Annotated in this window: 56 protein-coding genes, 1 tRNA gene and 4 pseudogenes (2 of these 61 running past the window's edge); 33 read left to right on the top strand and 28 right to left on the bottom strand. The window is 66.6% G+C overall.

Going from position 1 to position 57,165, the window contains the following annotated elements; all coding sequences use genetic code 11:
* From AWC03_RS28115 to AWC03_RS13270, 8 genes and pseudogenes are all read right to left on the bottom strand, one after another.
* Positions 1 to 423 (bottom strand): annotated as a pseudogene (locus AWC03_RS28115) (ISAs1 family transposase) (its annotated part extends 30 nt beyond the left edge of the window); the annotation flags it as partial.
* A 53-nt stretch (positions 424 to 476) separates the two neighbouring features.
* Positions 477 to 692, bottom strand: a complete 216-nt coding sequence (locus AWC03_RS28320) for a transposase family protein (protein WP_082278415.1) — start codon at positions 690 to 692, stop codon at positions 477 to 479.
* A 385-nt stretch (positions 693 to 1,077) separates the two neighbouring features.
* Positions 1,078 to 1,374, bottom strand: a pseudogene (locus AWC03_RS27870) (phenylacetic acid degradation protein); the annotation flags it as partial.
* Positions 1,375 to 1,392: 18 nt separating this feature from the next.
* A complete protein-coding gene (locus AWC03_RS13290) occupies positions 1,393 to 1,893 on the bottom strand; it encodes a PaaI family thioesterase (protein WP_042791998.1) in 501 nt (166 codons plus the stop codon).
* Positions 1,890 to 2,582 carry an MFS transporter gene (locus AWC03_RS13285; protein WP_134770488.1) on the bottom strand — a complete coding sequence of 231 codons (693 nt, stop codon included), beginning with the start codon at positions 2,580 to 2,582 and terminating at the stop codon, positions 1,890 to 1,892. The genes AWC03_RS13290 and AWC03_RS13285 overlap by 4 nt, the downstream gene beginning before the upstream one ends.
* A gap of 216 nt (positions 2,583 to 2,798) precedes the next feature.
* Positions 2,799 to 4,001, bottom strand: a complete 1,203-nt coding sequence (locus AWC03_RS13280) for an NAD(P)/FAD-dependent oxidoreductase (protein ID WP_042792000.1) — start codon at positions 3,999 to 4,001, stop codon at positions 2,799 to 2,801.
* Entirely contained in the window at positions 3,998 to 5,338 is a 1,341-nt protein-coding gene (locus AWC03_RS13275) for a cytochrome P450 (RefSeq protein WP_051472937.1), read from the bottom strand. Before AWC03_RS13275 ends, AWC03_RS13280 begins: the two co-directional genes overlap by 4 nt.
* Positions 5,339 to 5,409: 71 nt before the next feature.
* Positions 5,410 to 5,730 carry a 2Fe-2S iron-sulfur cluster-binding protein gene (locus AWC03_RS13270; RefSeq protein ID WP_042792002.1) on the bottom strand — a complete coding sequence of 107 codons (321 nt, stop codon included), beginning with the start codon at positions 5,728 to 5,730 and terminating at the stop codon, positions 5,410 to 5,412.
* A gap of 126 nt (positions 5,731 to 5,856) precedes the next feature.
* Here AWC03_RS13270 and AWC03_RS13265 point away from each other — a divergent pair, with 126 nt between their 5' ends.
* Positions 5,857 to 6,870, top strand: a complete 1,014-nt coding sequence (locus AWC03_RS13265) for a helix-turn-helix domain-containing protein (protein ID WP_042792003.1) — start codon at positions 5,857 to 5,859, stop codon at positions 6,868 to 6,870.
* A 1,156-nt stretch (positions 6,871 to 8,026) separates the two neighbouring features.
* Positions 8,027 to 9,856, top strand: a complete 1,830-nt coding sequence (locus AWC03_RS13260; protein ID WP_051472938.1) for an IS481 family transposase — start codon at positions 8,027 to 8,029, stop codon at positions 9,854 to 9,856.
* A 217-nt stretch (positions 9,857 to 10,073) separates the two neighbouring features.
* On the opposite strand, the gene AWC03_RS13255 is transcribed toward AWC03_RS13260, so the two are convergent.
* Positions 10,074 to 10,889 carry a hypothetical protein gene (locus AWC03_RS13255; protein WP_051472939.1) on the bottom strand — a complete coding sequence of 272 codons (816 nt, stop codon included), beginning with the start codon at positions 10,887 to 10,889 and terminating at the stop codon, positions 10,074 to 10,076.
* A 377-nt stretch (positions 10,890 to 11,266) separates the two neighbouring features.
* On the opposite strand from AWC03_RS13255, the pseudogene AWC03_RS13250 reads away from it, so the two are divergent.
* Together AWC03_RS13250 and AWC03_RS13245 are read left to right on the top strand one after the other, a co-directional pair.
* Positions 11,267 to 12,467 (top strand): annotated as a pseudogene (locus AWC03_RS13250) (IS110 family RNA-guided transposase).
* Between the two features lie 99 nt (positions 12,468 to 12,566).
* Positions 12,567 to 13,163 (top strand): TetR/AcrR family transcriptional regulator, encoded by a 597-nt coding sequence (locus AWC03_RS13245; protein WP_096288364.1) that lies wholly within the window; start codon positions 12,567 to 12,569, stop codon positions 13,161 to 13,163.
* 481 nt (positions 13,164 to 13,644) lie between these two features.
* On the opposite strand, the gene AWC03_RS27280 is transcribed toward AWC03_RS13245, so the two are convergent.
* Positions 13,645 to 13,821 (bottom strand): hypothetical protein, encoded by a 177-nt coding sequence (locus AWC03_RS27280; protein WP_158089970.1) that lies wholly within the window; start codon positions 13,819 to 13,821, stop codon positions 13,645 to 13,647.
* A 148-nt stretch (positions 13,822 to 13,969) separates the two neighbouring features.
* Here AWC03_RS27280 and AWC03_RS13240 point away from each other — a divergent pair, with 148 nt between their 5' ends.
* A complete protein-coding gene (locus AWC03_RS13240) occupies positions 13,970 to 14,269 on the top strand; it encodes a hypothetical protein (RefSeq protein WP_085240913.1) in 300 nt (99 codons plus the stop codon).
* Between the two features lie 47 nt (positions 14,270 to 14,316).
* On the opposite strand, the gene AWC03_RS13235 is transcribed toward AWC03_RS13240, so the two are convergent.
* The gene (locus tag AWC03_RS13235; RefSeq protein ID WP_085240911.1) at positions 14,317 to 14,958 is read right to left on the bottom strand and encodes a TetR/AcrR family transcriptional regulator; all 642 of its coding nucleotides are present in this window, start codon (positions 14,956 to 14,958) and stop codon (positions 14,317 to 14,319) included.
* Positions 14,959 to 15,601: 643 nt separating this feature from the next.
* Between AWC03_RS13235 and AWC03_RS13230 the strand changes: the two genes are divergently transcribed.
* The 3 genes from AWC03_RS13230 (at position 15,602) to AWC03_RS13220 (ending at position 17,949) form a co-directional block, all read left to right on the top strand.
* Positions 15,602 to 16,906 carry an MCE family protein gene (locus AWC03_RS13230; RefSeq protein ID WP_042792071.1) on the top strand — a complete coding sequence of 435 codons (1,305 nt, stop codon included), beginning with the start codon at positions 15,602 to 15,604 and terminating at the stop codon, positions 16,904 to 16,906.
* Positions 16,907 to 16,961: 55 nt separating this feature from the next.
* Positions 16,962 to 17,114, top strand: coding sequence for a hypothetical protein (locus AWC03_RS27275; protein ID WP_158089969.1), 153 nt, complete (start codon positions 16,962 to 16,964; stop codon positions 17,112 to 17,114).
* Positions 17,115 to 17,286: 172 nt separating this feature from the next.
* Positions 17,287 to 17,949, top strand: a complete 663-nt coding sequence (locus AWC03_RS13220; RefSeq protein ID WP_085240910.1) for a TetR/AcrR family transcriptional regulator — start codon at positions 17,287 to 17,289, stop codon at positions 17,947 to 17,949.
* A gap of 566 nt (positions 17,950 to 18,515) precedes the next feature.
* Here the strand turns inward: AWC03_RS13220 and AWC03_RS13215 are convergent.
* Positions 18,516 to 19,280 (bottom strand): annotated as a pseudogene (locus AWC03_RS13215) (ISL3 family transposase); the annotation flags it as partial.
* Positions 19,281 to 19,451: 171 nt separating this feature from the next.
* On the opposite strand from AWC03_RS13215, the gene AWC03_RS13210 reads away from it, so the two are divergent.
* Positions 19,452 to 19,658 (top strand): hypothetical protein, encoded by a 207-nt coding sequence (locus tag AWC03_RS13210; RefSeq protein ID WP_042792009.1) that lies wholly within the window; start codon positions 19,452 to 19,454, stop codon positions 19,656 to 19,658.
* 2 nt (positions 19,659 to 19,660) lie between these two features.
* Here the strand turns inward: AWC03_RS13210 and AWC03_RS13205 are convergent, their stop codons facing one another.
* Entirely contained in the window at positions 19,661 to 20,476 is an 816-nt protein-coding gene (locus AWC03_RS13205) for a helix-turn-helix transcriptional regulator (protein ID WP_051472940.1), read from the bottom strand.
* A gap of 328 nt (positions 20,477 to 20,804) precedes the next feature.
* Here AWC03_RS13205 and AWC03_RS13200 point away from each other — a divergent pair, with 328 nt between their 5' ends.
* From AWC03_RS13200 to AWC03_RS13180, 5 genes are all read left to right on the top strand, one after another.
* A complete protein-coding gene (locus tag AWC03_RS13200) occupies positions 20,805 to 21,230 on the top strand; it encodes an MmpS family transport accessory protein (RefSeq protein ID WP_042909771.1) in 426 nt (141 codons plus the stop codon).
* Positions 21,227 to 24,094 carry an MMPL/RND family transporter gene (locus tag AWC03_RS13195; protein WP_085240908.1) on the top strand — a complete coding sequence of 956 codons (2,868 nt, stop codon included), beginning with the start codon at positions 21,227 to 21,229 and terminating at the stop codon, positions 24,092 to 24,094. Before AWC03_RS13200 ends, AWC03_RS13195 begins: the two co-directional genes overlap by 4 nt.
* A complete protein-coding gene (locus tag AWC03_RS13190; RefSeq protein WP_276328775.1) occupies positions 24,001 to 24,735 on the top strand; it encodes a metal ABC transporter ATP-binding protein in 735 nt (244 codons plus the stop codon). Before AWC03_RS13195 ends, AWC03_RS13190 begins: the two co-directional genes overlap by 94 nt.
* A 6-nt stretch (positions 24,736 to 24,741) precedes the next feature.
* Positions 24,742 to 25,509, top strand: coding sequence for a metal ABC transporter permease (locus AWC03_RS13185; RefSeq protein WP_085240906.1), 768 nt, complete (start codon positions 24,742 to 24,744; stop codon positions 25,507 to 25,509).
* A gap of 242 nt (positions 25,510 to 25,751) precedes the next feature.
* Positions 25,752 to 26,477, top strand: a complete 726-nt coding sequence (locus AWC03_RS13180) for a peroxiredoxin (protein ID WP_249025874.1) — start codon at positions 25,752 to 25,754, stop codon at positions 26,475 to 26,477.
* A gap of 100 nt (positions 26,478 to 26,577) precedes the next feature.
* On the opposite strand, the gene AWC03_RS13175 is transcribed toward AWC03_RS13180, so the two are convergent.
* From AWC03_RS13175 to AWC03_RS13165, 3 genes are all read right to left on the bottom strand, one after another.
* Positions 26,578 to 26,811 (bottom strand): DUF2202 domain-containing protein, encoded by a 234-nt coding sequence (locus AWC03_RS13175; RefSeq protein WP_249025873.1) that lies wholly within the window; start codon positions 26,809 to 26,811, stop codon positions 26,578 to 26,580.
* Entirely contained in the window at positions 26,811 to 27,083 is a 273-nt protein-coding gene (locus AWC03_RS13170) for a hypothetical protein (protein WP_085240905.1), read from the bottom strand. The genes AWC03_RS13175 and AWC03_RS13170 overlap by 1 nt, the downstream gene beginning before the upstream one ends.
* A 32-nt stretch (positions 27,084 to 27,115) precedes the next feature.
* Positions 27,116 to 27,199 (bottom strand) — tRNA-Tyr (locus AWC03_RS13165).
* A gap of 69 nt (positions 27,200 to 27,268) precedes the next feature.
* Between AWC03_RS13165 and AWC03_RS13160 the strand changes: the two genes are divergently transcribed.
* The 4 genes from AWC03_RS13160 (at position 27,269) to AWC03_RS13145 (ending at position 32,263) form a co-directional block, all read left to right on the top strand.
* Positions 27,269 to 27,760 carry a YajQ family cyclic di-GMP-binding protein gene (locus AWC03_RS13160; RefSeq protein WP_068062458.1) on the top strand — a complete coding sequence of 164 codons (492 nt, stop codon included), beginning with the start codon at positions 27,269 to 27,271 and terminating at the stop codon, positions 27,758 to 27,760.
* Positions 27,761 to 27,856: 96 nt separating this feature from the next.
* On the top strand, positions 27,857 to 29,368 hold the full coding sequence (locus tag AWC03_RS13155) for a flavin-containing monooxygenase (protein ID WP_085240903.1): 1,512 nt from the start codon (positions 27,857 to 27,859) through the stop codon (positions 29,366 to 29,368).
* Between the two features lie 71 nt (positions 29,369 to 29,439).
* Positions 29,440 to 30,465, top strand: coding sequence for an NAD(P)H-dependent glycerol-3-phosphate dehydrogenase (locus AWC03_RS13150; protein ID WP_085240901.1), 1,026 nt, complete (start codon positions 29,440 to 29,442; stop codon positions 30,463 to 30,465).
* Between the two features lie 244 nt (positions 30,466 to 30,709).
* Positions 30,710 to 32,263 carry a SulP family inorganic anion transporter gene (locus AWC03_RS13145; protein ID WP_085240900.1) on the top strand — a complete coding sequence of 518 codons (1,554 nt, stop codon included), beginning with the start codon at positions 30,710 to 30,712 and terminating at the stop codon, positions 32,261 to 32,263.
* Positions 32,264 to 32,275: 12 nt separating this feature from the next.
* On the opposite strand, the gene AWC03_RS13140 is transcribed toward AWC03_RS13145, so the two are convergent.
* The 3 genes from AWC03_RS13140 to grcC1 form a co-directional block, all read right to left on the bottom strand.
* Positions 32,276 to 32,632: a type II toxin-antitoxin system HicB family antitoxin gene (locus AWC03_RS13140; protein ID WP_085240899.1), complete on the bottom strand. Its 357-nt coding sequence runs from the start codon at positions 32,630 to 32,632 to the stop codon at positions 32,276 to 32,278.
* Positions 32,633 to 32,832: 200 nt separating this feature from the next.
* On the bottom strand, positions 32,833 to 33,693 hold the full coding sequence (gene htpX, locus AWC03_RS13135) for a zinc metalloprotease HtpX (RefSeq protein WP_085240898.1): 861 nt from the start codon (positions 33,691 to 33,693) through the stop codon (positions 32,833 to 32,835).
* Positions 33,694 to 33,772: 79 nt separating this feature from the next.
* A complete protein-coding gene (grcC1, locus tag AWC03_RS13130; protein ID WP_085240897.1) occupies positions 33,773 to 34,789 on the bottom strand; it encodes a nonaprenyl/(2E,6E)-farnesyl/geranylgeranyl diphosphat synthase in 1,017 nt (338 codons plus the stop codon).
* A 21-nt stretch (positions 34,790 to 34,810) separates the two neighbouring features.
* Here grcC1 and menJ point away from each other — a divergent pair, with 21 nt between their 5' ends.
* Complete coding sequence (menJ, locus tag AWC03_RS13125; RefSeq protein WP_085240951.1) at positions 34,811 to 36,052, top strand: menaquinone reductase; 1,242 nt, start codon at positions 34,811 to 34,813, stop codon at positions 36,050 to 36,052.
* A 92-nt stretch (positions 36,053 to 36,144) separates the two neighbouring features.
* Entirely contained in the window at positions 36,145 to 36,498 is a 354-nt protein-coding gene (locus tag AWC03_RS13120) for a DUF732 domain-containing protein (RefSeq protein ID WP_085240896.1), read from the top strand.
* Between the two features lie 7 nt (positions 36,499 to 36,505).
* Here the strand turns inward: AWC03_RS13120 and AWC03_RS13115 are convergent, their stop codons facing one another.
* Entirely contained in the window at positions 36,506 to 37,198 is a 693-nt protein-coding gene (locus AWC03_RS13115) for a demethylmenaquinone methyltransferase (protein ID WP_085240895.1), read from the bottom strand.
* A 55-nt stretch (positions 37,199 to 37,253) separates the two neighbouring features.
* Between AWC03_RS13115 and AWC03_RS13110 the strand changes: the two genes are divergently transcribed.
* Positions 37,254 to 38,078, top strand: coding sequence for an SDR family oxidoreductase (locus AWC03_RS13110; RefSeq protein WP_085240894.1), 825 nt, complete (start codon positions 37,254 to 37,256; stop codon positions 38,076 to 38,078).
* An 8-nt stretch (positions 38,079 to 38,086) separates the two neighbouring features.
* Here the strand turns inward: AWC03_RS13110 and AWC03_RS13105 are convergent, their stop codons facing one another.
* Genes AWC03_RS13105 through AWC03_RS13080 form a run of 6 tightly spaced genes read right to left on the bottom strand, consistent with a single transcriptional unit; the run spans position 38,087 to position 44,835 of the window.
* Entirely contained in the window at positions 38,087 to 39,241 is a 1,155-nt protein-coding gene (locus tag AWC03_RS13105) for a glycosyltransferase family 4 protein (RefSeq protein WP_085240893.1), read from the bottom strand.
* Between the two features lie 38 nt (positions 39,242 to 39,279).
* A complete protein-coding gene (locus AWC03_RS13100; protein ID WP_142278380.1) occupies positions 39,280 to 39,813 on the bottom strand; it encodes a DUF3592 domain-containing protein in 534 nt (177 codons plus the stop codon).
* 7 nt (positions 39,814 to 39,820) lie between these two features.
* Positions 39,821 to 41,446, bottom strand: a complete 1,626-nt coding sequence (gene menD, locus AWC03_RS13095; RefSeq protein WP_085240892.1) for a 2-succinyl-5-enolpyruvyl-6-hydroxy-3-cyclohexene-1-carboxylic-acid synthase — start codon at positions 41,444 to 41,446, stop codon at positions 39,821 to 39,823.
* Between the two features lie 28 nt (positions 41,447 to 41,474).
* Positions 41,475 to 42,257, bottom strand: a complete 783-nt coding sequence (locus AWC03_RS13090) for an alpha/beta fold hydrolase (RefSeq protein WP_085240891.1) — start codon at positions 42,255 to 42,257, stop codon at positions 41,475 to 41,477.
* On the bottom strand, positions 42,254 to 43,234 hold the full coding sequence (locus tag AWC03_RS13085; protein ID WP_085240890.1) for an o-succinylbenzoate synthase: 981 nt from the start codon (positions 43,232 to 43,234) through the stop codon (positions 42,254 to 42,256). Before AWC03_RS13085 ends, AWC03_RS13090 begins: the two co-directional genes overlap by 4 nt.
* Positions 43,231 to 44,835 carry an amidohydrolase gene (locus tag AWC03_RS13080; RefSeq protein WP_085240889.1) on the bottom strand — a complete coding sequence of 535 codons (1,605 nt, stop codon included), beginning with the start codon at positions 44,833 to 44,835 and terminating at the stop codon, positions 43,231 to 43,233. Before AWC03_RS13080 ends, AWC03_RS13085 begins: the two co-directional genes overlap by 4 nt.
* A gap of 66 nt (positions 44,836 to 44,901) precedes the next feature.
* Here AWC03_RS13080 and fadD8 point away from each other — a divergent pair, with 66 nt between their 5' ends.
* Positions 44,902 to 46,503 (top strand): fatty-acid--CoA ligase FadD8, encoded by a 1,602-nt coding sequence (gene fadD8, locus AWC03_RS13075; protein ID WP_085240888.1) that lies wholly within the window; start codon positions 44,902 to 44,904, stop codon positions 46,501 to 46,503.
* 112 nt (positions 46,504 to 46,615) lie between these two features.
* On the opposite strand, the gene AWC03_RS13070 is transcribed toward fadD8, so the two are convergent.
* A complete protein-coding gene (locus AWC03_RS13070; RefSeq protein ID WP_244275175.1) occupies positions 46,616 to 47,155 on the bottom strand; it encodes a TetR/AcrR family transcriptional regulator in 540 nt (179 codons plus the stop codon).
* A gap of 82 nt (positions 47,156 to 47,237) precedes the next feature.
* Here AWC03_RS13070 and AWC03_RS13065 point away from each other — a divergent pair, with 82 nt between their 5' ends.
* The 11 genes from AWC03_RS13065 to AWC03_RS13015 all read left to right on the top strand — a co-directional run bounded on the left by AWC03_RS13065 (position 47,238) and on the right by AWC03_RS13015 (position 56,980).
* Positions 47,238 to 48,161 (top strand): aldo/keto reductase, encoded by a 924-nt coding sequence (locus AWC03_RS13065; protein WP_085240886.1) that lies wholly within the window; start codon positions 47,238 to 47,240, stop codon positions 48,159 to 48,161.
* 11 nt (positions 48,162 to 48,172) lie between these two features.
* Positions 48,173 to 48,628 carry a nitroreductase family deazaflavin-dependent oxidoreductase gene (locus AWC03_RS13060; protein ID WP_085240885.1) on the top strand — a complete coding sequence of 152 codons (456 nt, stop codon included), beginning with the start codon at positions 48,173 to 48,175 and terminating at the stop codon, positions 48,626 to 48,628.
* Positions 48,629 to 48,641: 13 nt separating this feature from the next.
* Positions 48,642 to 49,544 carry a 1,4-dihydroxy-2-naphthoyl-CoA synthase gene (locus AWC03_RS13055; RefSeq protein ID WP_085240884.1) on the top strand — a complete coding sequence of 301 codons (903 nt, stop codon included), beginning with the start codon at positions 48,642 to 48,644 and terminating at the stop codon, positions 49,542 to 49,544.
* Positions 49,545 to 49,586: 42 nt separating this feature from the next.
* Positions 49,587 to 50,483: an SDR family oxidoreductase gene (locus AWC03_RS13050; protein WP_085240883.1), complete on the top strand. Its 897-nt coding sequence runs from the start codon at positions 49,587 to 49,589 to the stop codon at positions 50,481 to 50,483.
* Positions 50,484 to 50,510: 27 nt separating this feature from the next.
* Complete coding sequence (locus AWC03_RS13045) at positions 50,511 to 50,918, top strand: VOC family protein (RefSeq protein WP_085240882.1); 408 nt, start codon at positions 50,511 to 50,513, stop codon at positions 50,916 to 50,918.
* A 96-nt stretch (positions 50,919 to 51,014) separates the two neighbouring features.
* Positions 51,015 to 52,253 (top strand): inorganic phosphate transporter, encoded by a 1,239-nt coding sequence (locus tag AWC03_RS13040; protein WP_085240881.1) that lies wholly within the window; start codon positions 51,015 to 51,017, stop codon positions 52,251 to 52,253.
* Positions 52,250 to 52,549, top strand: coding sequence for a hypothetical protein (locus AWC03_RS13035; protein WP_085240880.1), 300 nt, complete (start codon positions 52,250 to 52,252; stop codon positions 52,547 to 52,549). The genes AWC03_RS13040 and AWC03_RS13035 overlap by 4 nt, the downstream gene beginning before the upstream one ends.
* A gap of 56 nt (positions 52,550 to 52,605) precedes the next feature.
* Positions 52,606 to 52,908, top strand: coding sequence for a DUF3349 domain-containing protein (locus AWC03_RS13030; RefSeq protein ID WP_085240879.1), 303 nt, complete (start codon positions 52,606 to 52,608; stop codon positions 52,906 to 52,908).
* A 59-nt stretch (positions 52,909 to 52,967) separates the two neighbouring features.
* Positions 52,968 to 54,062, top strand: a complete 1,095-nt coding sequence (menE, locus tag AWC03_RS13025; protein WP_211279231.1) for an o-succinylbenzoate--CoA ligase — start codon at positions 52,968 to 52,970, stop codon at positions 54,060 to 54,062.
* Between the two features lie 11 nt (positions 54,063 to 54,073).
* Positions 54,074 to 55,426, top strand: coding sequence for a hypothetical protein (locus tag AWC03_RS13020; RefSeq protein WP_085240877.1), 1,353 nt, complete (start codon positions 54,074 to 54,076; stop codon positions 55,424 to 55,426).
* 105 nt (positions 55,427 to 55,531) lie between these two features.
* Positions 55,532 to 56,980 (top strand): MFS transporter, encoded by a 1,449-nt coding sequence (locus AWC03_RS13015; RefSeq protein ID WP_085240876.1) that lies wholly within the window; start codon positions 55,532 to 55,534, stop codon positions 56,978 to 56,980.
* Positions 56,981 to 56,992: 12 nt separating this feature from the next.
* On the opposite strand, the gene AWC03_RS13010 is transcribed toward AWC03_RS13015, so the two are convergent.
* Positions 56,993 to 57,165, bottom strand: partial view of a TIGR04282 family arsenosugar biosynthesis glycosyltransferase gene (locus AWC03_RS13010; protein ID WP_085240875.1) — the 3' end only. 490 nt of this gene lie beyond the right edge of the window; 173 of the gene's 663 nt are visible here — the last part of the coding sequence; its start codon lies beyond the right edge, outside the window — the gene reads right to left on this strand; it ends in the stop codon at positions 56,993 to 56,995.

Here is a 57,165-nt window from a genome sequence, read left to right as displayed (position 1 = left end):
CAGGGCAGCTTCTTGAGCTTGTAAGTGCAGGGTGGGCATGTTCGCCTTGACCGTGAACACGTAGTCCCCACCGGCGCCGTTGATGGTGGTGGCGGTCTGGGTGTGTATCGCATCGAGGGTCGCCACCGCATTGTCGAGATCGAGGTGTCCCAACAGTGTTCGGGCGGCGCGTATTTCGTTGCTCTTGGCGTTGACGGCGACCTGTCCCAGCACGGCTCCGACACCGTGGTCGAATGCGGCGATCAGGTGCGGCGCCTTACCGCCGGGGTGAGTGCGCGCACCGCGGATCGTCTTGCCGTCGATGGCGATCACGCGGCGCTGCTCGCCGGGGCAGATTCCGGTGAAAGTTGGCGTCCATATCCACTCGCCCAGCGCCCGGTCGAGGGCGTCGGCATCAATGCGCGCGAACAGCTTGCGCAACGTCGATTCGTCCGGGGCCCGAACAAGGCCAGGTTGTCAATTGCGGTCTCGGCGGCCTACTGACCCGTCGCCGCGAACGACCGGCACCCAGCCAAGGTAGCTGTGACCGCCAGCGCGAGCACTCCGACCAGCGGGTAGCGCACCCCGCGCCGGTCGCGTGGGTCGGGCACCCTCTGAAGGGCTTCCCGCAGTCGTTCGTGGCGCGTCCGGTTTGCATCGGCATGCGGGTGTGACCTCGAGTTCGGATGGTTGGCTTCGTAACCTGCATCCAAACCCTTTGGTCACACCCGTCACAGTAGTCACGCCGGTCACGCGGCGACAACGGCCAAGGTCGCAACACTACGCATCAACTTTTCCGGCACCCACCCTGGGTGATGTCCGGCATCGACAGCTGGAAGGGTCAAGGATAATTCTGCTGATGACGCGGGTGTGCCCGATATTCCATGGAGTCTTTGCGGCAAACCACGGCGGCCCTATTTCGGTCGGTGTGTGAAGCGTGGATCTAATAGCCGCTGGTCCCACGCTGCCAGGCGGGACATCTGTTCCCGCAACGCTTGTTGTCACCGACGGGAACGATTTCACTGAACCGCCCATGGGACAGCCCTTTGGCCCGTAGCCCTTGTGCGAGGCGATCGTTAGGGATCGCTGCGGTGCCCGGTTGGACACGGGTTGCAGGTTCAGCTTGAACTCGGTGGTCGTCGCGACCCACGATCGCGCCGGAATGACTGGGTAGAACACGATCCCGAGACAATGGTCGACCCTCGCGGACAGACATCCGTAGCGCAGGTTGCCGAACGGTGTTAGCGGTTCGGCACGCGTTTCCATCTCTGCCACCAGCCGACCGGAAGTGAGTTTCGTGTGCCGAAAGTCCAGAAACGTCGACAGTCCCCCCGCTGAGTTCGCCGATCTGCTCATCAAAGGTGCGCGAACTTCACAGGTACCACCACATGTCATTCTCCTGCGCGTCATGCGTTAATCCCCGCCCTCCTCAGCGAACCGTTTGAGCATGTCGCCGAACGCGCCGAGGTCACCGTGCGCGGCGAAGTGCTCAACGTCCACTGCGATGAACCTCGCTGTAGCGGTGAAGCGCACGACGCCGGCCTCGCCGGTTCCCGTCGCACTGACGTGTAGGGAGCGACCTTCGCGGGCGTGAACGTGTGCGGTTATGCGGTGCGGTTGACGTAGCGGCACTGGTTGGAGGTAATCGACCGCCAGATTGCGGGTGACCGCCGGTGCGCCGGCGATCCAGAGGGTGAAGCCGAACAGGTCGTCGCAGGCCGCGGCGATCGCGCCGCCGTGCGCGAGGCCCGGTGCGCCTGCGTGCCTTTCGTCGAAGACCACGTCGGTGTACACCTGCTGTCCGGATCGAAACACCTTCATCTGCAGGCCGTTGGGGTTGTCGGGGCCGCACCCCATGCACGTGGGGGTGTGCGGTGGTAACTGCTCCGGCTCAACGCGCACTATCTCGCTCATGACGTCGTCGATTCTGCAAAGGTGTCGATGTGCGATCTGGTGTTCGTCTCAACCCCCAGGCGTTGCCGAGCGGTTGTGGACGGACGGCCGCGTGCCCAGGTGTCGAGGATGACTGCGCTGACGGCAGTGATTGGTGAGAGCGCCAGAGCGGCTTGGCTTTTGCCGTGCGCGATCGCCTCGCGTGCGATGTCGGCGAGGTGCTGAGCGCATGGACCTGGCTGCTCGGCGACCTGTAGCGCGGCGGCCAACGAGTCCGACAAGGGCTGGTGCGCCGGTGATGGAACTGTGGGCAGCACGGGTTGGATGCGATAGACATACCCGGCGGTCAGAACGCTGCCGGCGACGGCTACTCCGATGGCGGCTCCGATTTCGCAGATGGCGTCATTGACTGCGGCGGCTACGCCGTGTTTCTCCACCGGCGTCGCTGCGACGATGGCTGTGGTCGCTGGGGCGGTGATCAGACCCAGCCCAGCGCCCATGGCCAACAACGGCGACAGAAAGTCGGGGTAGGTGGCGTTGACGCCTGACCGGCGCACGTCCACCCATCCCCGCGAAGACGTCTTCACAGGCGCGGTGATCGGCTTCGTCGTGGCGCCGGGGGCTCGCCGCTCGGCTGAACTCGTCATCAGGGGTGCATTGGTGCACATCTCAACTCCAAAGAACGCAGAAGTCTTCGCCGTGACGTTCACCTAGCAGCTTCTGCAGAGGATCGTTTCTTTCTTTGTGATTTTGATCAGTACGGTTGAGTCGACCCGCTGTGGCAGTGGCGCCAGAGACGACCGACGGCAGCCGCTCGCGCCCCTTTTGCCAGCGGGAGCTGGATGACGGTTGTCCACTGACGTTGCTCTGCGAACTGCGGTCCGCAATCGCTGTTGTCGTACCCATCGCCCCGAGGGCCCGTCACCTCAGGCCGATCCGGCGAGCGCCAGTTCGGCCCGGTCGACGGGGACTTCGTGGGTAATGGCCCGCTTGCTGAACATGAAGTCGCGGGGGCGGTTGATGCAGTCGGCGGCAATGAACCCGCCGGCACGGAGGTAGAAGCAGGTGAAGTGGCGGTCCCGGGTCGGGTCGCCGTTGAGGACGACTTCGTCGTATCCGGTGTTGAGGCCGGCGATCTGGAGCTTGAGGTTGTACTGATCTGACCAAAACCATGGGAGCGCCACGATTTTCTTTGACTTAGCGCACATGGTCGCCGCAGCTACTTTGGCCTGTTCGCCTGCGCTCGGCACGGATTCCAGGCGGATGCGACGCCCGTAACGGGCCATGTGGTGGCTGGCGCAGTCCCCGGCAGCCACGATGTCGGGGTCGCTGGTCCGGGCCTGGTCGTCAATCACGACGCCGTTGTCGACGGCCAGGCCCGCGGCGGTAGCAAGCTCGATGTTCGGCTCAACGCCGATGCCGACAATGACGAGGTCGGCGGGAATTGATTCGCCACTGGCCAGGAATACTTCGCGGACCATGCCGTCGCCGGACAGGGCATCGACCAGCGTGCCCGTCCGGATGTTGACGCCCTCCTCCCGGTGGACCCGGTCGAAGAACGCCGATACCTCGGGGGCGGTGACCCGTTCGAGAACGCGCTCGGTCGCCTCGAGCACGGTGACCTCCATACCCAGTCCACGCAACGAGGCGGCGGTCTCCAGTCCGATGTAACCGCCGCCGACGATCACGGCCCGACCGCCGGCAGTGGTGCCCTTGCGGATCATCTCGACGTCTGCGGCGGTGCGTAGGTAGAAAACTCCGGCCAGGTCGGCTCCCGGTGTGCAAAGACGCCGAGGGCGGGCGCCAGTGCACAGTGCGAGCTTGTCGTAAGGCAGTACTTCGCCGGTATTCAGCACGACGTGACCAGCCGGGCGGTCGATCGCCTCCACCGTCGCATCCAGGAGTTGTATTCGCTGCTTGGCGTAGAAACCCGAGCTACGAATCGCGAGATCGTCGAGTGTGCTCTTCCCGGCCAGGTATGCCTTCGACAGCGGGGGCCGCTGGTAGGGCAACGCCGACTCCTCGCCGACGAGGACGATCTCACCGTCCCACCCTTCTTGGCGAAGACTGGCCGCGAGCTGGGCGCCCGCGTGGCTGGCCCCCACGATGACCGCTCGCTGCAAGGTCATGCGCCAACTTTCGGGGTGAGGCGGACCATCAGCTTGCTGATACCCCTCACGAAGTTGGACTGCACGTACTCGGGCTCACCGAGGACTTCGATGTTCTCGAACCGCGGAAGCAACTCCTCCCACAGGATCCGCAACTGCATCTCGGCCAGCCGGTTGCCCATGCAGCGGTGGACGCCGAAGCCGAAGGAGATGTGGTTGCGGGCGTTGGCCCGATCGATGATCAGCTCATCGGGCCGCTCGAACACGCGCTCGTCGCGGTTGCCCGAGGCGTACCACATCACGACCTTGTCGCCCTTGCGGATGAACTGCCCGTTGAGCACGGTGTCGGCCTTGGCGATCCGACGCATATAGGCCAACGGTGTTTGCCACCGGATGATCTCCGAGACCATGTTGGGGATCAGGTCGGCGTTCGCCTTCAGTTTCTCGAACTGGTCAGGGAACTCATTCAGCGCTAGAACACCACCGCTCATCGAGTTTCTGGTCGTATCGTTGCCGCCCACGATCAGCAACACGAGGTTGCCCAAGAACTCCATCGGGCGGTCGATCAGATCCTTGGTGCTCTCGTCGCTCTGCAACATGGTGATCAGATCGAAGCCGGGCTGCTCCCCGGCAGCTGTCCGGGCTGCCTTGTCCCGCCAGTGAGCGCTGAGACCTCGAGCCATTTCGACCATGCCACGAAACACCTCGTCGTTGTCCGAGGGTCCACCGTTGGCTTGCTCCATCGAGGTGGCAAGATCGGACCATTCGACGAGCTTGCGCCGTTGCTCGAACGGGAAGTCCAGCAGCGTCGCCAGCATGCGCGCGGTCAACTCGATCGAGACGTGTTGCACCCAGTTGAACGGTTCGCCAAGCGGGAGATCGTCGAGCACGTCTCGGACGCGCTCCCGGATGACGCTTTCCATCTCACGCAGGTTCTTCGGTGCCACCACGCCCTGGACAGCCTGCCGTTGCACGTCGTGGCGTGGTGGATCCATCGCGATGAACATCGCCAAGTCGAGGAAACGCGGCGGGGTTCCGATGATGATGAACGGCTCGGCGGAGAAGACCTCGTGGTTCTTGTCGACGGCCACGATGTCGGCATGGCGCGTCACCGACCAGAACGGGCCGAATGCGCTGTGGGCCTGATAGTGCACAGGAGCCTCGTTGCGCAGGCGCTCGTAGTAGGACTTCCAACGCCCCTGCCGGTAGAGGAACGGATTGCTGAGGTCGATGTCGGTCAGTTTGACCTCGTCAGCGGGCGGGATCGGTCGCTCGGTAAAAATCTGCTGACCATTGGTGCCGGTGACCCAGCGCCGAGTCTTGTCGTAGAGGTGCGCGCCCTTGATCAGTGGGACCATAGGGATGGCTCCCTGGGCCTTGGCGGTGACTGCGTCAAGAATATTCGTCACGTCTTCGTGTCCTCTCGTCGTTACATCTGAAACTCTGGCAGGTGGACGGTCAAGCCGTCCCACGCCTCAGAAACCGGCATCTGGCAGGACAGCCGGGAGGTCGGCTGACGCTCGGGGTTCATCGCGAGCATCTCTTCTTCATCGGCCCCGGAGGGGCCGACCTGATCGGTCCATTGCGGATCGACGATCACATGGCAGGTGCCGCACGCGGCTTCGCCTCCGCAGTCGCCGTCGATGCCGGGCACCGCGTTGTTGGTCGCGACCCGCATCAATGACTGACCTGCCTCAAGAGGCGCCTCGTACTTCTCGCCGTCGTGGGAGATGAAGGTGACAACGGCCATAACCAACTCCTAATACGTTGTCCTCAACGTGAATGCTGTTGTTAACAGCGTTGTCGAGGACGAGCGCTTAGGCTATGTTTACCCGGACCAGGAACTTGTGAATTTAGCTCAAAGGGGTCTTGGCCAGTGGACCTCAATAACGCAGGCGTGCCCCCACTCGCGTTCGCGCAACTGCTCGAGAGCCAGGCACTCGCCCCAGACGCAGTCGTGCTACTTCGCAACATCATGTCTCGCGAAGGAGTCGACGAGGCGACGCTGATCCGGCGCGATGTCCAAGCCCCGCTACGATGGCTTCGCGAGGTCTACCCCGAACTCGCCGTCGAACAGGCAACCCTCCTCGGCTTCGCGTTCGCTGGACAGGCACAGTTGACGTCCTTCGGCCCGTTGAGCGTTCCGCTGGTCAGCGCAGGCTCGGTAGCCGAGGTCGTGGAGTTGCTCACCTATCTGCCGTTGATCACAACGGCTGTCAATCCACAGTTCCATCTAAATGACCACGGCCTCACCGTCGTGCTCTGCGGACACACAAGCGATCCGGCACTGGACTGCCTGGCCATCACATACGCCGGGTCGGCGTTGTTGCGACTGCTGGACATGCTCGTCGGTGACGCGCCGAGCGCCACACTCCACCTGAGTTGGCCAGCGCCCGTCACCCTGAACGATCTCGACGAAGACGTGGTGCTAGCCGGGCGCCTGTTCTTTGACGCATCGATGTCCTACCTTCGCGTTCCCGCCGACACGCTCGATGAGGTGTGCCGGTTCTCCGATCCCCTCGCATATCGACTCGCCGTCGCCCAGCTGAACTCGGCTCTCAACCAGCGGAGCGGAGCCACGTCCTTTTCGGAGAAGGTGAGACAGCTGTTGGAGAAGGATCCCGGACATCGAAGTAGCCAGTGGGTCGCAGACGAACTTTCGTTATCCACAAGCACACTTAAACGGCGGCTCTCCCAAGAGGGGACCACCTTTCGCGCGTTGCGCCAGTCGTGTTTGCGCGAGAGCGCGATGATGCTTTTACTCACCCGATTGATGTCGGCGAGCCAGATCGCCACCAAGCTCGGATACAATGACCTCGCCAGCTTCTCACACGCCTTCAAGCGATGGACTGGCCGCTCTCCGAGCGAGTTTGGGATCTCACAACGCTGAGCCGCCCCAGCGAGTCCGGAGATTCCAGACCTTGGAGCGTTTTTCTACAGCGTCGCCTCGGCCCCGGTTTCAACTGCTGCATCAGAATCGGACGAGCGCTCGGATGTTGCGGCCTGAGCGCATGTCTGCGCCAGGCGTTCGCGGTCACGTAATTTCCCCCAGGGGTGGCCGTCACGTAATTCCCTTGGGTGTAACGCTGCTGAGAGTGAGGGTAGCCGGGCTGGTTGCGTCCAGCGGAGTGGTGGTGTGCGAGCCGGACCTGATCGTGAGTGCCGGCGTGTCGTAGCCGAGTGATTGAGCACTGTCCACGATATCGATCTTGGGAACCTAGAGAATTACCATTATGTCCCTGCCGGACAGGCACTTTCGCGAATCTAAGCACCTAGACCGCGCTTGATGCAACACCGAGGCTAGCTGCTCAGCAGCGCTGCGCTCCGCCGACAGTGAACGGAAATTGCCCTGGTGCACTGGTTAGGTGTGTGGCTGGGCGGTTGTGTCCGCCGGTGGTCGGGGTGATGCTGATGGGGTGTTTCAGTCGAACCCGTTCGCTCTATGTTGCCATGTGAGCCCGCAGACTAGCTTGGGGGGCGGAGGGCACGATTCTTATCCACGGGAACTGCGCTCAAAGAGACTTTCGTTGTAGGGATTGACCTCAAATTAGGGCCCCCGGCGTGCACCAGATCGTGGCCTTGGTCCTAACTGGCGCGTTCCGAAATTGTCGGGATCACGTTCCCAACCTCAATGCCTACCACCAGCCACCAGGCGCCGAATAATTTTCGTCACCTCCCAGCCGACCCGAGGGCACCACCGTCGGACTGGAGTGTGAGGCCCTGACGCCGCCATCCGAGCCGATCTGCTCACTGGCTTCCCTGAGCACGGCAGGGCGATCTATTTTCGGTGAAGTGAGCGCCACCGATGGATGACCGATCGGCACCGGTCTGGTCGCGATGGTGGGCCACACAGGAAGCCGACGTTGCAGCGACCTACGCAGCACGTCGCATCAACATCCGTAGGGACGTTGGCATGCTTGAAGAAGCGGGAAGCACGCACCTGAAACCGCCGGTTGAAGTGTCATGTGAAGTCTCAGGAGATGAGTTACGCATCGTCCTCGGGACTTACTTGACATAGCATCGGCGAATTGTGAAGCTTGCTCGCCGTGGCGGCTGTCGGTGGTGACTCTGGTGATCGAGAGTGGTTGGTAGAGCAGCGATATCGTGCGGTGCTCGAGGTGTTGGACGGCTCACCGGTCGGCGAGGTGGCCGTCCGGTACGGGGTGTCACGGCAGAGTGTGCACGCCTGGAAGGGCAAGTACTTGGCGGGCGGGATCGAGGCGCTGCGCGAGGCGTCACGCCGACCCAGGACCAGCCCGACCCGGGTGGAGTCCGCGGTGGAGGCGCTGGTGTGTGAGATGCGGCGAGCTCATCCACGCTGGGGCGCACGGCGGATCACTTTCGAACTCGCGCAGTCGGGTGTGCCTGCGCCGCCGTCGCGGGCCACGGTGCACCGGATCCTGGTTCGCAACGGGATGGTGCGTGCCCAGCCGCAACAGCACCGCCGCAAGTACCGTCGCTGGCAGCGTGAGGCGCCGATGCACCTGTGGCAGTTGGATCTGGTCGGCGGGTTGTTCTTGGCCGATGGGCGCGAATGCAAGATGCTCACCGGTATCGACGACCACTCTCGGTTCGTCGTGGTCGCCGCCGTGCTTGCCGTACCCTCGGGCCGGGCGGTGGCTGATGCGTTCCTCAAAGCGATGCGCGTCTACGGTGTGCCCTCAGAAGTGTTGACCGACAACGGCAAGCAGTTCACCGGCCGGTTCACCAAACCGAGGCCGGCGGAGGTGCTGTTCGAGCGGGTCTGCCGCGAGAACGGGATCACCGCCCGACTCACCAAGCCCCACTCACCCACCACGACCGGCAAGATCGAGCGCTGGCATCAGACCCTGCGCCGCGAACTCCTCGATCCGGCCGGACCATTCGTGGACCTACCGTCTGCGCAGGCGGCGATCAGCGCCTGGGTGCACACCTACAACCATGCCCGACCCCACCAATCGCTGGACATGGCAACCCCGGCGAGCCTGTTTCGGCCCAACGCCCAACCCGAACCCCTAGTGCTCACCGCACGGCCAGACGCCCCGGGCGGTCAATACGCAGCCGACACGGTCGAGACAACCGCCACGACCGACGCCGAAGGCGCCGACAGCGGGCTGGTGTTGCTGCCCTCGGCCGGTGCGGTCGAGTTCGACACCGTCATCGCCGCCAGCGGCCTCCTGGCGGTCATCCCCTCGGTGCAGCGGATCAGCCTGGGCCCCAACCGCGCTGGCCAACGCGCGCACGTTTGGGTCGACGAGTACACCGTCCATGTCCTCATCGACGGTGCGCTGGTCAAGACGGTGCCCTCCAACCTGAGCGCCGAAGACCTCCGCATCCTGAGCATGCGCGGCGCGCGCCCGGCCGGAGCGCCGCCGGCCACAGCATCGGTGACCCGCGCCGGCAGCCTCCCGGCGGCGACCGTGATCGAAGTTGATCGCTTCGTCGATATCAACGGCAACGCCGAGCTGGCCAAGCATCGCCTGAAAATCGGCGCCGAACTCGCCCGACGCAAAGTCACGCTTCGCCTCGACGGACACCTCATCCACGTCGTCTACAACGACCTACTCGCCAAGACGCTGCCCTCACCTATCCCGGCCGATCAGTACACCAAAATCCGCGGCGCCCGGATCGCCGCCAGTCAATCGCCGCCCCCCGCACCCGGCCCGATCAGCGTCCAACGCAAGGTCCCTCGAGACGGCGTCGTCATGGTCGCGCGCCAACGCCTGCGCGTCGGACGCACCTACACCGGCAAGATCGTCACCATCCACGTCGAGGACACCCACTTTCGCGTCACCTGCGACGGCGCCCAGCTGTCCATCCACCCGCGCACCACCGATCTCCCAATCCGCCGCTGGAAAGCCAAGATTCACGCTCCGCGCCCAAATCCGCCCATGTAAAGGATGTCGTGAGACTGTAAACCATGTCCTGCGACAAAGGAGTTAAGCACGTCCTGAGACCTGACACGACAGTTGAAGCGGTCGGGCCGCACTACGCCAATTCTTCAAGCTCTGGGGGCTGACCCGTCGATGACCTACATCTGCGCCTATTTCACCCAGGTCTTGAATTCACGGGTCATTTGGTGCAGTGAGAGATCGAGGTCGTCAACTCGTAGGCCTACTGGTCTGGGCCTTCTGGTGAAGGTCGGCGAGCAGTGCGGTGTCCGCTGGATCGTGCCCCGCCGACTTTACCCTCCACAATGAGGTAACCGTTCTCGTCGACCCTGATCCAGTCCACTGCGGCGATACGCGTGTCGTCGGGGGAGAAGGGGCCGGGGGGTTGGTCATCGGGTTGGGGGATGGCGTCTTGGCGTCGAGAAAGTTCCAGTTCGGCGTTGCGGTAGTCGTCGTAGGTGTCGCGCAAGATTCTGTCGACCCACAGGCCGATGACGACGAGTTCGGTACGCTGTCGTACGAGATCCTCGTCGTCGACGCCGACAGTTGACTGCAAGGTTTGACGCACCCGCTCGGCCTCCCAGGAGCCGGGCCGCCCGGCCAGGATTTGTTCGGTGCCTTCGATGTTGACGGCGGCCGCGGCCAGGGCGTGGGTGACGAACTCGGCCCAGTCGATCGGTAGCGCTGCGCGGGAGTCGCGATCCGGTTCCCATTTCCCCGAACTATGTTGACGCATCGGCTGATTCGTCAGATGAGCGGCCTCCGTCAGGGCGGCGATCACGTCGTAGAGGACTTCGTCGTACGGTCGGGGAACCATCGTCTCGGCCGCAGTCAGATATCCGGTGTCGAACAGCGCCGCCGAGAGGACCTGACGATAGGGCCGGCCGATCTCGGCGGCCATAGCCCGCAAGTTGTCTCGTGTTGGCAGAGAGGTCAATTCGCTGATCGTCACTGCATCAAGGATTGCCGCGTGACGCCAATACGGTTCGCCCAAGCCGGTGTCGGACGCGTTGTGACCGCGCTTGTACTCGTCGATCACCGAGCCCGGTGCCTGGTGTCAGGCAGCGCCAGCCGGTAACTCAGCATGTCTGCCGCCGATACCAACGACGAATCACTCAAAGGTATTAACCGACTACACCCCATGAATGACCGGGGCTAACCACGGAGGCCTCTATCCGGTCCATATTCCTTACGGTTTTTGCAGGGTGTTCGTGGCTGTCGGCCGTAGGCTTCGAGTACCCAGGGACGTCGGGTATGGCTTTCCATATTCTGCCTTTGGTGATGGCTCGAATCGATTGGCCGCCCGGGCGTCCCGCGACGACTCGACCGCTAATTGAGAGGTGCGATCTAATCGCTGTGTAAGGACACGTCGGCGTGGTCGTCTGGTGGGTTCAAAGACCGACAACGAACACGGAGGTGGTTGTGCCACAGCAACTATGGGCGGGTGTGGATGCCGGCAAGTCAGAGCACCATTGCGTCGTCGTCGACGTTGATGGCAGGAGGGTGCTCTCGCGGCGGGTAGCCAACGATGGCGACACTAAACGAGTTGATCAACGCGGTCACCACGCTCGCTGATGGGGGCGACCTCACCTAGGCGATCGACCTGGCCGGTGGTGGTGCTGCGTTGCTGATCACGCTGCTGCTGGACGCCTCCCAGCGGCTGCTCTACATCCCGGGCCGCAGTGTCTATTACGCATCGGGCGCCTATCGCGGCGACGCGAAAAGCGACGCCAAAGACGCGGCGATCATCGCCGATCAAGCCCGGATGCGCCGTGATCTACAGCCGCTGCGTTCCGGTGATCAGATCACCGTGCAGCTGCGCATCCTGACCGCTCGGCGCGCTGATCTGGTCGCCGATCGCACCCGAGCGCTAAACCGGCTGCGCGCTCAGCTGCTGGAGTACTTTCCCGCCCTCGAGCGGGCGTTTGACTACGGTCAACACAAGGCTGCGCTGATCTTGCTCACCGGTTACCAAACCCCCGAGGCACTGCGTCGCGCGGGCGCCGCGCGGCTGGTGGCCTGGCTGCGCAAACGCAAGGCCCGCACCGCCGAGGCGGTCGCCGCCGCCGCACTCGAAGCTGCCCACGCTCAGCACACTGTGCTGCCCGGACAAGACCTGGCCGCCGCCATGGTGGCCCGGCTAGCCCAGGAGGTGATCACCCTCAACACCGAAATCGCCGACACCGAGACGATGCTCGAGGAACGATTTCGCCGCCACCGCCACGCCGAAATCATCCTGAGCATGCCCGGCTTCGGGGTCATCCTCGGCGCCGAATTCCTCGCCGCAACAAGGGGAGACATGAGCGCTTTCGACTCCGCCGATCGTCTGGCCGGCATCTGCGGGCTGGCGCCGGTACCGCGCGACTCCGGGCGCATCAGCGGCAACCTCAAACGCCCCCGCCGCTACCACCGACGACTCCTGCGCACCTGCTACCTGGCCGCCCAAAGCGCCGCCCGCACCGACCCGGCGTCTCGCGCCTACTACGAACGCAAACGCGCTGAGGGCAAACACCACCGACAAGCCGTCCTAGCCCTGGCCCGCCGACGCCTCAACGTCCTGTGGGCCATGCTGCGCGACCACACCACCTACCAAATCCCAACCGCCGCAGCGGCTTGACAAACCCATTGAGAATCGAATGGGTCACACGAGGCTGCAGCTGACCACGTTTTAGCCGCTAGACGGTACGGTACTGGACTGTACTACGGCGACGGTTCTATCGTGGGCGCTGTGTCTCGGATTGCCGATCACCCCGCGGAGTCCGCGCCGTGGTCGCCGCGGGAGGCCGAGTTGCTTGCGGTGACATTATGGCTGCTGCAGCAACACGGGTATGACCGGTTGACGGTGGACGCGGTGGCGGCCACCGCCCGCGCCAGCAAGGCGACGGTGTACCGGCGATGGCCATCGAAAGCCGAACTGGTATTGGCCGCGTTCATCGAGGGGACCCGCCAGGTCGTGGTCCCGCCCGATACCGGCACACTGCGGGGAGATTTGCTGGAACTTGGGGAGTTGGTGAGCCAACAGGCCCGCCAGCACGCCAGCACCATCCGCGCGGTGCTTGTCGAGGTGTCGCGTAACGCCGCGCTCAACGAGGCGATACGGCATCAGTTCCTCGAGCAGTGGAAAGCCTTGATCCAGCACATCCTGAAGCAGGCCGTTGACCGAGGTGATATCGCGGGCGCCGCCATCGACGACGAACTTTGGGACCTACTTCCCGGCTACCTAATGTTCCGGTCCATCATCTCTAGCCGACCCCCCACCCGTCGCACCGTGCAAGCCCTGGTCCTTGACTTCATCATCCCCAGCCTCACCTGATCCACCGGGTAGGGCGGTTTAGCCCCTGTTGTCTTCGGCGACGCCTCGCAGGCGTGAAAATGTGGTCGGGTTGCCCACCGACGCCGACTTTCACTCTGGTTTGTGGGCCCGTGGTTTAGCCTGGCGCCGGGCCCGACCTGGGAGGGTCACGCACTGTTGCTTCGAGCAGCCGGTCAGAATTTCGGTTCCTCGACCGAGGCCCCAGCAACCTCCCCATGAAATATCGATGTGATGGGAGGACAAGCGAAGTGAAATGGTCAACGTCCGCGACGTGAACAACGACACGGTGGACGCGGTGTGGCTGGTCACGTTCACAGAAGGGCGTGCTGCGGCCATCGTTCGTGCCGGCACCGGCGCGGCGGCTGCACGATGACACCCGGCTACGGGTCGACTGACCGGCGAACGCGCCCGCTACTGGGAGCGGCTCGAGAAGCTGCTCGAGGACGCGTTGATTTAAAGTGTCGGCGGTGGCGCGTAGAAGCTAGACACCGTCTCGGTTCGCGACATGCTTGAGGTGTTGATCGCTGGCGAGCGCGACGCCGGACAACTCGCTGATCTGGCCCGCCGCCGGGTGCGGGTCGAACACGGCGCCTTGGTCGAGGCTTGACGGGCCGATTTCGATGACCACCACGCGGAGCGGAGCCGGATGCTTGCTCACCCGATTGACACCCTCAGCGCGTAGATCGAACCCTAACCACTCGTATCGACGACCAACTGAGCGTCCTGATCGACGTGGCAGCCACAGCGGCGACACCAACGCGAGCGCGGCCGGCGGCGGGCCAGGCCAGATCATCGTCGACGACACCATGGCTGCCCGACAGACGCTTGCGGCGATCGAGTGTCTCGACGAGATCGCCGGCGTCGGGCGGCTCGGCGCACAGCTGATCCTGGCCGCATCGGCGCCGATATGGCCCCAATTCCCGACCGCCGCGCGCCTGGTGCAAACGGCAGTCGCTACCGGATTGGTTCGCGGTCAGCCCGCGGTTCAGTACGCGTTTCCGCACAGCGGCGGGACGCAGGTGCGTGGCGGCCACCCGTCCAGGTCTCCTCCGGGGCTATCTGTCGTTGCCGATCTCGTGGTCGGCGAATTGGCCATACTCGGGTAGCCGGAGCGGCTGCTGCGGGAAGCTGGTTTGCGGAGGGTGAGGGGGGCCTACGTTGCGGGCTCATCGGCATGGCGGCGGTGCGCGGCAAGGAAGTCATCGACGATGCGCTCACAGTCTTGACGATCGATGGCACGCAGGCCGGTGAGTCGAGCGAACGCGAGTGGCCCCACGAGTTGACACAGGATCAGCTGCGGGTCGAATTCATCGAGGTCGGCGCGGGCTTTGGGGCTTTGCAAAAGGCGATCGAACGGCTGGCGATACTGGTCGACGATTCGTGTCCGCAGCGCGTGCCGATCGTAGGTTTCCTGGGTGCTATTTGATGTTGGGCCAAGCGCGACCCAGGCCAGTGTGGTGACGTGCAGCGGTGCCTCCTGGAACAGCGTGGCTTGTCGGCTCAACAGTTCGATGAGTTGGTCGCGCAACGGTCCCGTCCCCGGCGGAGGGTGGACTTGCGGCAGCAGCCGTTCAAATGTGGCGGCCAGCAGTTGAGTGGAGCTGCTGAAGTGGCGATACAGGGTCGTGCGCGCGACTTTGGAGGCTTTGGTGACCGCGTCGATGGTGACGGCTTCGATGCCGCCGGCGCTGAGGAGTGTGGTGGCCGCATCCAATAGCCGGGTCCGTGAGCGTAGCCGGCGTGGGTCGACGTCGTCATCGTCGTCAACGGGGAATTCAAGGGCATCGCGCTCCATGTAGTCACCGTAAGCCCCGCCCGTACCTGGCCCGCACCGAATCGTGCCTGCATCGGGCGATTGACCCGACCGCAACGCAACTAACAATACTGGTAGTGGTGTAGCGCTACTAGTAGTAGTGTAGCGCTACTAGTAGTCCACTTATGCATATCCGTCTTTGCGCCCGGGGGAGGATTCATGTCAGGCAACGGGCCGAACGATCCCTGGTTCACAAGCTCCTCGATGCTGCCACTACATGCCATGTCGTCTGGCTGTCGAACGAACTTTCCGAGTTGTGCGAGCGAAATCGCGCAGACGAAGAGCGATGGTCCGCGATGAGTGTGCTGCTTGCGCCAACCAAGCCTCACGTGTGGACGCGTGCGGTTCGGGCTTTCAAGCGCACCGGCCGCGCGATTACCAGTGGCGTGCACCGACCGCCGCCGGTCGAGCAAGGCCGCGTGCGTCCACGTCATTACCCGCCTCGCTGCTGCTCATACCTCGACGACGACCTAATGAACCGCGAAATGTATGACCACTTGCGCGAGGAGCCGATCAGACTAACCTCCCGGCTGGCATTTCGCCTACGCCGCTCATGAAACTAACAAGGTTTCGACGATGGTGCATCGGGATCGTCAAACCACCTGCGCGCCAAGGGCGTTACGTGCTGTTGGTTAGGACTCAGACCAACGCCCCGCGGACGCCGCCGTATAAGTGGATTGCAGTCGCGACGCTGCTCGTACTCGCGGTGATTTTAGCCTCGGTGTACGGGCAATTCCGCGGTGCCTTCACCGAAAAGACGCAGCTGACCATGATCGCCGCCCGCGCCGGGCTGCTGATGGATCCGGGTTCGAAGGTGACCTATAACGGGGTGCAGATCGGCCGGGTGGGGTCGATTTCGGAAACCGTTCGCGACGGCAAGCCCGCCGCGAAGTTCACCTTGGAGGTGTATCCGCGGTATTTGGCGTTGATTCCATCGAACGTGAACGCCGATATCAAGGCGACGACGGTGTTCGGTGGTAAGTATGTGGCGTTGACGACGCCGGCCAATCCGTCGCCGCAGAAGATCTCGACGCACACGGTGATCGATGCCCGCTCGGTGACCACCGAGATCAACACGCTGTTTCAGACGATCACCTCGATCGCGGAGAAGGTGGATCCGGTCAAGCTGAATTTGACGTTGAGCGCGGCGGCGCAGTCGTTGACGGGGCTGGGGGAGAAGTTCGGTCAGTCGGTGACCAACGCCAACGCGTTGCTTGATGATGTGAATCCGCAGATGCCGCAGGCGCGCAGGGATATTGCGCGGTTGGCGGCGCTGGGGGATACCTATGCGAACGCGTCGCCGGATTTGTTGGATTTCTTGGACGACGCGGTGATCACCTCGCGCACCATCAATGCCCAGCAGAAGGATTTGGATCAGGCGTTGCTGGCGGCGGCCGGGTTCGGCAACACCGGTGCGGAGTTGTTCAACAAGGGCGGGCCGTATTTGGCGCGCGGTGCCGCCGATCTGGTGCCCTCGGCGCAGCTGCTGGACACCTACAGCCCCGAACTGTTCTGCGCCCTGCGCAACTACCACGACATCGTGCCCATCACCGGTGCCTCGGAGGGCGGATTCAACGGCTACTCGTTGAACATGGACACCGAGGTGCTCTCCGGGCTGGGACTGATCGCGAACCCGGTGTCCGCGGCGCCCGTCATCGCTTCGCTGGTGGGCGGTGTCGCCGGGGTGGTCGGTGGGGCGCCCAACCCCTACATCTACCCCGAAAATTTGCCGCGGGTGAACGCCCGCGGTGGGCCCGGCGGTGCGCCGGGGTGCTGGCAGCCGATCACCCACGACTTGTGGCCCGCACCGGAGTTGGTGATGGACTCCGGCAACAGCCTTGCGCCGTACAACCACCTGGACACCGGATCGCCGTATGCGATCGAATACGTCTGGGGCCGCCAGGTAGGGGATAACACAATCAACCCATAAAAATGGGCATTGCCGCATAGAGTGGGCGATGATCTTTTGTGGTGGGAGGGTTTTCGTGTGCGAGCCCAGTCAGCATCCGGGACAGCTCTCGACGCAATCCCGCGCCGACGCCGATCTGGTCATCCAGCAGATCCCGGCGATGCAGCATCACGTGGTGCAGATCCCAGTCAGGCTCATCCAGGGCGCAAGCAATATCGGCCAGTGGTGATTGGCTTCGCGGGGCGCAGCCGATTCGCGAGCCGGAATTCCACTGCGGCCTTTGTTGAACACTCGCGTGGAATCGATGAGCATTCGCATGGAATGATCGAGGCGACGACCCGCACTTGGCATCATGCCGCCAAAACCGCTAAATGTCGCACCGGAGCGAATGACACACTGTAGTGGCGCCGCAAAAGGGTAATCGCAGACCGGGCCGCCCGCCTGCCGCGACCGCCGGCGACGCGCGCCAGCGAATTATCCGAGCTGCTCGTTTGGTGTTTAGCGCACGCGGCTACGACGGCGCGACGCTCCAAGACATCGCCGCGCGCGCCGACCTGAGCCGGCCGGCGATCAACCACTACTTCTCGAGCAAGCGAGCGTTGTATCAGGAAGTGCTGGTTGAGACCAACGAATGCGTCATCGGAGCCGGTGTTAAACATGCGGACATCGAGAATTCGCTGGTGGCTCGCCTGATGGCGTTCATCTCCGCGATGAGAGCCGGTTCGGAAAATTTCGCCGGGTCTGCGTTTTTGGTCACTGGCGTACTCGAATCGCAGCGCCATCCCGAATTGGTTGGCACCGAAAACGATCCCCTTTGGATCATTCGGAAAGTATTGACACGCTTCGTCAACGATGCGATTGAGCGCGGCGAACTCGCTGCGGATATTGATGCATCGGCAATGGTCGAACCGCTGCTCGTCGTGGGTTGCGGCGTGGGGGTATACGCGGGCTACGTCCGGACTTACCCAGAGATGGTGGCCATGACCCCAATGCTGCGCCAACTCGTGGAAGGGGCGCTTTGCCCGCCCACCCGAGGACTAGCGGGACGGCCGTTACGGTGGTGACCCGTTGTGCTCAGCCGTGCTGAAGCCGACCATCCCCCGTCGAAGATCGCCAAAAACTCACCCGACGCCACCACGGTGATGGACGGCACCGCCCCCAACGACGCCGTCCCGCTCATCCGCTTCCTGGTCAGCGATCCTGATTCGGTACATGCGGCCGCGCCTAGGCAGGCTGACCCTTTTGCAGCGCGAACGCCTGACTGGTTTCTTTGGCTGGTTCATCGACATCGCACGGGGCGCAGCGCCCCGCCCCCTGAAGGCCTGCAGGACTGGCCTGTCAAACTACGGTCGGCTCGTCCTCATGCGTTATAAGAGTCTCTGAAGGGACAGCTTGGATGCTGGGTCGTCACTGGTGCCGTCAAGCGCGGATACGTTTTTCCGACATGACGACCAAGCAGACCGCGCTCGAGAGGACGACACCCACCGGAATCCGGGCCGGACGATACGAAACAGCCGACGACACTCTCCTTGCCTTCCTCCAAGCCCTCTGATTATGCCGACCTCACGGCTGCGGGCACCGCCTCCACCAGGCGCAACACCGACCATGTCGGCAGAACCCAGACGTCGTCATAAAAGGGATCCATCACCGCCGCCTCGGGCAGTTCGGTGGTGGTGGCGGTCTTGAATCCGGAGAATCCGTCCATGGCAACGACGTCCACACCATCGCGCCAGTCCTGTGGCCGGTCGGCCAGCCAGTCGGCGAATGCTCGTTTGGAGCGTCCTTCGACCATGTCGAGCAACCGCGCCGGACCGGTCTTGTCGCGCACGGGGGTCAAGTCGATGATGACGGTGACGTACTTGTCGGCGCGACGGGTGTGCCGCCACACATGCTCGTCGACGCCGATCACCGCGACCCCGTCGAAGCGGGCCGCATCGGCGATGAGCACCCGGCGGCCTTCGGCCAACACCGCGTTGTTAGCGGTGTTCCACGACACCGCGAGCGCTTCGGCGACTCGGGCCACCGACAGATGTTGGCAGACCAGGGCTTCCAGTGCCCACCGCAGGCCCCGGCGGGACAGCTTGGCCCGCGGCTCGGCGGCCTTGCTGGTGTCTTGGCGCCACACATGAGCGCAGCCGGCGCACCGATACCGGCGGATCGTGACCAGCAAGCATGTGGGCCGCCACCCGAACGGCTCATGAGCCAGTTGCCGGGTCACGGTGTCACGCACCGCGCCCTGCTCGCCGCAGCGGCGACACCACGAGTCGTCGTCGATAATCCGGCAAGCCAACACCGCCCGGTCCGGCTCCAGGCGTTGTCCGGTCACCTCCAACCCGAGCTCGTCAAGGCGGCAGAATGTGCTCAGATCAGGGCACGCGAAGGTAGCGTCAGGCACGTCGAGGTCTTTCAGATGGGCGGTGTGAGAACTCCCATCATCGGAAGACCTCGACCCCTATCCCGGCAGCGACGCGCCGACCACCTCTACACCCTCAACTGCGAAGAGCCGTCAACGCGTCCAACAGGCCACCTGCGACATCGCGGCCGCACCAGGGATCCGCTCTACGGCGTGCGCCGCACCCTGCGCACCCGATTCCCGCTGCTCACCGCCCGCCAACGCACCCGCCTGGAGGCGGTGTTCGCCGACGACAACCACCTCCCCGTGCAGCTCACCTGGGGCGTCTACCAGCGCATCATCGCGGCCTACAGCCACCCCGACCGGCGGCGCGGCAAGACCATGATGACCGCCATCATCAATGAGCCCCTTTGTCGCTAGGACTATTTGTCCACCGTATTCGGCGACGCTGCCATCGAGAAGAAAGAGCCGTTCTTAATGCTTCTGTGGATTACAAGAAATTGTCCTGGCGCGCTCGCAACTGAAAGTAGCTCGTAGTCAAGCTCAAGCTCACCGAAGTCTCTATGTCGGAGCTGCTTGACCTTGCCGTCGGAGACATTGACATCGTGGCTGTTCCACATCTGGACGAAGTCGCTGCTCTTTTTGGAAAGTTCGAGGACGATATCGGTGATATCTGGCTGATCAATATCGATACCTGCGGTGCGGTGCACGGTGGCGATGGCGGTTTTGACGTATGATTCCCAGTTCACCCAGAGGGTTTTCGCCTCGGGATCCAGGAACAGTAAGCGCAAAACGTTCCCTGTGATCGTGAATTGGGAGAAGAGCTCTGAGGCTTGCGGGTTTTCGGCCAGCACATCGCACCGGCGGTTGACTATGTAGGCCGGACCGAGTGTCCAGGCTTGCATGATGAGAAGCAAATACTCAGCCGGGTTTTGCTGCGAACTGGCCTTCTGCCGCCAGCGGTGTCGCGGGGTCGCGAGGTCATACAGATAGGTCGCCTCACTGGGAGACAGGCCGAGCGCGATCACCAAGGCGTCCAATATCCGCGCGGACGGGTGGTTTTCTCGTCCTTGTTCCAACCGCGCGTAGTAGTCGGCACTGATGCCGGCCCGCACGGCCACCTCCTCGCGGCGCAGCCCAGGGGTGCGCCGCCGTCTCGCAAGATCGCCGTGGCGCTGCTGGTTGGGTGTGATCGCCTCGCGGCGCGCCCGAAGAAATTCTCCCAGTGTCTTGGTCACGAAGCGATGCTAGCCAGCGCGGCGTCCTGGGTGTCAAATTCCTAGGTTAAGCTCCCCCTTCCGCGACCTGCGGTTCCTCGCCACCATATGTACTCGTGGCATCAATCGACCGCTTGGCCGAAGGGAACAGGGTTTTAGGCCGCTTGCTGATATCGACACGGGCGGAGGATGGGCCTGAGCATGGGCGGGGCTACCCAGCGCGGATACGGCGGTACGGCGAAGGGTCGGTTCGTTGCCTGGTCGCGACCACACCGACGACGTACTCGGGTCAACGCCCCAAACGTAGCAGCCTGGAGTGACAGCAACCCGAACCGGAAGGACAACGACTTTGCTGGGCATTCTCAAGCGGGCGTGGATTCCGCTGGTGATCGTCGCGGTTGCGGCCGTCGGGGGCTTCGTGGCTTACCGATTGCAGGGTGTGTTCGGCTCGCACCGAGTCGCGGAGGTGGGCCCGGTCGAGCAGATTGTGCCGATCAACGTCAAGCGCGTGGTTTACGAGGTTACCGGGCCCCCGGGCACGGCGGGTGTGGTCAATTACCTGGACGAGAACGCTCAGCCTCAGCGCGCAAGTTTCACCACCTTGCCGTGGTCATACACCGTGACCACGACCATGCCGGGAATGTTCGCCAACGTGGTGGCACAAGGGGACAGCAACATGCTCGGTTGCCGGATTCTGGTCAACGGTGTGGTGCGCGACCAGCAGTCCGTAGCCCGTTTCGACGCACAGGTTTTCTGCTTGGATAAAGCCGCATGAGCGGCGGCCACGCCGAGCGGCCTCTTGCGGCGCGGATGTTGCGGCGGTTGGCGGTGCCGATCGTGTTGGGTTGGCTGGTGTTCGCCGTCGTCGTCAGCGTCTTCGTGCCTCGACTGGATCTGGTGGAACGGCAGAACTCGGTCGGCCTGTTGCCTAAGGATGCTCCGTCGCTGATCGCGATGAAGCGCATGGGCAAAGTTTTTCACGAGTTCGACTCCGACAGCGTCGCGATGGTGGTGCTGGTGGGCGACAAACCGCTGGGCGACGAGGCGCGTCGCTTCTACGACGATCTGGTGCGCCGGCTCGAGCGCGACACCGCGCATGTCGAGAAAGTGCAGAACTATTGGGGGGAATTGGTCACGGCGGGCGGCGAGCAGAGCGCCGATAGTAAGGCCGCTTACGTGCAGCTCAACCTCGCCGGCGACCAAGGCTCCTCGCGGGCGGATGAGTCGGTGCACTCAGTCGAGCAGATCGTGGCGCACTCTCATCCGCCGCCGGGTATCAAAGCATATGTGACCGGTCAGGCGCCGCTGACCACAGACTTGACTGAAGCCGGCGACCGGGGTCTGGCCAAGCGCACGGCGATCACGATCGCCGTGGCCGCGCTGATGTTGCTCATCGCTTACCGGTCGATAGCCACCTTGCTGATCGTGCTGGTGGTGATTTTTGTCGAACTGGCCACCGCGCGGGGAATCGTGGCATTCATCGGCAACTTTCACGTGATCGGCTTCACCACGTTCGCGGTCAGTCTGCTCATGGCGCTGGCCATCGCGGCCGGCACGGACTACGCGATCTTTTTTCTCGGCCGCTATCACGAAGCCCGTCAAAGCGGCGAAGACCGTGAAACCGCTTACTACACGACATACCGTGGAGTTGCCCATGTCGTGTTGGGTTCCGGGCTAACGATCGCCGGCGCGATGCTGTGTCTGCGGTTGGTCCGGCTGCCCTACCTCAATACGTTGGCGATTCCGTGCGCGGTGGCACTGGTCATCGTGATCGCGGCCTCGCTGACGTTGATGCCGGCTCTGCTGGCCATCGACGCGCGGTTCGGCTTACTCGACGCGAAGCGAAAGACCAATATTTACCGGTGGCGGCGACTAGCGACGGCCACGGTGCGCTGGCCCGCCCCGATCCTTGCCAGCGCTGTGGTTGTCTCAATAGTCGGGGGGCTGACCCTGCCGGGGTATCACACAAACTACGACGACCGCTATTACGTTCCCGCGAGCCTAGCGTCCAACGTCGGCGACCGTGCCGCCATCCAGCATTTCACCCATGCCCGGCTGAATCCGGACCTGTTGCTGGTCGAAGCCGACCACGACCTGCGTAACCCGGTGGACATGCTCGACCTGGATAGGATTGCGGCGAGTATCTTCCGGGTGCCGGGCATCGCGCGGGTGCAAAGCATCACCAGGCCGCTGGGATACAACATCGAGCACGGCACCATACCGTTCGCGATCGGCATGCAGCCCGTCCCGATCCGGGAGAACCTGCAGTATCTGAAGGACCGCTTGGCCGATATCCTGCGGCTGACTCGAGATGACCTCGGCGTCCAGATCGCGACGTTAGAGCGCATGTACACCGTGGAAAAGGAACTATCCGGGTCGATTAGCGACAGCGCTCGCGTCACAACTGACACCGCTGCAATCACGGATGGAATACGTGACCATCTCGCAGATTTTGACGATTTCTGGCGGCCACTTCGCAGTTACTTCTACTGGGAAAAGCACTGCTTCGACGTTCCGATATGTTGGTCACTGCGCTCCGTCTTCGACGCGTTGGATGGCTTCGACAAACTCGCCGAGAATTTCCACAAGCTGGCCAAGGACCTCCAACAAAGCGCTGACGCAACACAAGAGATGGTGACGTTGATACCGCCGATCATCGACGTTGCAAAGTCTATGCAGACTACCTTCTTCACGCTCTACAGCAGTTTTTCGGGGCTGATCACTCAAATGGACCGCATGACCGACACCAGCACACTCATGGGCGAATTCTTCGACAAAGCAAAAATTGACGGCCTCTTCTACATCGCGCCAGAAGTGTTCGACAGCCCTGACTTTAAGACCGGCCTCAGGCTGCTGGTTTCCCCCGACGGCAAATCCACCCGTATGATCATCACCCACAACATCGACCCCGCCAGCCCCGAGGCGATCTCCCACGTCGACGCAGAACTCAAGGCCGCACGCGAGGCGGTCAAAGAAACCCCCTTGGCCAGTGCGAAGTTATACCTGGGTGGCACGGCGGCTACTTACCGAGATATCCAAGAATCCACCAAATACGACGTCATGACCGAGGCCATCGCCGCGCTCATCCTGATCTTCATCGTCATGCTGGTCATCACCCGCGCGCTAGTCGCCTCGATGGTCATCGTCGGCACAGTCGTGCTCTCGCTAGCGACCGGCTTCGGCCTGTCGGTGCTGTTTTGGCAACACATCTATGGCTTGGAACTGCACTGGATCACCTTGCCTTTCGCAGTCACCATTTTGCTGGCCGTGGGATCTGACTACAACCTGTTGCTGGTCTCGCGGTTCAAGGAAGAAATCGGCGCAGGACTGAAGACCGGCATCATCCGGTCCGTAGGCGGCACCGGCGGAGTCGTGACCACGGCCGGCTTGGTGTTCGCCTTCACCATGGCCTCTTTGGCGGTCAACGAGCTGTACACGCTCAAACAGGGCGGCACCACCATCGGGCTGGGCCTGCTCATCGACACGCTGATCGTGCGCTCGCTGATGATCCCATCCACCGCTACCCTGTTGGGGCGCTGGTTCTGGTGGCCGCTACGGGTACGCTCCCGCCCAGCCAGCGAACTGCTCCGATCTGTGGGCCCCCGTCCACTGGTGCGCGCCCTGCTCCTGAGGGGGTAGTTTCCCGACTTGCCACTAACCTGTCGTTCGTTGTGCGGCGCGGAGAGGTCCTGACCATCTTGGGCCCGAACGGCGCGGGCAAGACGGTTCTGCTGCGCGCGCTTCTCGGTACCGTGCCCTACGAGGGTTCGGTGACGTGGAAGAAGGGCACCCGCATCGGCTATGTCCCACAACGGCTGCCCTACATCAAAGACATCCCGTTGTCGGTCGCGGACTTCTTCGCGCTGAAGACCAATGCAGGAGGAGACGTCGACGCAATGCTGCGCACCGTCGGACTCGCCGGCGAGCTTGCCAACAAGCGGATCGGTGACCTGTCGTCCGGACAATTTCAGCGGGTCCTCATCGCGTGGGCTCTTGCGGGGGATCCTCACGTCCTGTTGTTCGACGAGCCCACAACCGGAGTCGACATCACCGGGGAGGAGACGGTCTATGCCCTACTCACGCGACTGCATCAGGAACGCAACCTCACGATGCTGATCGTCACCCACGACTTAGCGGTGGTGCACCGCCTCTCCTCGACCGTGCTGTGTGTGAACAGACAACCGATCTGCCAAGGCCCGCCCATCTCGACGCTCACACCCGAAAACCTGCAGCGCCTCTACGGGGCTGAGGTGAAGTTCTACGAGCACAAGCACCAGTAGCGGCCGATGCCCACCTTGCTTCTCAGCGTGATCTCGGGGGCGTTCATCGGCGGCGCCGCCGCCTATCTCGGCTCCCTGATGCTCAGCCGCAGGATGGCGCTGGTGGCCGGGCCACTCGGCCATCTGACCTTGCCGGGAATCGCCCTGGCGCTACTTTGGGGTTTCGACGTCGCCCTCGGGGCGTTCCCCTTTGTCATCCTCGGGGTGATCTTGATCTGGCTGCTCGAAATGCGAACGAAGCTGCCAATGGAAGCGCTGACCGCCCTCGTGTTCGCCTCCGGCGTAGCGGTCGCCTTCCTATTTCTGCCGATCGACCAAGCCGAGGCCGCCCTGGTAGGAGACATCTCCAAGGCCAGCCTGGGCGGCACCGCACTATCAGTCGCCGCGTCGCTCGCCGTCATGGTCGCCGTCAATCGCGCCTACCCAAAACTGGTGCTGGGAAATATCTCGGAAGAACTCGCCGCTGCCGAGGGGGTCGACGTCAAGCGGTACAACCTGCTCTACCTGTTCTTGATCGCAGTCATCGTGGCGCTCGGGGTGAAGATGGTGGGCGGGCTATTGACCGCAGCGCTTGTGGCGATTCCCCCTGCCGCCGCGCGAAACGTCGGTAAGAACCTGCGACAGTACACCCTCGGCGCGACCACGATCGGTGTCGCATCAGCGATGCTCGGCATAGCCCTATTCCAGGTCACGCGATTCCCGGCCGGGCCGCTGATCGTTCTCGTGAGCGCTGCAGCGTTTCTGCTCACGTTGCCGTGCGCCCGGTACCGGTAGCTCAGCTCTTTCGTCGTCTCTGCATGGACCGCAAAGAGGTAGGGCAGTGGCGGGGCCGAGGCACGGTTTCCCGTAAACCAGCACCGCCCCACACTTCACACTCGGACCCCAACGCTTCGGGCCGGCGCAGTGGTACGACTTCGCCGATCACCGGTGCGCAGACCCCAAACCGTTCGGCTGGAAAACCGCCGCCGACATCCAAGCGGTGGACTCCGGCGATCGACTGACGCACAGTAAGCGCTATGACGGAAATCGATTCGCCCGCCCAGATCGTGTTTGCGATGCCCAGGATCGGTGATCCCGCCCCCGAATTCACCGCGGACACCACGCAAGGTCCGATCAACTTCCCCGCCGATTACAAAGGGAAGTGGGCCATTTTCTTCTCACACCCCGCCGACTTCACCCCGGTGTGCACCAGCGAATTCATCACCTTCGCCTCGATGCAGCAGCAGTTCCGGGACTACAACACCGAACTGGTGGGGCTGTCGGTGGACGGTCTCTACAGCCACATCGCCTGGCTGCGCACCATCAAGGAGAAGATCACATTCAACGACATGAGCGGTGTCGAGGTGGCCTTCCCGCTGATCGAGGACGTCACCATGGAGGTCGCTCAGAAGTACGGCATGATCATGCCCGGCGAGGCCTCCACCAAGGCCGTGCGGGCGGTCTTCGTCATCGACCCGGCGGGCGTCATCCGCACGATCATCTACTACCCGCTGAGCACCGGCCGCAATTTCGATGAGCTGCTGCGCTTGATCAAGGCACTGCAGACCGCCGACGCCTTCGGGGTCGCCACCCCGGCCGACTGGCGACCCGGCGACCCGGTCATCGTTCCGCCGGCGGAGTCCTGCGGTGTGGCAGCCGACCGCATGGCCGGCGCCGAAGAAGGCATCGAGTGCGAGGACTGGTTCTTTTGCACCAAACAGATCAGCGAGACCGACGTGGAGAACGCCATCCGCGCCAAGTGACGCCGAACGCCGGCGCCACCCTCGACCGCCCCCTATCGGCCGCCCTGAGACCGCGGCTTCGAACGCCCGCAGGTGGTTCTCGGAAGCGGCCCGCAAGTTCTCATACACCCCATGGGGCGAGCCACGCGTCGTAGGCGCCCTGCAGTTCGGTGTCGGCGTAGGTCCCGGGCGGCTGGCCTACCGACGGATCGGGCACGTCGTAGCGCTCGAGCAGTCGCCCGATCGCGTCGTAATGACGCTGCTCGCTGGCGGCAATGTTGTCGAAGATCGGCACGCCCCACGCCTGGTGGAACCGCCGGTACAAATCGCGCGCCAGCCGTTCCTCCTCGCGCATCAGGACCAGATCCGCCCGCTCGCCGGGCCTGAGACCTCACTGAAGAAGGGGTCTGCTGCACGGAGAGGTGACACCTGCGAGTTAACCTGCGCCGCAACCTCAAAAAAGACATCCGGCTTGAAGATGTCCCAAGAAGTCAAGGCGACCTGGTAGGGATCAAGAGCGTTCATGGCGAACTCGGACTCGGTGACGATCCGGTTCGCGACATCTAACGCCGACACGTCGACGCATCTGCTCAGCCCACCAGTAACGTCGGCCCAGTAGTCGTCCACAAGTCGCAAATCAAGAACCTGGGTATCGACGGTGGTGGCAGGTACAGGATTCGAACCTGTGAAGCTTTCGCGACGGATTTACAGTCCGCTCCCATTGGCCGCTCGGGCAACCTGCCGCCAGACAGGTTACAACGAGGGGGTAGACAAAGCACAAACGGCCATCACGGGATGAAGGGACGGATCGCATGGCGGACTCATCGTTCGACATTGTCAGCAAAGTCGAGCGCCAAGAGGTCGACAACGCACTCAACCAGGCCGCCAAGGAGCTGGCCACCCGCTTCGACTTTCGCGGCACGGACACCACGATTGCGTGGAAGGGCGAGGAGGCTATCGAGCTGACGTCGTCCACCGAGGAACGCGTCAAGGCCGCCGTCGACGTCTTCAAGGAGAAGCTGATCCGCCGCGACATCTCGATGAAGGCCTTCGACGCCGGCGAGCCGCAGGCGTCCGGCAAGACCTACAAGGTCAGCGGCACCCTCAAGCAGGGCATCGACAGCGAGCACGCCAAGAAGATCACGAAGCTGATCCGCGACGAGGGGCCCAAGGGCGTCAAGACGCAGATCCAGGGCGACGAGATCCGCGTGACCAGCAAGAAGCGCGACGACCTGCAGGCCGTCATCTCGATGCTCAAGCAGGCCGACCTGGACGTCGCGCTGCAGTTCGTCAACTACCGGTAGCGGACCCGGCGAACGCTCGGTGTGACCATTACTGGCCCGGCCAACCGGTGGGTGCCTAATCTAGTGACCAGCCCCACAATGTGAGCGAGGTTCACGATGACCGTGACTCCCCAGGAAGCCGGCGACGCGACACCGACCGAGGCCGACTACTCCGACGTCATCATCGTCGGCGCCGGCATCTCCGGCATCGATGCGGCCTACCGGATCAGCGAGCGCAACCCACAGCTGACCTACACCATCCTGGAGCGGCGCGCGCAGATCGGGGGCACGTGGGACCTGTTCCGCTACCCGGGCGTGCGCTCGGACAGCAGCATCTTCACGCTGTCCTTCCCGTTCGAGCCGTGGACGCGCAGGGAGGGCGTGGCCGACGGTGTCCACATCCGCGAGTATCTGGTCGCCACGGCGCGCAAGTACGGCATCGACAGCCACATCCGGTTCAACGCCTACGTCCGCTCGGCCGACTGGGATTCGTCCACCGACACCTGGACGGTCACCGTCGAGCAGGACGGGGCGCCCAAGCTTTACCGCGCCCGGTTCCTGTTCTTCGGCAGCGGCTACTACAACTACGACGAGGGCTACACCCCCGAATTCCCCGGCATCGAAACGTTCGGCGGCACGGTGGTCCACCCGCAGCACTGGCCGGAGGACCTGGACTACACCGGCAAGAGGATCGTGGTGGTCGGCAGCGGGGCCACCGCGGTCACGCTGCTGCCCTCGCTGTCGGACCGGGCCGCCAAGGTGACCATGCTGCAACGCTCCCCCACCTACCTCATCTCGGCGTCGAAATACGGCACGGTCGCCGCGGTCGCGCGGAAAGTGCTGCCCCGTAAGCCGGCTCACCTCGTCGTCCGGATGTACAGCGCGCTCACCGAGGCGGTGTTCTTCGCCCTGTCGCGCAAGGCGCCGGGGCTGGTGCGGTGGCTGCTGCGGCGCAAGGCGATCAGCAGCCTGCCCCCCGGCTATGACGTCGACACCCACTTCAAGCCGCGGTACAACCCGTGGGACCAGCGGATGTGCCTGATCCCCGACGCCGACCTGTACAACGCCATCACCGAGGGCCGCGCCGACGTGGTCACCGACCACATCGACCACTTCGACGCGACGGGCATCGCGCTGAAATCGGGCGGGCACCTCGACGCCGACATCATCGTCACCGCGACCGGCCTGCAGCTGCAGGCCCTGGGCGGGACCGCGATCAGCCTGGACGGCACCGAGGTCAAGACCAACGACCGCTTCGTCTACAAGGCGCACATGCTCGAAGACGTGCCCAACCTGTTCTGGTGCGTCGGCTACACCAACGCTTCGTGGACGCTGCGCGCCGACATCACCGCCCGGGCTACGGCAAAACTGCTGGCGCACATGGCCGCTCACGGCTACACGCACGCCTACCCGCATCGCGGCAACGAGCCGATGACCGAGAAGCCGTCCTGGGACATCAACGCCGGCTACGTGCTGCGGTCGGTGCACGCGCTGCCGAAATCGGGCACCAGGCGGCCGTGGAACGTGCGGCAGAACTACCTGGCGGACGCCATCGATTACCGCTTCGACCGCATCGAGGAGGCGATGGTCTTCGGGCGCGTCGCCGACCGGGCGGCCCTGGCGGGCTGAGCCGGACCGGCGCGCGCCGGAAGTTCGTGAACTGCTACTAAATCTGAGGTGTCGGCAATACGCTGATCGCCATGGCAGTGCAGACGCGCGAACCCAACGTCGTTGTTCTCGGTGGCGGCTCCTGGGGAACCACGGTGGCCTCCATCTGTGCGCGCCGCGGACCGACGCTGCAATGGGTGCGCTCGGAGGAGACCGCCAAGGACATCAACGAGAACCACCGCAACAGCCGCTACCTCGGCAACGATGCGGTGCTCAGCGATACCCTGCGCGCCACCACCGACTTCGCCGAGGCGGCCAGCTGCGCCGACGTCGTGGTGATGGGCGTTCCCTCCCACGGGTTCCGGGGTGTGCTGACCGAGCTGGCCAAGGAGCTGCGGCCCTGGGTGCCGGTGGTGTCTCTGGTCAAGGGCCTCGAGCAGGGCACCAACATGCGGATGTCGCAGATCGTCGAGGAGCTGCTGCCGGGTCATCCGGCGGGAATCCTGGCGGGGCCGAACATCGCGCGCGAGGTCGGCGAGGGCTACGCCGCGGCGGCGGTGCTGGCCATGCCCGACCAGCATCTGGCGACCCGGCTGTCCGGGCTGTTCCGCACCCGGCGTTTCCGGGTGTACACCACCGACGACGTCGTCGGCGTGGAGATGTCCGGAGCGCTGAAGAACGTCTACGCCATCTCGGTGGGAATGGGCTACTCGCTGGGCATCGGGGAGAACACCCGGGCGCTGGTGATCGCCCGCGCGCTGCGCGAAATGACCAAGCTCGGGGTGGCCATGGGCGGCAATCCCGACACCTTCCCCGGCCTGGCCGGCCTGGGCGACCTCATCGTGACGTGCACCAGCCAGCGCAGCCGCAACCGGCACGTGGGTGAGCAACTGGGCGCCGGCAAGCCGATCGACGAGATCATCGCCTCGATGAACCAGGTCGCCGAGGGGGTCAAGGCCGCCAGCGTGATCATGGAGTTCTCCAACGAGTTCGGGCTGAGCATGCCGATCGCCCGCGAAGTCGATGCGGTGATCAACCACGGTTCGACCGTCGAGGAGGCCTATCGCGGCCTGATCGCCGAGGTGCCCGGCCACGAGGTGTACGGTTCGGGCTTCTGAGCTGGCCGTTCGCCGGCGCGGAATTTAAATCTTTGGATTCCATATGGGCTTGTCCCATCGGCTTGACCCGGCGTTTGCGAGCAAAATACGGTCGATCAGGCAGCCAGGGGTTCCCGGCCGCGGACCCGTGGGCCCGGCCGGGTCGTAACTTGCTGTGCGCCAAGGTGTTACGCCGACGTAATACAGCGCCGCACGGGCGGGTATCGGAACCTCCCCCGCTAACTCCTAACGAGGGACGAGACCGATGCAGGACATCGAACAGCTCGGCAATCAACCTCAAGACCACGGCGCGCACGGGGGCAAGGACCGGGTGCGGTCGATCATCCGGCAGGACCTGCCTTCCTCGCTCGTCGTTTTCCTGGTCGCACTCCCGTTGTCGTTGGGGATAGCGATCGCTTCCAACGCCCCGGTGCTCGCCGGGCTGATCGCCGCGATCGTCGGGGGCATCGTGGTGGGCGCCATCGGCGGGTCACCGCTGCAGGTCAGCGGTCCGGCGGCCGGGCTCACCGTCGTCGTCGCCGACCTGGTCTCCGATTTCGGTTGGGGCGTAACATGTTTGGTCACTGTAGCCGCGGGCGGGCTGCAGGTGTTACTGGGACTCAGCCGCGTCGCACGGGCGGTTCTGGCGATCTCACCGGTGGTCGTGCACGCCATGCTGGCCGGCATCGGCATCACGATCGCGCTGCAGCAAGCCCATGTGTTGCTGGGCGGAAAATCCAAGAGCACGGCGTGGCACAACCTGATCGGGCTGCCGGGTCAGATCATCGGTGCGCACCGCCCCGGCGTCGTCCTCGGCGCGCTGGTGATCGTCATCCTCGTCGCGTGGCGGTGGGTTCCGGCCACGGTGCGCCGCATTCCGGGCCCGTTGGTCGCCATCGTGACCGTGACGCTGGTGTCGGTCGTCTTCCCGTTCCAGGTGCGCCGGATCGACCTCGAGGGCTCACCGCTGGACGCACTGCAGTTGCCCGACCTCCCGCACGGCAACTGGGGCGCGGTCGCGATCGGAGTGATCACCGTCGCGCTCATCGCCAGCGTGGAGAGCCTACTGTCGGCGGTCTCGGTCGACAGGATGCACCACGGGCCGCGCACCGACTTCAACCGGGAGTTGGTGGGACAGGGCGCCGCCAACATGGTCTCGGGTGCCGTCGGCGGGTTGCCGGTCACCGGCGTGATCGTCCGCAGCTCGACCAATGTCAACGCGGGTGCGAAAACGCGGGCTTCGGCCCTGCTGCACGGCGTGTGGATCCTGCTGTTCACCATTCCATTCGCGGCGCTGGTCGAAGAGATCCCCACCGCCGCACTCGCGGGGCTGCTCATCGTCATCGGCATTCAGCTGCTCAAGCCGGCCCACATCGAAACCGCAATGAAGCACGGTGATCTCGCGGTGTACGTCGTGACCGCCGTCAGCGTCGTCTTCCTCAACCTGTTGCACGGCGTGATGATCGGCCTGGCGCTGGCCATCGCGTTGACCGGTTGGCGGGTGATTCGTGCCCGGGTCGAGGCCAAACCGGTCGGCGACGAGTGGCAGGTGGTGATCGAGGGTGCGGCGTGCACGTTCCTGGCGCTCCCGCGGCTGACGCGGGTGCTGGCGTCGATCCCGAACGGAAGCGTTGTCACCGTGGAGGTTTCGGTGCACTACCTGGATCACGCGGCGCATCAGGCGGTCAGCGACTGGCAGCACCAGCACGAGGCCAACGGCGGCACGGTCCGAATCCTGGGCAGGCTGGAGACCGGCCACGCCGCTCGCCAGGATCCGGGCGAGCTGATCGAACCCGAAAGGCCCGAGGCGGCCGCCTGATTGGGCGCCGAGCTAGTCATAGCCCGAGAGGCCGAAGGTTTCGCTCGGCGCCCGGCCGCTGAGCTTCTGGACTATCCACTGGTTCATCGGCACGCCCTGCTCGATGGCTTCCAGCGCGAGGCGGGCATGCAGTTGCGGCGAGGTTCTGACGAGAAACTTCCCGCTATAGCGGCGTTCGGAGAGCGATTCTGGCGGCAGCTCTCCGGTTGCTCGCAGGGCTTCCACGTGCTCTTTGACGGCCTGCTCGATGGCGGCGACGGCCTGAGGCGCCGTGGGCGCTTCGCGCCTCATATAGGGCAATTCAATACACACACCCAGGTATTCGTTGTAGTCGGGCAGCCACTGCGCGCGGTAGGTGTAGCGGTTCACGCGGGATTTGATAGCACGGGCGATATCAAATCCGGGAGTCACTCATCCCCAGCGGAGGGCTCGGGCGGGGGGCGACGAGTGCTGGATGCCCGGGGGCCGTGCTCCGGCGGGGCCCGGGTCTCCAGACCATGCGGCTCACTCCGAACTTGATAGCGCGGGCGATATCAAAATCGGCGACGCAAGCATCCTTACGGAGAGCGCTAACCCCGCGCCATCGCCTCCAGCCGGCGGATGCGGTCCTCGATCGGCGGGTGCGTCGAGAACAGCGACCCGATTCGCTCGCCCGCGCGGAACGGGTTGGCGATCATCAGGTGCGCCTGGCTGGCCAGCTGCGGCTCCGGCGGCAGCGGGGCCATCTGCACCCCGCCGGAGATCTTGCGCAGCGCCGAGGCCAGGGCCAACGGGTCGCCGGTCAGCACCGCGCCCGATTCGTCCGCCTGATACTCCCGAGACCGCGACACCGCCAACCGCACCACGGTCGCGGCGATCGGCCCCAGCAGCGAAACCAGCAGCAGCGCAAAGGGATTCTCGCCGTCCCGGTTACCGCCGAACATGCCGGCCCACAGGGCCATGTTGGCCAGGGCGGTGATGATCGACGCCATCGCGCCGGCGACGCAGGAAATCAGGATGTCGCGGTTGTAGACGTGCGAGAGCTCGTGCCCGAGCACCGCGCGCAGCTCACGCTCGTCGAGGATGCCCAGGATGCCCGTGGTGCAGCAGACGGCGGCGTTGCGCGGGTTGCGGCCGGTCGCGAAGGCGTTCGGGGCGTTGGTGTCGCTGATGTAGAGCCGGGGCATCGGCTGGTGCGCGGCGGTGGCCAGCTCGCGCACGATCCGGTACATCACCGGCGCCTGCAGTTCGGACACCGGTTGTGCGTGCATGGCCCGCAGCGCGAGCTTGTCGCTGTTGTAGTACGTGTAGATGTTCATCCCGACGGCGAACAGCACCGCCAGGAACATGGCCGTCCTGCCGAACAGCGATCCGACAAACACGATCAACGCGGACATACCGACCAACAGGGCGAAGGTCTTCAGCCTGTTGGCATGGGGATGCCAGGTCATCGGTGTCCTCCTACGACACGAGTTCCGCTGAGTACATCCCATTCAACGCCCGAGGCGGGCCCCGCGGTTCCGCGACGCGTCAGCCGTGTCGGCTGATGGTGTAGTCGACCAGCGTCTGCAGTGCGCGCCGGCCGGCCACGTCGGGCAAAAGGTCCAGCTCGTCGCGCGCCTGGCCCGCATATTCCGCCAGCGTCTGCTTGGCCCTCGCCATGCCGGCCGACGCCCGCAGCAGCGCGAGCGCCTCGGCCACCGCGTCGTCGTCGTCGATGGGACCCGCCAGCAGCTCGGCCAGCCGCGCCGCGTCGGGCCCCGGTTCGCGCAGGGCGTAGAGCATCGGCAGGGTCTGTACCCCTTCGCGCAGGTCCGTGCCGGGCAGCTTGCCCGACTCGTGCGAGTCGCTGTCGATGTCGATGATGTCGTCGGAGATCTGGAAGGCGGTGCCCACGATGCCGCCGAGACGGCTCAGCCGCTCGACCTGCTCGGCATCGGCGCCCGAGAACATGGCGCCGAACCGGCCCGCCGCGGCGATCAGGCAGGCGGTCTTCTCGTACACCACCTTCAGGTAGTGCTCGACGGGGTCCGCCCCCTCGGCGGCGCCCGTCAGGCCACGCGTCTCGCGCATCTGGCCCGTCACCAGCTGGGCGAACGTCTCGGCGATCAGCCGGACCGCCTCCGGCCCCAGCAGCGAGACCAGCCGCGACGCCGTGGCGAACAGGTAGTCGCCGGCCAGGATCGCGACGTTGTTCCCCCAGCGGACGTTCGCGGTGGGCGCCCCGCGGCGCACCTCCGCCTCGTCCATCACGTCGTCGTGGTAGAGCGTGGCCAGGTGCACCATCTCGATGACCGCGCCGGCGATGGTCACATCGTGCGCGTCGGGGTTCGGCCCGATCTGGGCGGACAGCACCGTGAACAAGGGCCGGAATCGCTTGCCGCCGGCCTTGAACAGGTGCGTCAGCGACTCGGTCATCACCTCGTCGGCGCTGCGCAGCTCGGTGTCCATCAGCTGCTCGATGCGCCCGACGCCGTCGCGCACGGTCGCCGCGAACGCGGCGTCGCCGAAGTCCACGCCCGCCACCACCGTCGCCGGAGTCCTCACGCGACCAACATACTGGTGGACATGAAGACCCGAGCCGACCTGGTGGTCGTCGGCGCCGGACCGGCCGGTTCCGCGGCCGCCGCCTGGGCCGCGCGCGCGGGCACCGACGTGCTGGTCATCGACTCCGCCAGCTTTCCCCGGGACAAGGCTTGCGGCGACGGGCTGACCCCGCGCGCGGTCGCGGAGTGCCAACGCCTCGGGCTGGGCGACTGGCTGGACACCCGCATCCGCCACCGGGGCCTGCGGATGAGCGGGTTCGGGGGCGAGGTGGAAGTCGGCTGGCCGGGGCCGTCATTCCCGTCGACCGGCAGCGCGGTGGCCCGACTCGAGTTGGACGACCGCATCCGCAAGGTCGCCGAGGATTCCGGCGCGCGGATGATGTTGGGAACGAAAGCCGTTGCGGTTCATCACGACTCGTCGAGGCGTGTGGTCTCGCTGACGTTGGCGGACGGCACGGAGGTGGGCTGCGGGCGGTTGATCGTGGCCGACGGGGCGCGGTCTTCGCTGGGCCGCAAGCTGGGCCGACGCTGGCATCAGGAGACCGTGTACGGCGTCGCCGCCCGCGGGTACCTGGCCACCGCGCGCGCCGACGACCCATGGCTGACGTCCCATCTCGAGCTGCGCGGACCCGACGGCTCCAAGGACAAGGTGCTGCCCGGCTACGGCTGGATCTTCCCGTTGGGCAACGGCGAGGTGAACATCGGCGTCGGGGCGTTGTCGACGTCGAAACGGCCGGCCGACCTGGCGCTGCGACCGTTGATCGAGTACTACACCGACCTGCGCCGCGACGAGTGGGGCTTCGAGGGCCCGCCGCGGGCCGTGTCGTCGGCGCTGCTGCCGATGGGTGGCGCCGTGTCCGGGGTGGCCGGACCCAATTGGATGCTGATCGGCGACGCCGCCGCCTGCGTCAATCCCCTGAACGGCGAGGGCATCGACTACGGCATGGAGACGGGGCGGCTGGCCGCCGAGCTGTTGGGCTGCTGTGGCCTGTCTCAAGACCTGTCGCAGGTGTGGCCGTCGCTGCTGCAGGAGCACTACGGCCGGGGGTTCTCGGTGGCGCGCCGGCTGGCCCTGTTGCTGACGTTCCAGCGGTTTCTGCCCGCGACCGGGCCGATCGCGATGCGGTCCCCGAGGTTGATGACGATCGCGGTGCGGGTGATGGCCAACCTGGTCACCGACGACGACGCCGACTGGGTGGCGCGGGCCTGGCGCGGCGCCGGACGGCTGTCCCGGCTGATCGATCGCCGGGCGCCGTTCAGCTGAAGGCCGTTGACCTGCGTGAACGGCGGGCCGGGCGGGTAGCGACCGTCGGCAATTTTCCGCACGGTTCAGGCGTGCGGTGTATAGTCCGGCTAATGAAGGGAACGAAGCTGGCTACTATCGGCGGCCTGGCCGCCGCCGCCATCGCGCTGGCCGCGCCCGCGCTGGCCTCGCCGCCGCCATCCAACGACTACGACGCGCCGTTCAAGAACACCGTCAACGGCTTCGGCATCTATCAGCCGCAGGACCAGTTGGCGTGGCTGGGCAAGATCACCTGCGACCGGATCGGCCGCGGCGTGGACGGCGACCCGTACAAGTCGGCCAATTTCATCCAGCGCAACCTGCCCCGGGGCACCACCCAGGGCCAGGCGTTCCAGTTCCTCGGCGCCGCGGTGGACCACTACTGCCCGGACCAGATCGGCTTCGTGCAGCGCGCCGGCACCCACTAGGTCCTTCTCAACGCAGGGTCTTGTAGCCCGCGTGTAAGGCAACGATCCCGCCGGTCAGGTTGCGCCACCGCACCGCGGCCCAACCGGCCCGGGACATCTCGCGCGCCAGGCCTGGCTGGTCGGGCCATGCCCTGATCGACTCGGCGAGGTAGACGTAGGCGTCGGGATTGCTCGACACCGCGCGCGCCACCCGGGGCAACGCCCGCATCAGGTACTCCTTGTAGACGGTGGCGAACAGCGCGTTGGTGGGCGTGGAGAATTCGCACACCACCAATCGGCCACCCGGCCGCGTGACCCGCAGCATCTCGCGCAGCCCCGCCTGCGGATCGACGACGTTGCGCAACCCGAAACTGATTGTGACAGCATCGAATACGTCATCGCCGAACGGCAGCCGGGTGGCATCGGCGGCGACTTTCGGCACGTGGCGTGCCGCGCCCGCCGCGAGCATGCCGACCGAGAAATCGGCCGCCACGCACCAGGCCCCCGACTTCTGCAGCTCGACGGTGGACACCGCGGTGCCCGCGGCCAGGTCCAACACCCTCTGGCCCGGCCCGATCGCCAGCGCCGACCGGGTGGCCTTGCGCCAGTACCGGTCCTGCCCCAGCGACAGCACGGTGTTGGTCACGTCATAGCGGCGGGCGACGCCGTCGAACATCGACGCTACGTCCCGGGGATTCTTGTCCAAGGCCGCGCGACTCATGACAGAGACGCTACCTCTCGGGAATTAGGCGGCGACATCGGCGTTGCAACACTGCGTGACTGAAAAAGTGTGGTTCATCACCGGTACATCGCGCGGTTTCGGGCGGGCATGGACGATCGCGGCGCTGGAACGCGGCGACAAGGTGGCCGCGACGGCGCGCAACACGGCGTCACTCGACGACCTGGCCGAGCGCTACGGAGACGCGCTGCTGCCGATCGGGTTGGACGTCACGGACCGAGACGCCGACTTCGCCGCGGTCAAGCGCGCCCACGACCACTTCGGCCGCCTGGACATCGTCGTCAACAACGCCGGCTACGGGCAGTTCGGGTTCATCGAGGAACTCTCCGAACAGGACGCCCGCGATCAGCTCGAGACGAACGTCTTTGGGGCGCTGTGGATCACCCAGGCCGCGCTGCCGTACCTGCGCGGGCAGGGCAGCGGGCACATCGTCCAGGTGTCCTCGATCGGGGGCATCACCGCGTTCCCCTTGGTCGGCATGTACCACGCGTCCAAGTGGGCGCTGGAAGGCTTTTCGCAGGCGCTGGCCCAGGAGGTCGCCCCGTTCGGCGTGCACGTCACGCTGATCGAGCCGGGCGGCTTCGACACCGACTGGGCCGGCGACTCGGCCAGGCACGCCGATCCGCTGCCGGCCTACGACGACGTGCGCGCGGCCGTGCAGGCCGAGCGCAGCAAGCGCTGGGCCAGCCCGGGCAACCCGGAGGCGTCCGCCGCAGCGCTGCTGAAGGTGGTCGACGCCGAAAAGCCACCGCTGCGAGCGTTTTTCGGCGCGTCGCCGCTGGAAACCGCGAAGGCCGACTACGAGAGCCGGTTGCGCAGCTGGGAGGAATGGCAACCCGTCGCCGAACTGGCGCAGGGCTGACCCTCAGCTCACTGGCCCTGCGCGTACCGCCTGGCGAACGCCCGCCGGCGGGCAAACGGCGACAGCACCGCCTCGTAGTGGCCGAGCAGCTCGTCGCAGATGACCGGCCAGCTGCGGCCGAGCACGCTGCGCCGGGCGGCCAGTGCATAACGCTGGCGTTCGTCGATCAAATGGGCGACGGCCGCGGGCAACTTCGACTCGAACTCGTCGACGCCCAGTAACAAACCGGTGCGCCACGGCGTGACGAGGTCACGTGGGCCGCCGGCGTCGGGGGCGATCACCGGCAACCCCGACGCCAGCGCTTCCTGCACGACTTGGCAAAACGTCTCGTGCTCGCCGGGATGCACGAAGACGTCCATGCTGGCATACGCCGCCGCGAGTTCGTCACCGTACAAAGCCCCGGTGAAAACCGCTGTGGGCATGGCCTTTTGCAACTTGGCGCGGTCGACACCGTCACCGACGATGACGAGTTGTATCCCGTCCCGCACCGCCAGCGGGATCAGCCGCTCGACGTGCTTCTCCGGCGCCAGCCGGCCGACGAAGCCGACGATCGGCTTGCCTTGCGGCGACCAGCGCCGCCGCAGCTCCTCGTCACGCGCCGACGGGGCGAACCGCAGCACGTCCACCCCCCGCGCCCAGTGGTGGACCCGCGGGAAACGGTGTGCTACAAGAGATTCCATCGTCACGCTGGACGGCGCCAGGGTGCGGTCGGCGAGGCTGTGCAGATGGCGGAACCAGGCCCACGCGGCGCGTGACGTCATCGGGATGCCGTAGCTGGCCGCGAAACCCGGTACGTCCGTTTGATACACGGCGACCGTCGGCACGCCCAGCCACCGGGCCGCCTTCACCCCGCCGTAACCCAACAACGCTGGCGAGGCCAAATGCACGACGTGCGGGTCGAATCCGCGCAACACCTTCACCATCCGCGGCATCGGCACACCGAGCGGCAACGTGGTCACCTTCGGGAACATCCGGGAGGGAACGCGATGCACGCGGATCCCGTCGTAAATCCGGTCCGCCGGGACCGCACCGGGAGGGGTGTCCGGGGCGATGACGAGGGCCTCGTGACCCGTCCGGCGCAGGTGCTCGAGAACCCGGATCACCGAGTTGCTGACACCGTTGACTTCCGGCAGGAACGATTCGGCGACGATGGCAACGCGCACAACACCACAGTGTCAGCGCCGACTTTCGGCAAGGTTGCCTACGGGCATACGTCGTGCGAAATCTGCTGGTCGGACGTCTCAGCACGCCGGTCCAGCAGCTTGTCCAACACCGCCAGGCCGATCAGCAGGAGCGTCGCGGCCACCCAGCACACCACCGCGATCGAGCCCGCCGGGATGATCGCCAGCCCCGCGTTGCGGTGCTGCACGCGAACCAGATTGGGGTCGTTCTTGTTGTACTCGACGTAGATGCGCATGCCCGTGGCCAGATGTGACGGGTACAGCACGCCGAGTTCCGGACGATACGTGACCCGTTCGGGTGTGACGAATTCGATGGTGGATCGGCGCGGACCGGCGCTGAGCACCTCGGCCTGCGCCACCCCCATGTTGTGTTGAATCGCAAGGTCGTTGCGCCAGGCGCCGGCAACCAGCAGGACCGACTGCAGCGTGACCAAGGCCGTCACGATGAGCACCGCGATGCGGGCCCAGCGCAACGCGATCCTGGAGCGCGTGCTCGGCGGCCGGTCGCTGCGGCCGTGAATCAGGATGTGCAGCAATCTCTTCGCGTAGTTCACCGGGCCCTCACAGGGCCGCCTTGATCGCGGCGTGCAGCTGCCGCAGCGACGAGCGGTCGGCCTTGACCTCGAGCACCCGCATGCCGGCCGCGGGCTCGTCGAGGGCGGCGCCGAGCTGGTCGACCTCGATCTGCCGGCTCTCGACGTGATAGGCGCGGCACAGGGCCCCCACGTCGACGTCGTGCGGTGTGCCGAAGACCCGCGACGACACGTCGGAGAACCGCGGGTCGCCCTGCTCGAGCAGTTCGAAGATGCCGCCGCCGTTGTCGTTGGAGACCACGATGGTCAGACCGTGCGGTGTGGGCTCGGTCGGGCCGATCAGCAGCCCGGAGCTGTCGTGCACGAACGTCAGGTCGCCGATCAGCGCGATGGTGCGCCCCTCATGCGCCAAAGCGGCCCCGATCGCGGTGGAGACGGTGCCGTCGATGCCGGCGACCCCGCGGTTGGAGCGCACCCGGATGCCGTGGGTGTCCAGGCCGACCAGCGCGGCGTCGCGGACCGGATTGGACGCCCCCAGCACCAGCTGGTCGCCGGGCCGCAGCGCGTCGGCCACGGCCGCCGCGACGTGCAGGCCCGTGGTGAGCGGGTGCGCCCGGAGTTGGCCGCGCACCGCGTCGTTGGCGTGCCTGTTGACCTCCGCGCAGCGCTGCAGCCAGGCCGGATTCGGGGTGCCGGTGGTGACCGCCCGGGTGCCGGTGGCCTGCGAGTTGCCCGAGACGTCCGGCCAGCGCGGCCCGGTGGTCAACGCGTAGACCGGCACCTTCGGGTCGGCCAGCAGCGCCGACACCGGCCGGTGCAAGGTGGGGCGGCCGAGCATGATCACCTGTTTGGGGCGCAGCAGCGGCAGGGCCAGCGGGTGCAGCGGGTTGGCGGGGGCCGGGGCCGTCGGCTCGGCGACGGTCGGCAACTCCGCGAGGTTGGGCTGCGCGCCGGCGCCGTGGCCGGCGATGACGACCGTGTCGGGTGTCAGGTCGATGTCCAGCGGCTGGTCGAACGTGACCGGCGGCGTGTAGGTCCACGGCCGCCCGCCGGCCCGTCCCTGCGGGATGGCGGCGCCGTGCGGCTCGGGATCGGGCACCAGCGGTTCGCGCAGCGGGATGTCGAACTGCACGGGGCCGGCGTTGGCGGTGCGAGATCCCGTGGCGGCCGCCAGGACCCGGCAGGTGGCCGATCGCCAGGTGGCGTTGAGGGCGTCCAGCCGTTCGGGGGCGTCCTCGGCCAGGCCGAGGCTGATGGCCGCGCGGACCTGGGTGCCGAAGTAGCCCAGCTGCTCCATGGTCTGGTTGGCCCCGGTGCCCAGCATTTCGTAGGGCCGGTTGGCCGACAGCACGATCAGCGGCACCCGCGCGTAGTTGGCTTCCACGACGGCCGGGCCGAGGTTGGCCACGGCGGTGCCCGACGTCATCGCGACACACACCGGGGCGCCGGCCGCGATCGCCAGCCCGATGGCCAGGTAGCCGGCGGTGCGCTCGTCGATGCGGACGTGCAGCCGGATCCGCCCGGACCGGTCGGCGTCGGCCAGCGCGAACGCCAGCGGCGCGTTTCGCGACCCGGGGCACAACACCACGTCACGGACGCCGCCACGGATCAGCTCGTCGACGACGACGCGGGCCTGTGTCGTCGAGGGGTTCACCAGTACAGCCTGTCACAACCCGAAAGAACTAGTTGCTGGCGAAGAACTTCAGCGCCGCCTCGTTGACCGCATCCGGGCGCTCGAAAAACCCGAGATGGCCGGCGTCGGCGATCTGCAGGTAGCGGCCGTTGGGCAGCGCGTCGGCGACCTCTCGGCCCAGATAGGGCGGCGTCAAGACGTCGTCGGAGAAGCCGATCACCAGCACCGGCGTCGCGATGCTGCGGTAGGCCGGCAACCGGTTGGTGTACGGCGCGACGTCCAGCTGACAACGCATCCCCGGGGTGGACTTGACCGGCCACATGGAGAACATCGCGATCCAGTCCGCGACCGCGACGTCGTCGTTCAGCGTTTTGTGCGAAAAGTTTTCCAGCAGACGGATTTTCGCCTCGTACGAGCTCGGCACCTGGACGCCGGCGTCGGCCAGTTCGGCCTCGGCGTCGCGGAAGAACTCGCGGGTCTTGTCCATGCGGCCCCGGGTGCCCATCAACACCGCCGAGCTGACGAGCTCGGGCCGGGCGAGCATGAGTTCCTGGGCGATGAACGCACCCATCGACATCCCGACGACGCGGGCCGGGGCGGCGCCGAGCCCCTCGATCAGCGCCGCGGTGTCGGCCACCATGGTCTGCGTCGTGAATCCCTGGGCGTTCTCGGTGGCGCCGATCCCGCGGTTGTCGAACGTGATGACGCGGTATCCGGCCGCCAGGAACGCGGGAACCTGGTACGGGTGCCAGGTCCGGCCGGCGCCGCCATGGCCGCTGATGAAGACCACGGGCTCGCCCGAGCCGCGGTCGTCGTAAGCCAGGTTGATCACTCCAACGACGGTACAAGCAGCGCGTGGCAGGCCTTGACCCGGTCGATCCACCACTGCCGCCGCTGCGCGGGCGCCGCCAGGGCGAGCAGCCGCGCCGGATCGGGCGTGACCTGGCCGACCGGCAGGGTGCCGTCCGTGGGCGGGGCGACGGCGGCAACGTCTTCCACGAACAGCCCACCGGTACCCAGGCCGCAGGCATGGTCCAACTCCGGCAGGGCCGCCGCGGCGGCCAGCCCGGTGGCGATTCCCACCGCCGAGTCGATCGCGCTGGAGACCACGACCGGGATGTCGATCTGCGCGGCGATCGCCAGCATGGCCGAAATGCCGCCCAGCGGGGCCACTTTCAGCACGGCGATGTCGGCGGCGCGGGCGCGGACCACGGCCAGCGGGTCGTCGGCCTTGCGGATGCTTTCGTCGGCGGCGATCGGAACGTCCGGCAGGTCCGGCCGCCGGCGCAGCTCCGCGAGTTCCTCGACGGTCGCGCACGGCTGTTCGAGGTATTCCAGCGGGCCGTCGGCGGTCAGGGCGGCCGCCGCCCGCACCGCCTGCTCCACGCTCCACCCGCCGTTGGCGTCCACCCGCACCGTCGGCACGCGTCGACGCACGGCGTTGACCCGCGCGACGTCGTCGGCCAGCGTCTGACCGGGTTCTGCGACCTTCACCTTGGCCGTGCGGGCCCCCGGGAACCGGGCCAGCACCTCGTCCACCCGGGCGGCCTCGACGGCCGGCACGGTGGCGTTGATCGGGATGCGGTCGCGCCGCGGCGGCGGCGGGCGGCGGTAGGCGGACTCAATGGCCGACGCCAGCCAGTGCGCGGCCTCGGGCGGCGCGTATTCCGGGAAGGCACCGAACTCCCCCCAGCCCGCGGGTCCCTCGATCAGGGCGACCTCGCGGGTGGTGATGCCGCGGAACCGCACCCGCATCGGCAGCGCGACCACGTGCAGGCGGTCGAGCAGGTCCTTCAGGGACGGCGTCACTCGCCGTGGACCCGGCGGCCCGCCAGATAGGTCGCGCGCACCTGCAGGTCGGCGATCTCCTCGGGCGGCACCGTCCGCGGGTCGGCGGACAGCACCACCAGGTCGGCGTACTTGCCGACCTCCAGCGAGCCGGTCACGTCGTCGGCGAACAACTGCCAGGCCGCGTCGATGGTCTGCGCGCGGATCGCCTGCTCGACGGTCAACCGCTCCTCGGGTGCCAGCACCCGGCCGCTGGGCGCCGTGCGGGTCACGGCGACGCTGATGTTGCGCAGCGGCTCCTCGGGCGTGACCGGGGGGTCGTTGTGCAGGGAGATGCGCATTCCGGTGGCCACCGCGGAACCGGCCGGCATCCAATGGGATCCGCGCTCGGGCCCGAACAGGCCGTCGACGATGATGTCGCCCCAGTAGTGGATCTGGTCGACGAAGATGCTGCAGGTGACCCCGAGGTCGGCGGCGCGTTGCAGCTGTTCGGGGCGGATCGCGCCGACGTGCTCGAGGCGCAGCCGGTGGTCGGGGCGCGGGTGGCGGCGCAGCGCTTCCTCGTAGACGTCGAGGATCAGGTCCACACCGGCGTCGCCCTGCACGTGGCAGGCCATCGGCCAGCCCAGCGGGAAGTAGGCGCCGACGATCTCGGCCAGCTGCTCGCGGGTGTAGTTGGCGTGGCCGCAGGAGCCGGGCGGCACCCCGATGGTGCGGGTGGCCTCGGTGTCCAGGTACGGGAAGGACAGGGCGATGTTGCCCACCCACGGCGAACCGTCCACCCAGATCTTGATGCCGACCTGGCGCAGCATGTCGTCGCCCTGGCCTGGGGTGGCGTCGGTGCGCATCTGCGGGTTGGAGATCTCGTACGTGCGCAGCCGGACGGTCAACTCGTCGCGCAGCTGCTCGACCAGCGGCCCGAACGTCGGGTCGAAGGCCATCTCCGAGCAGGTGGTCAGCCCGGCGCGGTTGAGCCGGGCGCATTCGGCGCGCAGCATCGCCGGGAAGTCGCTCGGCGCGATGGCGCCGGCCAGCAGCGGGAACACCGCGCCGGTCTCCTCGGCGGTGCCGTCCAGCTCGCCGTGCGCGTCGCGGCCGAAGCGGGCGCCCTTGGGATCCGGGGTGTCGCGGTCGAGGCCGACGCGCCGGGCCGCGTGGGAGTTGAAGAAGGCCTTGTGCCCGGAATTGTGGATGATGATCAGCGGCCCGTCCGGCGCGATGTCGTCGAGCCAGGCCAGCGTCGGCCGGGGTAACCCGTGCTGCAGCAGCGGATCCCAGCCGTTCAGGTAGGCGCCGGCCGCTCCCCTGGCGGCGACCTCACGTCGCACCGCGGCGACGACGTCGTCGGCATTGGGCAGCGTGACCGGCCGGATGTCGACGATCCGGTCCGACAGCGCCAGCGCCTCCATCAGCGGATGGCCGTGCGCCTCAACGAATCCCGGCATGACACAGCCGTCGCCGATGTCGACGGTTTGAGTCTCGGGACCGATGTATGCATCGACGTCCGACCGGCTCCCCACGGCGACAATGCGCCCGTCGGCGACGGCGAGCGCCTCGGCGGTGGGGCGCGACTCGTCGACGGTGAGAACGGTTCCGATGACGACGAGATCTGCGGCGACCATGCGCAGGAATGCTAGTGGGTCAAGGGGGCGGCTGACGCGAATTGCAACACGTTCTAGTCTTGGCCCATGAGTGACGATCTGCTGCGCCATCCGATTCATTCCGGACACCTGACCGTCGGTGCGCTCAAGCGCAACAAGAACAAGCCGGTGCTGCATCTCGGCGACACCACGCTGACCGGTGGACAGCTCGCCGAGCGCATCAGCCAATACATTCAGGCGTTCGAGGCGCTGGGCGCGGGCACCGGAGCGACCGTCGGGCTGCTGTCGCTGAACCGGCCCGAGGTGCTGATGATCATCGGCGCCGGCCAGACCCAGGGTTACCGGCGCGTGGCGCTGCACCCGCTGGGCTCCCTGGACGACCACGCCTACGTGCTGGGCGACGCCGGCGTGACGTCGCTGATCATCGACCCCAACCCGATGTTCGTCGAGCGGGCGCTGGGCCTGCTGGAGAAGGTCCCCGGCCTCAAGCAGGTCCTGACCATCGGCCCGGTCCCCGAAGCGCTGGCCGATTCCGCGGTGGACCTGGTGGCCGAGGCCGCAAAGTATGCGCCGAAACCGTTGGTGGCGGCCGACCTCCCGCCCGATCACATCGGCGGCATGGCCTACACCGGCGGTACCACCGGCAAGCCCAAGGGCGTGCTGGGCACCGCGCAGTCGATCACCACCATGACCACGATCCAGCTCGCCGAGTGGGAATGGCCGGAGAACCCACGCTTTTTGATGTGCACCCCGCTGTCGCATGCCGGGGCGGCGTTCTTCGTGCCGACGATCATCAAGGGCGGCGAGCTGATCGTGCTGACCAAGTTCGATCCCGCAGAGGTGCTGCGGGTGATCGAGGAGCAGAAGATCACCGCGACCATGCTGGTGCCGTCGATGATCTACGCGCTGATGGACCACCCGGATTCGCACACCCGCGACCTGTCCTCGCTGGAAACGGTCTACTACGGCGCCTCGGCGATGAACCCGGTGCGGCTGGCCGAGGCCATCCGCCGCTTCGGACCGATCTTCGCCCAGTACTACGGGCAGTCCGAGGCCCCGATGGTGATCTCGTATCTGGCCAAGAAGGACCACGACGAGAAGCGGCTCACCTCGTGCGGGCGGCCCACCCTGTTCGCCCGCACCGCCCTGCTGGACGCCGACGGCAACCCGGTGCCGCAGGGCGAGGTCGGCGAGATCTGCGTGTCCGGGCCGCTGCTTTCCGGCGGCTACTGGAACCTGCCCGAGGAGACGGCCAAGACGTTCAAGGACGGCTGGCTGCACACCGGCGACATGGCCCGCGAGGACGAGGACGGCTTCTGGTTCATCGTCGACCGGGTCAAGGACATGATCGTCACCGGCGGGTTCAACGTGTTCCCGCGCGAGGTCGAGGACGTCGTCGCCGAGCACCCGGCCGTCGCGCAGGTGTGCGTGATCGGGACGCCGGACGAGAAGTGGGGCGAAGCCGTCACCGCGGTGATCGTGCTGCGACCCGACCATCCCTCCGACGAGGAGTCGGTGGCGCGGGTGACCGTCGAGATCCAGTCGGCGGTCAAGGAGCGCAAGGGTTCGGTGCAATCGCCCAAGCAGGTGATCGTCGTCGAGTCGGTGCCGGTGACCGCGCTGGGCAAGCCCGACAAGAAGGCCGTGCGGGCGCGGTTCTGGGAGGGCGCCGGGCGCGCGGTCGGCTAGGTCGCCGGCCGCCTCGATGCCGAGCGTGAAACTACCTTCACGCTCGTCCCCGAGCGTGAAGTTGGTTTCACGTTCGACGGGGAGATCGGGCCAGAGAAGCGCGAGTGCCCGGCTAGACCGCGATGCCCGCGACCAGCAGGTCGAGCATGCGACCGGTCTGCTCCGCCGAGCCGCTGGCCAGGAAGATGCCGATCAGGCTGGACACCACATCGTCGGCCCGCACGTCGGGACGCAGGCTGCCGTCGTCGGCGCCGGCCCGCAACAGCGTGTCGACGGCGCCGACGATGCTGTCCCGAGTCTGGCTGGGCTGCATGGCACCGGAGTCGAAGATCGCGTGCAACGACTCGGCCATGCCGCGCTTGGCGGTCACGAAGGCGGCGTAACGGTCCATCCAGTTGCGCAGCGCGGTCTTGGGTGGGTACCGCCCGAGCAGCCGTTCGGCCGCCGCGGCCACCTCGGCGAGCTCGGCACGGTAGATGGCCTCGACCAGCGCCTCCCGGTTCGGGAAATGACGGTAGAGCGTGCCGATCCCGACGCCCGCCTCGCGCGCGATCGACTCCAGCGACACCGGCCGGCCTTGCGAGAACGCCGCCGTCGCCACCTCGAGCAGCCGCTCGCGGTTCCGGCGCGCGTCGGATCGGATCTCGGCCAAAGCGGAGGTTCCTCCGTTTCTGCTACGCTCGGATAAGCGGAGGATCCTCCGCATCTTCTCCAGTCTGGCACGAGGGAGAACCATGACGGACAAACCACAACCCGGCGGTCTCGGCACCATCGGCACGTCGACCGTCGCACGCGTGGGCTACGGCGCGATGCAGCTGTTCGAGGCGGCGTCCGCCGACGACGCGGCCGTGGTGCTGCGCCGCGCGGTCGAACTCGGCGTCAACCACATCGACACCGCGTCGTTCTACGGCCCCGGCGAAGTGAACCGCCGGATCCGCGCCGCGCTGGCCCCCTACCCCGATGACCTCGTCATCGTCAGCAAGGTCGGCGCGCGATACACCGGCGAAGAGCCAATACCGCTGGCCGCCGCCCAGAAGCCGGCGGAGCTGCGCGCCGCGGTCGAGGACGACCTGCGCCAGCTCGGCCTGGACCGCGTCCCGGTGGTCAACCTGCGGCGCATGGACCTCGGGCCCGGCGTGGCCGCCGACGGTGACCAGGCCGTCGACCTCGACGACCAGCTCGCCGAGATGATCGCGCTGCGCGACGAGGGCAAGATCGGCGGCATCGGCATCAGCGCCGTGCCGCTCGACGTGGTGCGCCGTGCGTTGCCGGCCGGCATCGCGTGCGTGCAGAACGCCTACAGCGTCCTCGACCGCTCGCAGGAAGACACGCTGCAGCTGTGCGCGGCCGAGGGCATCGCGTGGGTGCCCTACTTCCCGCTGGGATCGTCGTTCCCCGGCTTCCCGAAGGTCGCCGACCATCCCGTGGTGGCCGAGATCGCCGGCGAGCTCGGCGTCACGGGCGCCCAGGTCGGCCTGTCCTGGCTGCTGTCCCACGCGCCGAACACGCTGCTGATTCCGGGCACGCGATCCGTCACGCACCTGCAGGAGAATCTCGGCGCCGGAGACGTCACCCTCGGCGCCGACGCCCTGGAAAAGCTGGACGCCGTCGGCACAACGGAGCCCCAGCCCCATGGGGTCGAGCCGTTCCAGAGGTAACGTCGCTGCCTATGGGAAGCGGCAAACCGGTCAAGCCGCCGTGGTGGCTGAAGCCGGCCAACAAGGTGTTCATCCAGATGTCGCGGCTGGGGCTGAGTTTCGGCGGCGAGAGCCCCGTCGTGCTGACCGTGACCGGCCGCAAGTCCGGCGCACCACGCTCGACACCGGTGACCCCCATGACGCTCGACGGGCAGCAGTACGTCGTCGCCGGGTTCCCGGGCGCCGACTGGGTGGCCAACGTGCGGGCCGCCCGGGAGGCGACGATCGCGCGCGGCCGTCACCTCCAGAAGGTCCGGATGACCGAGCTGGCCGCCGACGACGCCCGGCCGATCCTGCGCGCCTTCCCCACCGAGGTGCCCACGGGCGTCGGCTTCATGAAGCGGGCCGGACTCGTCACCGAGGGCCGGCCCGAGGAGTTCGAGGCCCTGGCCGGGCGCTGCGCCGTCTTCCGCCTGGACCCGGCATAGGAGTTGGAACACCTTGACCGACAATCCCTTTGATGCTCAATCCTGGCGACCGGTGCCCGGGTTCGACGACCTGACCGACATCACCTACCACCGCCACGTCAGCGACGCGACCGTGCGGGTGGCGTTCGACCGGCCCGAGGTGCGCAACGCGTTTCGGCCGCACACCGTCGACGAGCTCTACCGGGTGCTCGACCACGCCCGGATGTCGCCCGACGTGGGCGTCGTGCTGCTGACCGGCAACGGGCCGTCGCCCAAAGACGGGGGCTGGGCGTTCTGCTCGGGTGGCGACCAGCGCATCCGCGGCCGCAGCGGTTACCAGTACGCGAGCGGAGAAACCGCGGACACCGTCGACCCCGCCCGCGCGGGGCGGCTGCACATCCTCGAGGTGCAGCGGCTGATCCGGTTCATGCCCAAGGTGGTCATCTGTCTGGTCAACGGCTGGGCGGCCGGGGGCGGGCACAGCCTGCACGTGGTCTGTGACCTCACCCTCGCCAGCCGCGAGCACGCCCGCTTCAAGCAGACCGACGCCGACGTCGGCAGCTTCGACGGCGGCTACGGCAGCGCATACCTGGCGCGTCAGGTGGGCCAGAAGTTCGCCCGCGAGATCTTCTTCCTCGGCCGCGCGTACACCGCCGAGCAGATGCACCACATGGGCGCGGTCAACGCGGTCGTCGAGCACGCCGACCTGGAGCGGGAGGCGATCGCGTGGGCCGCCGAGATCAACGCCAAATCCCCTCAGGCGCAACGGATGCTCAAGTTCGCGTTCAACCTCCTCGACGACGGGCTGGTCGGACAGCAGCTGTTCGCCGGCGAGGCCACCCGGCTGGCGTACATGACCGACGAGGCCGTCGAGGGACGCGACGCGTTCCTGGAGAAGCGGCCGCCGGACTGGAGCCGGTTCCCGCGCTACTTCTAGCGCCGAACGGGCCGGCGGGGCGCGCCCCTAGACTGCCCACCCGTGAGCAAAAGCCCGTTGCGCCGATTGACCGATCAGCTCGTCCTGGCCACCATGCGGCCGCCGATGGCCCCGCAAGTGCTGGTCAACCGGCCCGCCATGAAGCCGGTCGAGCTCGAGGGCAAGCGTGTGCTGCTCACCGGGGCGTCATCGGGCATCGGTGAGGCCGGCGCCGAACTGCTGGCCCGCGCGGGCGCGACGGTGGCCGTCGTCGCCCGCCGCACCGAACTGCTCGACGCGCTCGCCGACCGGATCACCGCGGCGGGCGGCACCGCGCTGGCCATGCCGTGCGACGTCTCCGACATGGAGGCGGTCGACGCGCTGGTCGCCGACGTCGAAAACCGACTCGGCGGGGTGGACATCCTGATCAACAACGCCGGCCGGTCGATCCGCAGGCCGCTGGCCGAATCGCTGCAGCGCTGGCACGACGTGGAGCGGACCATGGTGCTCAACTACTACGCGCCGCTGCGGCTGATCCGCGGGCTCGCGCCCGGCATGCTCGAGCGCGGCGACGGCCACATCATCAACGTCTCGACGTGGGGGGTGCTGTCGGAGGCGTCGCCGCTGTTCGCGGTGTACAACGCGTCGAAGGCCGCGCTGTCGATGGTGAGCCGGGTCGTCGAGACCGAGTGGGGCGGCAGGGGTGTGCACTCCACGACGCTGTACTACCCGCTGGTGGCCACGCCGATGATCGCGCCGACGAAGGCCTACGAGGGCATGCCGGCGCTCACGTCCGAAGAGGCCGCCGAATGGATGCTGACCGCCGCACGCACCCGGCCGGTGCGGATCGCGCCGAGGATGGCGATCGCCGCCAAGGCGCTGGACACCTTCGGCCCGCGCTTCGTCAACGCGCTCATGCAGCGACAGAGAATCCAGCCCAACCGAGAAACCGGTAGCTGAACCGCCGCGTGTGATAGACACGAGGTCATGGAGATCCTGGCCAGCCGGATGCTGTTCCGGCCGGCGGACTATCAGCAGTCGCTGTCGTTCTATCGGGACCAGGTCGGCCTCGCGATTGCCCGTGAATACCCCGGGGGCACAGTATTTTTCGCCGGTCAGTCCTTGCTGGAGCTGGCGGGCTACGGCTCACCGGACCATTCCCGGGGGCCGTTCCCGGGCGCGCTGTGGCTTCAGGTCCGCGACATCGAAGCGACCCAGGCCGAGCTTCGCAGCCGGGGCGTGGCGATCGCCCGCGAGGCGCGCCAAGAACCATGGGGCCTATACGAAATGCACGTGACGGACCCCGACGGCATCACGCTGATCTTCATCCAGATCCCGCCGGACCACCCGCTGCGCCGCGACATCCGAAATGAACGACAGGGAAAATCCGGTTAACTGAGAGGTAACATCTGGCGACGACTCAAAATACTGACGCGTTTCGCCCTCCCAGCATTCGACAATGGAATCCCCCTACCACGAGAATCAGGCGCTGTGAACATCCAATTGTTCCTCTTGATCATTGTCGTAATCACGGCATTGGCTTTCGATTTCACGAATGGCTTCCACGACACCGGCAACGCGATGGCGACCTCGATCGCCAGCGGCGCGCTCAAGCCCAAGGTGGCGGTCGCGCTCTCCGCGGTGCTGAACCTCGCGGGCGCGTTCATGTCCACCGCCGTCGCCGCCACCATCGCCAAGGGCCTCATCGACGGGCACATCGTGACGCTGGAGCTGGTGTTCGCCGGCCTGGTCGGCGGCATCGTGTGGAACCTGCTCACCTGGCTCCTCGGTATCCCCTCCAGCTCGTCGCACGCCCTGATCGGCGGCATCGTCGGCGCCACCATCGCGGCCGTCGGCGCGCACGGGGTGATCTGGAAGGGCGTGGTGTCCAAGGCGATCATCCCGGCCGTCGTGTCGGCGATCCTGGCCATCGTGGTCGGGGCGGTCGCGACCTGGCTGGTCTACCGGATCACCCGCGGCATCCCGACCAAGCGCACCGAGGCCGGCTTCCGGTACGGCCAGTGGGGCTCGGCGTCGCTGGTCTCGCTGGCACACGGCACCAACGACGCCCAGAAGACGATGGGCATCATCTTCCTGGCGCTGATGTCCTACGGCTCGGTCAGCAAGACCGCGTCGATGCCGCCGCTGTGGGTGATCGTCGGCTGCGCGATCTCGATGGCGTTGGGCACCTATCTGGGCGGCTGGCGCATCATCCGCACCCTGGGCAAGGGGCTGGTCGAAATCCAGTCGCCGCAGGGCATGGCGGCCGAGTCCTCCTCGGCCGCGGTGATTCTGCTGTCCGCCCACTTCGGCTACGCGCTCTCGACCACCCAGGTCTGCACGGGCTCGGTGCTCGGCAGCGGGCTCGGCAAGCCCGGCGGCGAGGTCCGCTGGGGCGTCGCCGGCCGCATGGGCGTCGCCTGGCTGGTGACGCTCCCGTTGGCCGGGCTGGTCGGTGCGGTCACCTACTGGATCGTGCACCTGATCGGCGGCTACCCCGGCGCCATCGTTGGCTTCGGACTGCTGGTCGCGGTCTCGGCCACCATCTACATCCGGTCGCGCAAGGTCAAGGTCGACCACAACAACGTCAACGCCGAATGGCAGGGCGACCTGACCAGCGGACTCGAAAGCGCCGACGACATGCACGTCCCCGCGGGCGGCGGGCCGGTGGCCGGCGCCACGCCTCGCCGAGACGACTCCGATGACCCCACGATGAAGGCGAACGCATGAGTCACTTGGGCGACTGGTTCAACTACGAGGCATCCCTGAAGATCCTGCTCTTCGCCATGCTGGCCGGAGCCGCACTGCCGGGGCTGTTCGCCCTGGGGCTCCGATTCCATGCGGTGGGTGCCGGGCAGGTGACCACCGATGGCAGCCCGCCACGGAAGAACCCGGCGTTGCTGGCGCTCGCCTGGCTGATCTATGCGGTCGTGCTGGTGGTGATCGCGTTCGCCCTGCTCTACATCTCCCGGGACTTCATCGCCCACCACACCGGCACGGGGTTCCTGGGGGCCAACCCCAAGTAGCATCGATTGATGCCCACTGCGTTACCGCGCCGGACCCCGGGGGGAGCTGTACCAGCGTGAACGGATTTCTCAGCTCGATCGTCTCGTGGCTGCGCGCGGGCTACCCGGAAGGCATCCCGCCCACCGACACCTTCCCGGTGCTCGCGCTGCTGACCCGCCGGCTCTCCCATGACGAGGTCAAAGCGGTGACCCGCGAACTGATCCGGCGCGGCGAGTTCGACGACGTGGACATCGGGGTGCTGATCACCCAGATCACCGACGAGCTGCCGACGCCCGACGACGTCGAGCGGGTCCGGGTCCGGTTGGCGGCCGTGGGCTGGCCGTTCGACGACTCGGAGCAGGCCGAGGACCCCGCATAGCCGTACTGCGCGCCCTCATCGTCCCGCCGGGCGCGGCCGTCTCGACGCTGTTACCCGCCCTGGAGCGGGTACTCGACGGCCGCGACCCCGCGCTGGTCGCCCTCGCCCCCGGCTCGGCGGCGCCGGCGGCGGGCCTGCGGGTCGGGGAGGACATCGACGACGACGTCGCCCTGGTGGTGACGACCTCGGGAACCACGGGTCCGCCCAAGGGGGCCCTGCTCACCGCGGCCGCGCTCACGGCCAGCGCGACGGCCACCCACGAACGCCTCGGCGGCCCGGGCCGTTGGCTGCTGGCGCTGCCGCCGCATCACATCGCCGGGCTGCAGGTGCTGGTGCGCAGCGCCCTCGCCGGCACGACGCCCGTCGAACTGGACGTCTCAGAAGGCTTCGACGCCGCCCAATTGCCCGGCGCGACAAGGCTATTGGGAACCGGCCGGCGCTACACGTCGCTGGTCGCCACGCAGTTGGCCAAGGCGCTGACCGACCCGTCGGCCGCGGCCGCGCTCGCCGAACTGGACGCCGTTCTGCTCGGCGGCGGACCGGCCCCGCAGGGCGTGCTCGACGCCGCCGCGGCGGCCGGTATCGCCGTGGTCCGCACCTACGGCATGAGCGAGACCGCCGGCGGCTGCGTGTACGACGGCGTGCCGCTGGCGGGCGTCCTGGTCCGGGTGGCCGACGACGGGCGCATCGCCCTCGGCGGCGCGACCCTGGCGAAGGGCTACCGCAACCCGCTGGAGGAGCCCGACCCGTTCGCCGAGCCGGGCTGGTTTCGCACCGACGACCTCGGCGTGCTCGACGAGGCGGGTGTGCTGACCGTGCTGGGCCGCACCGACGACGCGATCAGCACCGGCGGGTTGACCGTGCTGCCGCAGCTGGTCGAGGCGGCGCTGGGCAGCCACCCCGCCGTCGGCGACTGCGCGGTTTTCGGCCTCACCGACGACCGGCTGGGCCAGCGGGTGGCCGCCGCGATCGTGGTGGCCGAGGGCTGCCCGGCGCCGACGCTCGACGCGCTGCGCACACACGTGACACGGACCCTGGACGCCACTGCCGCTCCGCGCGAGCTGCACGTCGTCGATGCGCTGCCGCGACGCGGCATCGGCAAGGTGGACCGGACGGCGTTGGTGCGCCGCTTCGCCGGTCCGGGCGATCAATAGGCTGGTCCACCGTGAGGGTGGCACGTCGGGAGTTACCGGCCGTCGCGATCGGGGTGATCCTGGTGGGCGCGGCGTTCGTGTTGCCGCGGCTGCACTGGGGCGTCCGGCCGCGCACCGATGTGGGTGAGGAACGGTTCGGCACGCACGCCGGCGCCGCGCCGATTTTCGGCGCCTGGGAGATCCACGCCAGCTGGGGCACCGGGCCGGCCATCGCCATCGCGGTGGCCGCGGTGATTTGGGGATCGACGCTGGCGCAACGTGTTTCGTGGCGAGCGTTGACGCTGGGCAGCTGGGCCACCGCCTGCGGTTGGGCGTTTGCGCTGGCGATGATCGACGGCTGGCAGCGCGGCTTCGCCGGCCGGCTGACCACCCGGGACGAGTACCTGTCACAGGTGCCGGGCATCACCGACATCCCGGCCGCAGTGCGCACGTTCTCGAGCCGGATCGTCGACTACCAGCCGAACTCGTGGACCACGCACGTCTCCGGGCACCCGCCCGGCGCGCTGCTGACATTCGTCTGGCTCGACCGGATCGGCCTGCACGGGGGCGCCTGGGCTGGGCTGCTGTGCCTGCTGGCCGGGTCCAGTGCGGCGGCCGCGGTGCTGATCGCCGTCCGCGCGCTGGCCGACGAGCAGACCGCGCGCCGCGCCGCGCCGTTCGTCGCCGTGGCGCCGACGGCGATCTGGGTGGCGGTGTCGGCCGACGGGTACTTCGCCGGGGTCGCCGCGTGGGGTATCGCGCTGTTGGCCGTGGCGGTGCACCGGCGCGTCCGGTTTCCGGCGTGGGCGGCCGCCGCGGCGGGCCTGCTGCTGGGCTGGGGCGTGTTCTGCAACTACGGCCTGATGTTGATGGGGCTGCCGGCGGCGGCGGTGCTGGCATCGGCCGCCGACTGGCGGGCCGCGCTCCGGGCGCTCGGCCCGGCGACGCTGGCGGCCGTGGCGGTGGCGGTGGCTTTCGCGGTCTCGGGGTTCTATTGGTTCGACGGCTATACCCTTGTGCAGCAACGCTATTGGCAGGGCATCGCCAAAGACCGGCCATTTCCGTACTGGAGTTGGGCCAACCTGGCGTCCGTCGTGTGCGCGATCGGGTTGGGCAGCGTCGCCGGCGTCAGCCGGGTGTTCGACCGGGCGGCCATCCGGCGCCGCTCCGGGTTCCACCTGCTGCTGCTGGCCGTGCTGGCCGCGATCGCCTGCGCGGATCTGAGCATGCTCAGCAAGGCCGAGGTCGAGCGGATCTGGCTGCCCTTCACCATCTGGCTCACCGCGGCGCCCGCGCTGCTGCCCGTCCGGTCGCACCGGGTGTGGCTGGCGCTCAACGCCGTGGGAGCCCTGCTGCTCAACACCATCATCGTGACCAACTGGTAGGTCGACGTGGGCCGGGATTCACCGGTTACTCACAGCTTTCGCGAACCTTACGAACGATTCCCCGGTCTACCGTCGACGTCGGCAACCGTTTGATTAGGGGGTTTAATGGGCCGCGCGCACCGACTCGTCGACTGGAATCCCGAGGACGTCATCGCTTGGGAGGGCGGCAACAAAAAGATCGCGCGACGCAACCTGCTCTGCATGATGGCGGCCGACCATGTCGCCTTCTCGATCTGGGCCCTCTGGTCGGTAATGGTGCTGTTCATGCCCCAATCCGTGTACGGCTTCTCGACGGCCGACAAGCTACTGCTCGGCGCCATCGCCACGCTGAGCGGGGCGTCCCTGCGCATTCCCTACACGTTGGGCATTGCCAGCTTCGGCGGCCGCAACTGGACCACGTTTTCGGCGGCGGTGCTGCTGATCCCCACCGCCGGAACCATGGTGCTGCTGGCCAACCCGGGCCTGCCGCTGTGGCCGTATGCGGTGTGCGCGGCACTGACCGGATGCGGCGGCGCGAACTACGCCGCGTCGCTGGCCAACGTCAATGCCTTCTACCCCCATCGGCTCAAGGGCTCGGCACTGGGGCTCAGCGCCGGTGTAGGCAACCTCGGCGTGGCGGGCGTGCAGCTGGTCGGGTTGTTGGTGATCGCCGTCGCCGGAAACCGCCAGCCCTACTGGGTGTGTTCGGTGTACCTGGTGCTGCTGGCGGTGGTCGCGATCGCGGCGGCACGGTTCATGGACAACCTGGAGCACGGCATCGAGGTGGCCACCGTGCGGTCGGTGATGTTCGAGCGCGACACCTGGGTACTCGCGCTCCTCTACGTCGGCACCTTCGGGACCTTCATCGGGTTCTCGTTCGCGTTCGCACAGGTGCTGCAGATCAATTTCGTCGCCAGCGGGCAGGGCGCCGCGCAAGCGTCGCTGCACGCCGCCCAGCTCGCCTTCGTCGGCCCCCTGCTGGGATCCCTGTCCCGGATCTACGGCGGCAGGCTGGCCGACCGCTACGGCGGCAACCGCGTCACCCTGGCCGTCTTCGCGGGGATGGTCGTCGCGACCGCGGTGCTGACCGGTGTCGCGACTCACGATGACCACAGTCACCGCCCGACGAGCGGTGCCACCATGGCCGGCTACATCGTCTGCCTGCTCGTGCTGTTTCTGCTGGCCGGCCTCGGCAAGGGGTCCGTGTTCAAGCTGATCCCGGCGGTGATCGAAGCACGCAGTCACACGCTCGACGTCACCGAAGCCGAGCGTTGCCATTGGTCACGCAACATGTCGGGGGCGTTGATCGGGTTCGCCGCCGCCGCAGGCGCGTTCGGTGGCGTCGCGGTCAATCTCGCGCTGCGGCAGTCCTATCAGAGCACCGGCTCCGACTCGGCAGCGTTCGGTCTGTTCTTGGTGATGTATGTCGCCGCCGCCATCATCACGTGGACCATGTACGTCCGGCGCCCCTTCGCCGGGAAGTCTGCCGCGGTGCTCACCCGGCCGGTGGCCGAACCGGCGCTGGTCGATGCGGGCGTCGGTCCATCGACCGCACCGACGCAAGCCGATTTCTGACGCATAGTGGCTTCACAGGCCGGCCGCGCGGGTGACTCGCGCGAAACGACTGGCCTGCCCGCACGCCTGGCGCACCGCGGCGACGTCGCCCAGCACGTCGATGTCGGCTAACCGCGGCACGGGCGTGACGTCAATGTTGTTGTCGCGCAGGGCTTTCAGGGTGAGTGTGCCGGTATCGCGCTGAG

Source organism: Mycobacterium europaeum (assembly GCF_002102155.1).
GTDB classification, from domain to species: domain Bacteria; phylum Actinomycetota; class Actinomycetes; order Mycobacteriales; family Mycobacteriaceae; genus Mycobacterium; species Mycobacterium europaeum.
The sequence above is the reverse complement of the archived record's forward strand: the minus strand, read 5'-3'. Positions and strand labels throughout refer to the sequence as shown.

Coding starts and splice junctions, on each gene's coding strand:
- AWC03_RS13290 (WP_042791998.1), bottom strand. CDS start 1,893: ATGAGCGAGATAGTGCGCGTTGAGCCGGAGCAGTTACCACCGCACACC.
- AWC03_RS13280 (WP_042792000.1), bottom strand. CDS start 4,001: ATGACCTTGCAGCGAGCGGTCATCGTGGGGGCCAGCCACGCGGGCGCC.
- AWC03_RS13275 (WP_051472937.1), bottom strand. CDS start 5,338: ATGGTCCCACTGATCAAGGGCGCGCACCTCTACGACAAGACTCGGCGC.
- AWC03_RS13270 (WP_042792002.1), bottom strand. CDS start 5,730: ATGGCCGTTGTCACCTTCATCTCCCACGACGGCGAGAAGTACGAGGCG.
- AWC03_RS13240 (WP_085240913.1), top strand. CDS start 13,970: ATGGCTGCCCGACAGACGCTTGCGGCGATCGAGTGTCTCGACGAGATC.
- AWC03_RS13235 (WP_085240911.1), bottom strand. CDS start 14,958: ATGGAGCGCGATGCCCTTGAATTCCCCGTTGACGACGATGACGACGTC.
- AWC03_RS13195 (WP_085240908.1), top strand. CDS start 21,227: ATGAGCGGCGGCCACGCCGAGCGGCCTCTTGCGGCGCGGATGTTGCGG.
- AWC03_RS13185 (WP_085240906.1), top strand. CDS start 24,742: ATGCCCACCTTGCTTCTCAGCGTGATCTCGGGGGCGTTCATCGGCGGC.
- AWC03_RS13180 (WP_249025874.1), top strand. CDS start 25,752: ATGACGGAAATCGATTCGCCCGCCCAGATCGTGTTTGCGATGCCCAGG.
- AWC03_RS13175 (WP_249025873.1), bottom strand. CDS start 26,811: ATGCGCGAGGAGGAACGGCTGGCGCGCGATTTGTACCGGCGGTTCCAC.
- AWC03_RS13160 (WP_068062458.1), top strand. CDS start 27,269: ATGGCGGACTCATCGTTCGACATTGTCAGCAAAGTCGAGCGCCAAGAG.
- AWC03_RS13155 (WP_085240903.1), top strand. CDS start 27,857: ATGACCGTGACTCCCCAGGAAGCCGGCGACGCGACACCGACCGAGGCC.
- AWC03_RS13150 (WP_085240901.1), top strand. CDS start 29,440: ATGGCAGTGCAGACGCGCGAACCCAACGTCGTTGTTCTCGGTGGCGGC.
- AWC03_RS13145 (WP_085240900.1), top strand. CDS start 30,710: ATGCAGGACATCGAACAGCTCGGCAATCAACCTCAAGACCACGGCGCG.
- htpX (WP_085240898.1), bottom strand. CDS start 33,693: ATGACCTGGCATCCCCATGCCAACAGGCTGAAGACCTTCGCCCTGTTG.
- menJ (WP_085240951.1), top strand. CDS start 34,811: ATGAAGACCCGAGCCGACCTGGTGGTCGTCGGCGCCGGACCGGCCGGT.
- AWC03_RS13120 (WP_085240896.1), top strand. CDS start 36,145: ATGAAGGGAACGAAGCTGGCTACTATCGGCGGCCTGGCCGCCGCCGCC.
- AWC03_RS13115 (WP_085240895.1), bottom strand. CDS start 37,198: ATGAGTCGCGCGGCCTTGGACAAGAATCCCCGGGACGTAGCGTCGATG.
- AWC03_RS13080 (WP_085240889.1), bottom strand. CDS start 44,835: ATGGTCGCCGCAGATCTCGTCGTCATCGGAACCGTTCTCACCGTCGAC.
- fadD8 (WP_085240888.1), top strand. CDS start 44,902: ATGAGTGACGATCTGCTGCGCCATCCGATTCATTCCGGACACCTGACC.
- AWC03_RS13065 (WP_085240886.1), top strand. CDS start 47,238: ATGACGGACAAACCACAACCCGGCGGTCTCGGCACCATCGGCACGTCG.
- AWC03_RS13060 (WP_085240885.1), top strand. CDS start 48,173: ATGGGAAGCGGCAAACCGGTCAAGCCGCCGTGGTGGCTGAAGCCGGCC.
- AWC03_RS13045 (WP_085240882.1), top strand. CDS start 50,511: ATGGAGATCCTGGCCAGCCGGATGCTGTTCCGGCCGGCGGACTATCAG.
- AWC03_RS13035 (WP_085240880.1), top strand. CDS start 52,250: ATGAGTCACTTGGGCGACTGGTTCAACTACGAGGCATCCCTGAAGATC.
- AWC03_RS13015 (WP_085240876.1), top strand. CDS start 55,532: ATGGGCCGCGCGCACCGACTCGTCGACTGGAATCCCGAGGACGTCATC.